50 protein-coding genes (2 of these 50 only partly in view) are annotated in these 57,671 nt (G+C 51.6%); 26 read left to right on the plus strand and 24 right to left on the minus strand.

What is annotated here, in order from left to right; genetic code table 11:
• Window positions 1-117: the end of a hypothetical protein gene (locus DUE52_RS11305; RefSeq protein ID WP_133299817.1), read on the plus strand. 909 nt of this gene lie to the left of the window's left edge; only the last 117 of its 1,026 coding nucleotides appear in the window; its start codon lies beyond the left edge, outside the window; the stop codon is at window positions 115-117.
• An 8-nt stretch (window positions 118-125) separates the two neighbouring features.
• Here DUE52_RS11305 and DUE52_RS11310 read toward each other — a convergent pair whose 3' ends face one another.
• The 10 genes from DUE52_RS11310 to DUE52_RS11350 form a co-directional block, all read right to left on the minus strand.
• Window positions 126-329 carry a hypothetical protein gene (locus DUE52_RS11310; protein WP_114406122.1) on the minus strand — a complete coding sequence of 68 codons (204 nt, stop codon included), beginning with the start codon at window positions 327-329 and terminating at the stop codon, window positions 126-128.
• On the minus strand, window positions 326-628 hold the full coding sequence (locus DUE52_RS11315; RefSeq protein ID WP_133299818.1) for a hypothetical protein: 303 nt from the start codon (window positions 626-628) through the stop codon (window positions 326-328). The genes DUE52_RS11310 and DUE52_RS11315 overlap by 4 nt, the downstream gene beginning before the upstream one ends.
• Window positions 606-959, minus strand: a complete 354-nt coding sequence (locus DUE52_RS11320) for a hypothetical protein (RefSeq protein WP_114406124.1) — start codon at window positions 957-959, stop codon at window positions 606-608. Before DUE52_RS11320 ends, DUE52_RS11315 begins: the two co-directional genes overlap by 23 nt.
• Entirely contained in the window at window positions 956-1,093 is a 138-nt protein-coding gene (locus DUE52_RS32385; protein WP_165840915.1) for a hypothetical protein, read from the minus strand. Before DUE52_RS32385 ends, DUE52_RS11320 begins: the two co-directional genes overlap by 4 nt.
• Before the next feature lie 74 nt (window positions 1,094-1,167).
• Window positions 1,168-1,686 carry a hypothetical protein gene (locus tag DUE52_RS11325; RefSeq protein WP_114406125.1) on the minus strand — a complete coding sequence of 173 codons (519 nt, stop codon included), beginning with the start codon at window positions 1,684-1,686 and terminating at the stop codon, window positions 1,168-1,170.
• A gap of 14 nt (window positions 1,687-1,700) precedes the next feature.
• Complete coding sequence (locus tag DUE52_RS11330; RefSeq protein ID WP_133299819.1) at window positions 1,701-2,000, minus strand: hypothetical protein; 300 nt, start codon at window positions 1,998-2,000, stop codon at window positions 1,701-1,703.
• Between the two features lie 212 nt (window positions 2,001-2,212).
• On the minus strand, window positions 2,213-5,140 hold the full coding sequence (locus tag DUE52_RS11335) for a hypothetical protein (RefSeq protein WP_114406127.1): 2,928 nt from the start codon (window positions 5,138-5,140) through the stop codon (window positions 2,213-2,215).
• A 154-nt stretch (window positions 5,141-5,294) separates the two neighbouring features.
• Window positions 5,295-5,534 (minus strand): hypothetical protein, encoded by a 240-nt coding sequence (locus tag DUE52_RS11340; RefSeq protein ID WP_114406128.1) that lies wholly within the window; start codon window positions 5,532-5,534, stop codon window positions 5,295-5,297.
• 14 nt (window positions 5,535-5,548) lie between these two features.
• Entirely contained in the window at window positions 5,549-5,758 is a 210-nt protein-coding gene (locus DUE52_RS11345; protein ID WP_114406129.1) for a hypothetical protein, read from the minus strand.
• Between the two features lie 91 nt (window positions 5,759-5,849).
• Entirely contained in the window at window positions 5,850-6,089 is a 240-nt protein-coding gene (locus DUE52_RS11350) for a hypothetical protein (protein ID WP_114406130.1), read from the minus strand.
• A 171-nt stretch (window positions 6,090-6,260) separates the two neighbouring features.
• On the opposite strand from DUE52_RS11350, the gene DUE52_RS11355 reads away from it, so the two are divergent.
• Window positions 6,261-6,608 carry a helix-turn-helix domain-containing protein gene (locus DUE52_RS11355; RefSeq protein WP_114406131.1) on the plus strand — a complete coding sequence of 116 codons (348 nt, stop codon included), beginning with the start codon at window positions 6,261-6,263 and terminating at the stop codon, window positions 6,606-6,608.
• Between the two features lie 417 nt (window positions 6,609-7,025).
• Here DUE52_RS11355 and DUE52_RS32085 read toward each other — a convergent pair whose 3' ends face one another.
• Window positions 7,026-7,478 carry a hypothetical protein gene (locus tag DUE52_RS32085; RefSeq protein WP_133299820.1) on the minus strand — a complete coding sequence of 151 codons (453 nt, stop codon included), beginning with the start codon at window positions 7,476-7,478 and terminating at the stop codon, window positions 7,026-7,028.
• Window positions 7,479-7,741: 263 nt separating this feature from the next.
• On the opposite strand from DUE52_RS32085, the gene DUE52_RS11365 reads away from it, so the two are divergent.
• The 4 genes from DUE52_RS11365 to DUE52_RS11380 all read left to right on the plus strand — a co-directional run bounded on the left by DUE52_RS11365 (window position 7,742) and on the right by DUE52_RS11380 (window position 14,063).
• Window positions 7,742-9,637, plus strand: a complete 1,896-nt coding sequence (locus DUE52_RS11365) for a S41 family peptidase (RefSeq protein ID WP_165840916.1) — start codon at window positions 7,742-7,744, stop codon at window positions 9,635-9,637.
• 53 nt (window positions 9,638-9,690) lie between these two features.
• A complete protein-coding gene (locus DUE52_RS11370; RefSeq protein ID WP_222930272.1) occupies window positions 9,691-10,554 on the plus strand; it encodes a leishmanolysin-related zinc metalloendopeptidase in 864 nt (287 codons plus the stop codon).
• 165 nt (window positions 10,555-10,719) lie between these two features.
• On the plus strand, window positions 10,720-13,053 hold the full coding sequence (locus tag DUE52_RS11375; protein ID WP_133299821.1) for a hypothetical protein: 2,334 nt from the start codon (window positions 10,720-10,722) through the stop codon (window positions 13,051-13,053).
• Between the two features lie 14 nt (window positions 13,054-13,067).
• Window positions 13,068-14,063, plus strand: coding sequence for a hypothetical protein (locus DUE52_RS11380; protein ID WP_114406135.1), 996 nt, complete (start codon window positions 13,068-13,070; stop codon window positions 14,061-14,063).
• 85 nt (window positions 14,064-14,148) lie between these two features.
• On the opposite strand, the gene DUE52_RS11385 is transcribed toward DUE52_RS11380, so the two are convergent.
• The 3 genes from DUE52_RS11385 to DUE52_RS11395 form a co-directional block, all read right to left on the minus strand.
• On the minus strand, window positions 14,149-17,700 hold the full coding sequence (locus tag DUE52_RS11385) for a carboxypeptidase-like regulatory domain-containing protein (RefSeq protein WP_114406136.1): 3,552 nt from the start codon (window positions 17,698-17,700) through the stop codon (window positions 14,149-14,151).
• A 23-nt stretch (window positions 17,701-17,723) separates the two neighbouring features.
• On the minus strand, window positions 17,724-18,926 hold the full coding sequence (locus DUE52_RS11390; protein ID WP_114406137.1) for an MFS transporter: 1,203 nt from the start codon (window positions 18,924-18,926) through the stop codon (window positions 17,724-17,726).
• Between the two features lie 215 nt (window positions 18,927-19,141).
• Window positions 19,142-19,498: a hypothetical protein gene (locus tag DUE52_RS11395; protein WP_114406138.1), complete on the minus strand. Its 357-nt coding sequence runs from the start codon at window positions 19,496-19,498 to the stop codon at window positions 19,142-19,144.
• Window positions 19,499-19,754: 256 nt separating this feature from the next.
• Between DUE52_RS11395 and DUE52_RS11400 the strand changes: the two genes are divergently transcribed.
• Complete coding sequence (locus tag DUE52_RS11400; RefSeq protein WP_133299822.1) at window positions 19,755-20,474, plus strand: hypothetical protein; 720 nt, start codon at window positions 19,755-19,757, stop codon at window positions 20,472-20,474.
• 43 nt (window positions 20,475-20,517) lie between these two features.
• Here DUE52_RS11400 and DUE52_RS11405 read toward each other — a convergent pair whose 3' ends face one another.
• Together DUE52_RS11405 and DUE52_RS11410 are read right to left on the minus strand one after the other, a co-directional pair.
• Window positions 20,518-20,838 carry a hypothetical protein gene (locus DUE52_RS11405; RefSeq protein WP_114406140.1) on the minus strand — a complete coding sequence of 107 codons (321 nt, stop codon included), beginning with the start codon at window positions 20,836-20,838 and terminating at the stop codon, window positions 20,518-20,520.
• Window positions 20,839-20,942: 104 nt separating this feature from the next.
• Window positions 20,943-21,416, minus strand: a complete 474-nt coding sequence (locus DUE52_RS11410; protein WP_114406141.1) for a GNAT family N-acetyltransferase — start codon at window positions 21,414-21,416, stop codon at window positions 20,943-20,945.
• Window positions 21,417-21,620: 204 nt separating this feature from the next.
• Between DUE52_RS11410 and DUE52_RS11415 the strand changes: the two genes are divergently transcribed.
• Window positions 21,621-22,388, plus strand: coding sequence for a MerR family transcriptional regulator (locus DUE52_RS11415; protein ID WP_114406142.1), 768 nt, complete (start codon window positions 21,621-21,623; stop codon window positions 22,386-22,388).
• Between the two features lie 93 nt (window positions 22,389-22,481).
• Here DUE52_RS11415 and DUE52_RS11420 read toward each other — a convergent pair whose 3' ends face one another.
• Window positions 22,482-23,306 carry an alpha/beta hydrolase gene (locus DUE52_RS11420; protein WP_114406143.1) on the minus strand — a complete coding sequence of 275 codons (825 nt, stop codon included), beginning with the start codon at window positions 23,304-23,306 and terminating at the stop codon, window positions 22,482-22,484.
• A 236-nt stretch (window positions 23,307-23,542) separates the two neighbouring features.
• Here DUE52_RS11420 and DUE52_RS11425 point away from each other — a divergent pair, with 236 nt between their 5' ends.
• Together DUE52_RS11425 and DUE52_RS11430 are read left to right on the plus strand one after the other, a co-directional pair.
• Window positions 23,543-25,543, plus strand: coding sequence for a S9 family peptidase (locus DUE52_RS11425; protein WP_114406144.1), 2,001 nt, complete (start codon window positions 23,543-23,545; stop codon window positions 25,541-25,543).
• A 445-nt stretch (window positions 25,544-25,988) separates the two neighbouring features.
• Window positions 25,989-27,176, plus strand: coding sequence for a phosphoglycerate kinase (locus DUE52_RS11430; RefSeq protein WP_114406145.1), 1,188 nt, complete (start codon window positions 25,989-25,991; stop codon window positions 27,174-27,176).
• A 305-nt stretch (window positions 27,177-27,481) separates the two neighbouring features.
• Here DUE52_RS11430 and DUE52_RS11435 read toward each other — a convergent pair whose 3' ends face one another.
• Window positions 27,482-29,932: a TonB-dependent receptor gene (locus DUE52_RS11435; protein ID WP_114406146.1), complete on the minus strand. Its 2,451-nt coding sequence runs from the start codon at window positions 29,930-29,932 to the stop codon at window positions 27,482-27,484.
• 931 nt (window positions 29,933-30,863) lie between these two features.
• Here DUE52_RS11435 and nadE point away from each other — a divergent pair.
• The 4 genes from nadE to egtD all read left to right on the plus strand — a co-directional run bounded on the left by nadE (window position 30,864) and on the right by egtD (window position 36,691).
• A complete protein-coding gene (gene nadE / locus DUE52_RS11445) occupies window positions 30,864-32,888 on the plus strand; it encodes an NAD(+) synthase (protein WP_114406148.1) in 2,025 nt (674 codons plus the stop codon).
• A gap of 186 nt (window positions 32,889-33,074) precedes the next feature.
• Window positions 33,075-34,472 carry a mercuric reductase gene (locus DUE52_RS11450; RefSeq protein WP_114406149.1) on the plus strand — a complete coding sequence of 466 codons (1,398 nt, stop codon included), beginning with the start codon at window positions 33,075-33,077 and terminating at the stop codon, window positions 34,470-34,472.
• Window positions 34,473-34,475: 3 nt separating this feature from the next.
• Window positions 34,476-35,678, plus strand: a complete 1,203-nt coding sequence (egtB, locus tag DUE52_RS11455) for an ergothioneine biosynthesis protein EgtB (RefSeq protein WP_114406150.1) — start codon at window positions 34,476-34,478, stop codon at window positions 35,676-35,678.
• A 14-nt stretch (window positions 35,679-35,692) separates the two neighbouring features.
• Window positions 35,693-36,691: an L-histidine N(alpha)-methyltransferase gene (gene egtD, locus DUE52_RS11460; RefSeq protein ID WP_229312139.1), complete on the plus strand. Its 999-nt coding sequence runs from the start codon at window positions 35,693-35,695 to the stop codon at window positions 36,689-36,691.
• Window positions 36,692-36,759: 68 nt separating this feature from the next.
• On the opposite strand, the gene DUE52_RS11465 is transcribed toward egtD, so the two are convergent.
• On the minus strand, window positions 36,760-37,638 hold the full coding sequence (locus DUE52_RS11465) for an SDR family oxidoreductase (protein WP_114406152.1): 879 nt from the start codon (window positions 37,636-37,638) through the stop codon (window positions 36,760-36,762).
• 196 nt (window positions 37,639-37,834) lie between these two features.
• On the opposite strand from DUE52_RS11465, the gene DUE52_RS11470 reads away from it, so the two are divergent.
• Window positions 37,835-38,704 carry a DMT family transporter gene (locus DUE52_RS11470; RefSeq protein WP_114406153.1) on the plus strand — a complete coding sequence of 290 codons (870 nt, stop codon included), beginning with the start codon at window positions 37,835-37,837 and terminating at the stop codon, window positions 38,702-38,704.
• Between the two features lie 30 nt (window positions 38,705-38,734).
• On the opposite strand, the gene DUE52_RS11475 is transcribed toward DUE52_RS11470, so the two are convergent.
• Both DUE52_RS11475 and DUE52_RS11480 read right to left on the minus strand, forming a co-directional pair.
• Window positions 38,735-40,171: a M56 family metallopeptidase gene (locus DUE52_RS11475; protein WP_114406154.1), complete on the minus strand. Its 1,437-nt coding sequence runs from the start codon at window positions 40,169-40,171 to the stop codon at window positions 38,735-38,737.
• Complete coding sequence (locus DUE52_RS11480) at window positions 40,161-40,550, minus strand: BlaI/MecI/CopY family transcriptional regulator (RefSeq protein ID WP_114406155.1); 390 nt, start codon at window positions 40,548-40,550, stop codon at window positions 40,161-40,163. The genes DUE52_RS11475 and DUE52_RS11480 overlap by 11 nt, the downstream gene beginning before the upstream one ends.
• A gap of 310 nt (window positions 40,551-40,860) precedes the next feature.
• On the opposite strand from DUE52_RS11480, the gene DUE52_RS11485 reads away from it, so the two are divergent.
• Window positions 40,861-41,913 (plus strand): hypothetical protein, encoded by a 1,053-nt coding sequence (locus tag DUE52_RS11485; protein ID WP_229312140.1) that lies wholly within the window; start codon window positions 40,861-40,863, stop codon window positions 41,911-41,913.
• 111 nt (window positions 41,914-42,024) lie between these two features.
• On the opposite strand, the gene DUE52_RS11490 is transcribed toward DUE52_RS11485, so the two are convergent.
• From DUE52_RS11490 to DUE52_RS11500, 3 genes are all read right to left on the minus strand, one after another.
• A complete protein-coding gene (locus tag DUE52_RS11490) occupies window positions 42,025-42,588 on the minus strand; it encodes a phosphonate degradation HD-domain oxygenase (RefSeq protein ID WP_114406156.1) in 564 nt (187 codons plus the stop codon).
• 101 nt (window positions 42,589-42,689) lie between these two features.
• Window positions 42,690-44,171, minus strand: a complete 1,482-nt coding sequence (locus DUE52_RS11495; protein WP_114406157.1) for a SusD/RagB family nutrient-binding outer membrane lipoprotein — start codon at window positions 44,169-44,171, stop codon at window positions 42,690-42,692.
• A gap of 151 nt (window positions 44,172-44,322) precedes the next feature.
• Window positions 44,323-47,646: a SusC/RagA family TonB-linked outer membrane protein gene (locus DUE52_RS11500; protein WP_114406158.1), complete on the minus strand. Its 3,324-nt coding sequence runs from the start codon at window positions 47,644-47,646 to the stop codon at window positions 44,323-44,325.
• 369 nt (window positions 47,647-48,015) lie between these two features.
• Between DUE52_RS11500 and DUE52_RS11505 the strand changes: the two genes are divergently transcribed.
• The 10 genes in view from DUE52_RS11505 to DUE52_RS11545 are tightly spaced (at most 54 nt apart) and all read left to right on the plus strand, a layout consistent with a single transcriptional unit that may run on beyond the window.
• Window positions 48,016-48,615 carry a contractile injection system cap protein gene (locus DUE52_RS11505; protein WP_114406159.1) on the plus strand — a complete coding sequence of 200 codons (600 nt, stop codon included), beginning with the start codon at window positions 48,016-48,018 and terminating at the stop codon, window positions 48,613-48,615.
• 54 nt (window positions 48,616-48,669) lie between these two features.
• A complete protein-coding gene (locus DUE52_RS11510; protein WP_114406160.1) occupies window positions 48,670-49,500 on the plus strand; it encodes a hypothetical protein in 831 nt (276 codons plus the stop codon).
• Window positions 49,501-49,524: 24 nt separating this feature from the next.
• Window positions 49,525-51,741 carry a phage tail sheath C-terminal domain-containing protein gene (locus DUE52_RS32775; protein WP_229312141.1) on the plus strand — a complete coding sequence of 739 codons (2,217 nt, stop codon included), beginning with the start codon at window positions 49,525-49,527 and terminating at the stop codon, window positions 51,739-51,741.
• A 13-nt stretch (window positions 51,742-51,754) separates the two neighbouring features.
• The gene (locus DUE52_RS11520; RefSeq protein WP_114406161.1) at window positions 51,755-52,189 is read left to right on the plus strand and encodes a phage tail protein; all 435 of its coding nucleotides are present in this window, start codon (window positions 51,755-51,757) and stop codon (window positions 52,187-52,189) included.
• Window positions 52,190-52,192: 3 nt separating this feature from the next.
• Entirely contained in the window at window positions 52,193-52,642 is a 450-nt protein-coding gene (locus DUE52_RS11525) for a phage tail protein (protein WP_114406162.1), read from the plus strand.
• Window positions 52,643-52,645: 3 nt separating this feature from the next.
• Window positions 52,646-52,810 (plus strand): DUF5908 family protein, encoded by a 165-nt coding sequence (locus DUE52_RS32390; RefSeq protein WP_165840917.1) that lies wholly within the window; start codon window positions 52,646-52,648, stop codon window positions 52,808-52,810.
• A gap of 18 nt (window positions 52,811-52,828) precedes the next feature.
• The gene (locus DUE52_RS11530; protein ID WP_114406163.1) at window positions 52,829-53,548 is read left to right on the plus strand and encodes a CIS tube protein; all 720 of its coding nucleotides are present in this window, start codon (window positions 52,829-52,831) and stop codon (window positions 53,546-53,548) included.
• A gap of 9 nt (window positions 53,549-53,557) precedes the next feature.
• Entirely contained in the window at window positions 53,558-55,315 is a 1,758-nt protein-coding gene (vgrG, locus tag DUE52_RS11535) for a type VI secretion system tip protein VgrG (protein WP_114406164.1), read from the plus strand.
• 7 nt (window positions 55,316-55,322) lie between these two features.
• A complete protein-coding gene (locus DUE52_RS11540; RefSeq protein ID WP_114406165.1) occupies window positions 55,323-55,781 on the plus strand; it encodes a gp25 family contractile injection system sheath assembly initiator in 459 nt (152 codons plus the stop codon).
• A 12-nt stretch (window positions 55,782-55,793) separates the two neighbouring features.
• Window positions 55,794-57,671, plus strand: partial view of a baseplate J/gp47 family protein gene (locus DUE52_RS11545; RefSeq protein ID WP_114406166.1) — the 5' portion only. 1,080 nt of this gene lie beyond the right edge of the window; 1,878 of the gene's 2,958 nt are visible here — the first part of the coding sequence; it begins with the start codon at window positions 55,794-55,796; its stop codon lies beyond the right edge, outside the window.

A 57,671-nucleotide genomic window follows, 5' to 3' on the forward strand; every position in this document is an offset into this window, starting at 1 on the left:
AAATTTAACATTGGAATATTCGGAGGAAAAGATAAAATGTTTGGCAACTTAGATAATTGGGCTTATCAAGACAAATGGTGGTGGGGCATAGGTATTGGATATGATCTTTTCAAGTAATAGATCAATTAGCAATCAGGCGTTATAAAAGCTTCACGAACCCCATTAGCTTGATTGATTATGTATGTGAAATAGCATAGCGAGAAACCATTATTTTCCATCCAACCTTCTGCCAGAAAAGCCGCTTCGTCCATCGAAGCGGCTTTCAATTCAAATTCCCAGACCAAAGCAAAATGGGCGTGGGTGGCAATCTCGACCGTATATCCGTTCATTCCGATTTCAGTTCATCGGCTCCAGGAATCATTTCGATCATCGACCCTTTATCCACCAGCTGGAAGAATTCATCCAGGGCGTGATAAAAGGGATTGGCGTCGCCTACTTCCAGAAGCTTTATTCCGATCGTCCGGAAGTCCCTTCCTACGCCTTTGAAGACCTTATCGACCACAGCAAACTTTCGTCTACCGTCTTTGCTTTTCCACCAACTCCACAGCATTACCGACCGTTTTGGGGCTTCTTCGGGCGTCAGAACTGCGGGCGCTGCCGTCGCTTCAGTTACCGGATCCGTTTCCATCCTGGGCGTTCATTTGGGCTTGCAAATAGTCTCCAGTTGCATCATCCACGATCAGGATCCGGCCAGCGATCAGTTCTTCCATCAGGTGTTCCGTGGCGATCAGTTCATCGACGGATTGACAGTTTACCAGCTTTTTCGCCAGCTTTAACATGATGTTACGCATCATAAAGATCGGATCGTGTTCATCCTTCGGAAGCTCCGTAAACAGCTTCACCCGATGGTTTTCGGCGGCCTTCCGGATCGACGGTTCCGATTCGGTTTCGGCCAGCATCACCAGGGCGACATTTTGCACCAGGTAGGTAACGACTTTGTTTTTTTGGCTGGCTTTCATCGGATGATTTTTTTAAAAATGTGATAGATACCGAAAACGGACGCCAAAAAGAGCACCAATAGAATAAGGCCTGGAAGCATGGCCAGGATGGCCAGGGATAGGCTGGCCACCACAAAGGATTGAAGGATAATCATGGAAATGTCAATTAAAGGATGAAAGGGCTGGCGAAAAATTACGGGGTAGTTTTTCGCCAGTGTGAATAATTCAATTAGGAATTTGGGGTGGCGACTTCGGCCGTGGCGGCCTGGCTCAATCGCTTATGTTCCGATACGGTAATTTCTTCCATTCCGGCCGCTGGCGAATAGTCCGCTTCTTCGGGAATCTGGATCAGGATAAAATCAGGCTGCCAGATCACACCGACATAACGCATATAAGACAGGCCACTCCATTGTGATTTAAAGCCGATCAGCGTATTGATTTCGTCCTTCATTACCAGCGGAATCGCCTGGATTCGGTCGATCAATGGCTGGTTTACTTTCGATTGTTTCGGGAAGTAATACGACTCGAAATTTTGTTCACAGGTCAATTTCCACCCTTCCGGTTTTTCGGGAAAATTAAACCCGGTTATCCCGCCAGCGGCCGATCCTTTTACAAAAGCAATTTGTGAACTTTCGGATCCCAGTTCTTTCGCCAGGGCGAAACAATCCTTTTGAATCGCATTGATTTTGTGGTTGAACTCCCAAAGTGCCGAAAACAATTCCGTACCTGATTTGATGATGTATCGCATAATTGAAAGGGAGTTTAAAGGGCTTTTTTCGCTTTGATCTTTGCCGATGGCTTATCACTATCAGCGGCTTGAATCATAATTACCTGGTGCTGGATCGGCGCATCAGTCAGCCAGACATTAACCGGCGACGTCCGTGGGTTGTCCGCGCAATACCACCGGTATTCATTGATCAGCATCATCAGGAAGGCCTTCAGCGAAACGGGCATCATTACGCCTTCGCCGTTTGCCCAGCGTTGGGCCGTGGCGACCAGGTGAGATTCCAGGCCGTTCATCTTTGGAATCGGCTGAAGGGTTTCTACAGAAAATAGGGACATACTTTTCGATCAATTAAAGGAAATCGTAAAACAGAAGATTATTCGGTGCCGGCGGCCGGCCGGCGGGCCATTTTAGGCCGGATCTGGCGCTCGAGCGAGCTGGCCAGGCTGTTTTTTGGGAAGGCCTACCAAAGAATGTTCTGTTTTTAAGGGCTTCTGGCGAAATGGTTTTTCATGGTTTGATCAATTAAAGGATGAAAAAAGGGTACTGGTTAATGCTTTTTGATTTCGTTAATAGTCGCTTCAGGCGTCCGGATGTAGATGAATTCTTTCGTGGAATCATCGGCATCTTTCCGGATGATCAAGCCCTGTTTGTTCAGTAATTCTTTCGGATTGTATTCGTAGCCATTGAAACCACACCAGGCTTTTAGCCCGCGCTTGAATTGCTGACTACTCATTTTAATTTTACTGGAGCGAAATAGATCTTCCTGGGCGTCCAGTTTATTGATCAGCTGATCCAGGCGGCCGCCTTCGATGGATAGGTAAGCATCCGCCCAGGCTCGGAAGTGATCACCCATCACGGCGATCAGGTTCCGCTTCGATATGTTCTGAAGTGGCGCTTCGATCTTATCCTGGCAGCCCAGATAAAACTTCAGGCATTGGGCCATAAAATTGTAAAACAGGTTCCATTCGGCTTCATCGAAATCATCAAACAGGTTCATTCCGAATTCATCAAACGGGCTTCGGCTTTCCCGGTAATCGCCCGTATTCTCGTGATAGTAGTCCGAAAACGCCACGTAAAGCTTCCGGCGTCGGCTGGATGAATCCGTGTAGCGATCGCCGAAATTCGTATCGAACAACCACTTCGGCGAAACGGCGTATTCGAGTTCAAACGACCGCTTTTGTTTGGGGTTTACCGTCGTGGCCGACGTCAGTGGCGCAAAAAAGAAACCGAACGGAAGGCCTTCATAAGCATCTTCAACGTGAACCAGATCCGTATCCTGATCGACGTTTTCCAGTAAGTGGCGATTCTCTACCAGGGCCGGGTTCCGGCCGTCCAGCTGCACTTTCGACAGCAGTTTGTAAATCCCTTTGGCCAGGATCCCCTTCCCCGCGCCACCGTGGCTTTCGCTGTTCTCGCTGATCTTGGCATCCATCACAAAAACCGCCCAGGGCTTCGCTGGATTTTTGTATCGATGGAGCAAATACCCGATGGCGTAAATCTTATTGATCAAGTGAAGCTTCTGTTCCTGGATCTCGTCTTCCGTCAACAATCCGCCGTCGATGGCGAATTGATTCGCTTTCCGGTATTCGATTTGTCTTTCCGGATTGCTCCAGTACAGCATCGACTTTAGATCCTCCGTTGTAAAACCGTGATCGGTACAGTACTCCAGCTGGGCCGCCTTATCCATCAAACCCAGATCCAGCCGGTCTTCCATTTCCTTCCGCCAGTGGGTACGGCTCGACTGGATCAGGAATTTCAAAAACATCGCTGGATCTTTCCCGATCTGGATATCATACTGGCCTTCGGTTTTTGTTACCGTGAACATATCTTCCAGAATCTTCACCGGCCGATCAATCACTTTATGTTCCCAAATGTGTTTATCCAGGGTGCCAGCCTTTTCTTCGACAATTCCCGAAGCGGTTATTTTCCAGGTGTTTTTCGCAAAGAATAAGTACTGATAATCGTGGCCGTAGGTCTTAAAATCGCCGTCGAAAAAGCCCAGGTTTGATATACTGGAATCGGACAGATACGGCGTTTTATACATCGCATTGCGCAGATCCACCGCAAAGCGCCGATCTTCCAGGAAGTTGTGGATGAAGTCCTTTACGGCCGATCCTTCAATTTTTGAAACGATGTTATTTTGTTCCCGTACGTAGCAAAAACCGTCTTTTTCCTTCGGCGAACGGTAGCGGGCGAACCCGTTCAACCGTAGGAAGTTGTAAGCGTGAACGTTATTAAATTTATACTCCATCAACAGCTTCCCGAACTTCATTCGTGGGCTTCCATCCCGATCCAGCGCCACATCCTGATCCCAGAACTGATACGGAAGCGCCACTTTAACGAGTTCGGCGAATTCATACTTCCTATGGTATTTCAGGTAATCCCGTACGTCCTTGCAGGGATTTCCGTTTCCGTCCAGGTACTTCTTCAGGGATTCCGGAAGGCAGATCGTACGGATTTCCAGGTAGGTCATGGCCAGTTTAAAGGCTTCCCGTTTCCCGGTACTATCGATATCCGGAAGGTTATAAATCTTATCGGCCAGCCGGGCCAGTGTTTTAAAATCAGCGGGCGATAGAAGGGCCGTTTCGCTGTTTTGCCAGGCCACCGCATAGCCCAGGGCCGCCACGTTCAGGGCGTCGGATCCACCCGTACACAGGATAATTTCATCCAGTTTTTCCGGGCCTTTCTTCTTCTTTTTGGCCGGTTTGTCGCCTTCGTCCAGATCTTGTTCACCTGGTTCCGGATTGGCGGCCACCAGTTCGGCCACTTTCTTCTGGGCCTGGGCCAGTCCGTGGATAAAGTTTTCGGGTTTGTTGCCCGTTGACTGAAACCGGAACTTCTTTTCGGCCTTTGGCTTATACAGCTTTTTCCATGCGCCTTCATCGATCAGGAACATCGGAAACAGATCCGTACTGATAAATTGGTGGGTTTTGCCCGCTTTGGTTTGCGTGTAGGACGCCAGGCTTTTATAATGGTAGTAGGTGCAAATTCGGGATCCTTCCGCCAGCCTGGCTTCATCGTTCGTTCCCAGGGCATTCCAGGCATTGATCGAAAACAAGGCCTTCAGATCGTTTATTGTGAACTCCTTCGGCTCGAACACCATCTGGCCTTCCGCTTCGTCGGGCTTCGCTGGCCAGCTTTTATAATCCGGCTTGACTTCCGGAACGTCGGATCCTTCAAACTTGTAGAAAGCGGCCACCGCCTTCAGGGCCGTAACAAAATCGGATCCGTCCAGGAATTGGGCCACCGCCACGGCGTTCATGGCTGGATCCGAACTTCCGAAATCCTTCACGATGTAGGTTCCGGAATTGAGGTCTTTTTTCAGGCTGGCGCTGGCCGTTTTTTCATCGGGCCGTAGCTTGAATTTTCGGTTTTTGTGGGAAACACTTTCTTCGGCATCAGGGAAACGGTAAGTGATATACGAAAGCCCGCCATCAATGGCCAGCAATTCGTTTATATCGATTTTCTTCTTCATGGAAATTAAGGATGAATGCGTTTGTACTATGGGTAAAGCATCGCTGAAGGCGAAGGCTGGCCAGTTAGATCCTGGCAAGAATAGCCCTTACTTTTTTACCCTAATTGGACACCGAAGCAGCCGCGTTTCAAGGCCATTTTCATTAAACAGTGGATTAGATTTTTTCTTCATATAGGCAGAAATGGGCATCTAAACCATTTTCATCAATGGAAACGGTATTGAAATATGTCCGAACGTTGGTTTTGAAAAGTGGAATAAACTGGCTTGTGTGAACAAAACCGGTTTTCGCAATGATAGAAAAGCTGTTTCGAGCTTCGTGAAATTTCACGGTTTGAGACTCGAACAAACAGGCCTGAATGATGGCCTTAATTTCGGGAGTTAGTAGCGTGTTCATCTTGTTACGTGGGTTTAGTCGTTACAGCCGTAGCGGATGGCTAAGGTTTTGGTAATGGTGGATTCGATGGCGTAAAGCGTTTGGCGGAAGTGTTTCAGGTCTGGTAGGTGCTGGGCCTGAATGGCGGCTGATTCGACCATCAGCCGGGCTTTCTCCAGATATGGATCTGGCTGGTTTGGAAGCGAATCGCCTTCAAACTGGTTAATTATGGTTTGTAAGTTCATGGGAAATTAAAGGATGAATGGGTACTATTTCAGCCAGGTTAAAGAATTCATTACCAGACTGTAATCACAAAAAGGGGGCGGTGGGGGTGGCTTAAATAGATTCAGTTTCTAAACTGTCGGCGATCTTTTCAACTAATTCAGTGAATTCAGGATCCCCGGCGTGAAGAAACCAGGCGTTTCGCCAGCGGTTCGCGTTTGTCAATTTGTCAAGGGTCGGATTAAGTTCTACAATAGCCTTAATAATGTCTTGTTGCCCCATCTCATCCGGAAACCTTTTTTTAGCGACCGCCATCCGGTTCTTCCAGTATTGTGCAGATGTAACTTTTTGCATTGCATTTTTAATTAAAGGATGAATGAAATTTTTGCTCAAAGCCCGCTTTAGATGTACATTTAGCCTAAATAAGTGCCACCGTTTTCGGTGTCGCATTTTTGAGATGGGCAAATGTACTATTATGATTTGCAATAGCAAATCATAATAGAGCAGAATTGAAATTATTTCCTAATGGATTTCGGAGAAAGAATAAAGCGACTGCGAGAAGGTAAGAAGTTGTCCCAGGACGATCTGGCCCAATTGATGGGCAAAAAGCATCGTAATGTTATCGGATCGTGGGAAAAAGGGAAGGCGGAACCATCCTTATCGGATGTACGAAAGCTGGCCGAAATCTTATCGACAAACACCGTATATTTAATTGAAGGGATTGATATAAACCAAATAGTTACGCCCGCAGCCCCGTCTGGTTATGTAATGATGAAAGCGGAAGAAGTAATCGAAATGCAGCGCCAGTTACTAGAAAGTAAAGACCGTAAAATTGAAGAGAAGAACAAAGAGTTGTCTAAGAAAACGGCGTGAGCGCTCTTGCGAGCTATCATACTAATACGCCATCACGACAATTGAATGATCAATTGAACCTTGTTTCCTATAAGGTGGAAGAATTGTAACTGAAATTTCAAAATCGCAAAGCTACTTTACTACATAACTAACTGTATATCAACTATGTGGCATTTGATTTTAGAATCAAATCAGCCTGTATAAGCCCCCTCTTTTTGCAAGGGACAAGTAGTTCCTAAGTAGTTCCGAATAATATTTAAATGCCTGATTTTCAGGTATATATTATCTCCCTTCGGGTTCACGAACTAGTACAAAAACCCCCTCTACGCAGCGTAGAGGGGGTTTTTCGTTTCCTAAGCCTTCTCCGAATTGTTTTTTGAAACCAATCTTCCGGTATACCCGCCAGAGATAAAAGTTTGAGCTGATAAAAAATCCACATCACCGTCCAGCATATTTGTAAAAATGCCGGACGGTATCTGCTTGTTCGGTGTACGTCTTCATGAGATCACTGGTTTGCATTTCCCGAGTCACACGATAATCCCTTCCAATTAGAAAATACTTCATTTGATGGGTCCCGAAGTTTTCTAAAATGGTCCGTCGGTCTTTGTCTTCCTGATTAAAATTGCGGGATCGAACCAGCTTCAAATACAAGGAATCATTTTGATAGAAAGCAACATAATCGACATTTCCATCATTTTCATGTTGAAGAATACGGCGATATCCCATGGTTTGGGGAGTAATTACTTGAGTTGGTGTCACGGTTTTAATCCACTCCCATTTCCCCATTAACTCTGAGCTTAAGGGAGGGGCACAACCACAGCCGGGTTTGTCACAAGCTTGTAACCATAAGCAAAAAGCTAAAGTCAGGAATGTCGAGGTAATTCGTTTCATACCGTTTCAGGTTTTACATGATCAATTTCCATTTACCATCAAACCGACTCCTCATGAATAGGGACGTCGAATTCGCCAGAATACAAATTTCACTTTAAGTATCCCGAAGTTCGTATAAATCCGGGAAATTCCCCTGATTTATACGAGTATTTTCACCTTGAATGCGTGCGACACAAGTGGCAATTTTGATCCACAAATAGCTACTTGTGTTTACAATGAAAAGAGAAACCATTCCATTTAAACGGCCGGCTTATCTTCAAAAAATGAACTCGTCGGTACGCACTCATTTTGAAAGAGCAACCAGCCTTCCGGTTTTTCTCTCCTCTTCAAACACGCTCAATCTGGAAGATCGTAAGACGGTTGTCCGGCAGGCTCTCCTGCTTATTGAACAAAACTACGCTCACCTGCCCCTGAAAAGGGCAATGCACGCAATTGATCCCGTCCAACGACTTAAACTACTTTTACAGACCCTTGAATTCGGTGAAGAAACGAGCATGCCGCCCGAAACCGAATTTCACCACGAAATGACCGACACATTTATGTCGCTTCGGGATCTCCACACCAATTACCTTTTACCGGATCCGTTCAGGAATATGACGGCGTTTCTTCCGTTTATGGTGGAAGATTATTTTGAGGGCAAAGAGCGACGTTACCTTGTCTCGCACGTCTCTCCAGGGTTCAGCCATCCAACCTTCGGTCCGGGGGTAGAGGTGGTCTACTGGAATGGAATGCCCATTGAAAAAGCGGTTTTGAACAATGCAGCCCGTTATGCAGGCAGCAACCGGGAAGCACGTCTGGCCAGAGGGGTGCAAACGCTGACGACCAGAGCACTGATTATTGCCGCTGCACCGAGTGAGGAATGGGTTATTATCGGCTACCGGACAGTCGATGGTGAACTTAAGGAAATCCGATTCGACTGGATGGTGAATCCTCCATTACCGGATGCCGCCGAAGTAGACAGTCGCCAGCAAGATCTGGCGCACATGATGACAACGGGGCTGGATCTGGAACAGGATCTCATTCAGCAAATGCGAAAAGCCTTATTTGCACCGCAAGTTATAAAAGCCCAAAAGCAGGTTGCCGTTAAACTGGCCAGCGGAGCAACGCTTTCGGATCTCGATAGCACACTTCCCCATATATTCCAGGCACGAACGGTAACGACACCATCCGGCACTTTCGGTTACCTGAGAATCTTTACGTTTAGTCACCAGGACGTACCGGGATTTATTAACGAGTTTATGCGGCTGATTACGCTATTGCCGGAAGAGGGTCTGATGCTGGATGTCCGGAGCAATGGTGGCGGTATTATTATGAATGGAGAATATCTTCTTCAGTTACTAACGCCCCACCTGATCGAGCCTGAACCCGTGCAATTCATTAATACCCCCCTGAATCTGATGATTTGCAAAAACGCGCCCCGCGAAGTGGCATTAGACCCCTGGATTGAGTCTTTAAAGCAAGCGCTCCAATCGGGAGCTTCCTTTTCGGCCGGTTTTCCCATCTCCGAAACCAGGGCCTGTAACCAAATAGGACAGCGGTATTTTGGCCCGGTGGTGCTCATCGTCGATTCACTCTGCTACAGTACGACTGACATTTTTGCGGCCGGGTTTCAAGACCACAATATTGGCCCCGTGCTCGGGACAGACGGAACTACGGGGGCAGGTGGGGCGAATGTCTGGACCCATTCTATTTTTTCACAGCTTCTGACGGGCGCAGACTCTCCCTATAAGCCATTGCCGAAAGGCACCAGCCTGCGGGTAGCGGTTCGTCGAACCTTACGTGTAGGTCGGCGGGCCGGAACACCGGTGGAAGATTTCGGCGTCATACCGGACGAACGTCACTTTCTGACCAGGAATGACTTACTCAATAAAAACCAGGATCTTATCAATCGGGCCGGGGCAATCCTGTCTACCCTGCCGGTGCGAAAACTGAAAATCAGATCCGAAAAGTTTGCCACAAACCAGGTCGGTTTCACCGTCGATGTTCAGGGAATCACACGGATTGATGTCTACGTGGCAGAACGCCCGATTGAATCGATCGACATCAAGCTAAATCAAACGGCATTTACGCTGTCAACGACAGCAGAAACGCCCCGACCGCTGGAAATCAGGGCGTATGATGGCAATGAACTAGTAGGCCGTTATCGGGCAGAAATCTAATTTTCAGCCTTCCTGATCTTATTAATCCTCATTAATCCTAAAAACGCTATCCCATGAAAAAGCAGAAAATGAATGCGATCGAATCCTATTTTGCACAAGCAGATGTAAACTTAGCGCAGGCATTAGCCAATTCAACCTCCCCTTTTACCATTGAAGTACGGTTTTTAGGTGGGCTGACCGAAAACCAGAAAAACGCCTTTAAAGCCGCAGCCGACCGCTGGAGCAGTGTCATCGTCGGTGATTTACCGACGATTAAGGTGGACGGCGAGAACATCGATGATGTATTGATTTTAGCAGAAGGCTCTGACATTGACGGATCAGGTGGCATTCTGGGGCAGGCAGGCCCAACCCACTTACGCCCGGCCAATGCGGGGGTTGCTGCTTTTCTACCGGCTAAAGGCAGAATGACCTTTGATAAGGCCGACCTGGAAAATATGGAAAAAAACGGCAGCTTAACGCACGTAATTACGCATGAGATGGGGCACGTCCTCGGAATCGGTACAATCTGGACTAAAAAAGGACTTCTGAAAGGAGCTGGAACCACAAATCCAACCTTTACCGGTGCCCTGGCCATGTTTGAGTACGGCCAACTGAAAGGCACCGGCCCCGCTCCCGTTCCGGTCGAAAATCAACATGGTCCCGGTACACAGGACTCTCACTGGCGCGAACCTATCTTCCGGAATGAGTTGATGACCGGATTCATTGACATGGGTAATAACCCGCTGAGCCGGGTCACCGTAGGCAGCCTAAAAGATATGGGGTACGTCGTGGATATGAATGCCGCCGAAGCCTACACGCTTCCGAACCTACTCCAACTGGCCGAAAGTGGCGAATTGATTGCTGCGGAGGATTCCCTCGAGTTAGGCACTATGCTGTCTATTATTCCTACTGTATTACCAGAAGACAGTTTACAATAAGAAAACCGCATACCTGCCATGATACGCTATGCCTGCCTGCTACTTGCCCTCCTTCTTCATCACGCCCAACCGCTTTTTTCCCAATGCATAGGGTGTAAAAATTCTGATAAAGCAAAGCAACCTGACACGCTAACCGTCAGCAGTGGGGGATTGCTCCTTTCGCCCTTGCCTACTTTTATAGCCCGCGACTCAGCTTTAACCCTCGTTATTCAGGATGACAAAATAAAACAGGAGACGCAACTACAAACCAAATTGAAGGGAAATAAGTGGGCAGACCTACCGGCTTGTTTAGCAGAGATTTTTAAAATTAAGGTAGGTTCCGCCGATATTGCTAAGTTAAACAAGGTTATTGATCAGGAAAAGGAGACTACCTACGCGATTAAGGTCGGAAATGGACCGTCATTTAACCTACCGCAGCCAGGCAATAACCAGAGTGAAATCAAGTTTTCAAAAGCCGGAAAAACCACCATTAAAATAATTAAGAAGAACGTTGATAATACTTTTTTTAAGGATCAATTCGACAAAAAGCCTGCGTATGCGGATTGGAGCCAATACAAGCCCATTGTCAATGCGCTTTACCCCGTTTACACCCGGTACGAAGCCCGTATCCGCCAGTTGAATGTAACGATCAAGGCACTGAAAGACCCGGGAGAATGTTGCGGCCAAAAAAATACCGGGTTACTTGAAAAGTTAGAAAATGAACGCTGTCAGTACCTTGATTCGATTCAGCGGACCCAGATCCAACTCTGTTCGATCGCGTATCAGGTTATCAAATCAAACAAAAAGTGGATAAACTACTGGCTTTGGTACACGGGTGGAAATCCAGTCCTGAATCCGTTCGGAGTCACCTCACCCACAGAAGCCAATGCCGAAATTGACCGACAACTGGCTTCGGCCGAAGCCACCCTCCGGCTTTATCAGACCCTCACGGACAAATGCTGTGAATCAACCGTGATCAAGGACATGCTGGACACCCTGAAACCGGCTATTTCCGAACTGACGCTGGTTCTGGTAAAATTGCGCCAGGAGAAAGAAAAAGCGCCCGTGCGACAGAAAGCGTACGAAGACTGGTTAAAATCAACCGCTCAGACCGAAACCGTGTTGAACGAAATCGTACTGTATGCGTCCGACTGTCCACAAATCAACTGGATGACGCATTATGACGCCCAAAGCAACTACGCCACCATGCAACCGGATGGTTTACTACCCGATCTGGTTTTTGAAAAAGATGCGCTGCGTGGCCTGGTACACAATATCCCTTCGGGAAGAAAGGTATCGGCCAAAGAAGTCGTGAAAGAAGCGAAGCTTCGCACCGAGATCGACGTGCAGACGGATGACTTTGCCGGTGCATTCACCCAGGCACTCGTCAACAGCAACGCGATTTCCACGCTGTTCAATCAGCTCAGCGGTATTTTAAATACGATCCGCACGGTCGGAAACCTGGGCGACAGCTCTCTAAAAGTTGATGACAAGGTTGGGGTCAGAGCACCAGTGGAAAATGCCCGCCAGGCGCTGATCGTCGAAAAGTTACGGGAACTCCTGGCTCCCTTGCTGGATGGAAAGTCGGACGCACAGCAACTGGACGAACTGTCGTGTATCAAGAAATATCCGCTAGAGTATAAGAATAAGTTAAATGCGGCCATCCGACTCGAAAACAATAAAGCAAAGCCCGTTTCGGACGCCGAATTTAATGAAGCGTTACAAATGCTGATAAATGAACGAAATGACAAACTAAGAGTGGCGAAAAAAGATAGTGCTCAACTTGTCGACTTCAATTCTTCCAGCAAATTAATCCGCTGGTTGATGGAACAAACCGAACCCCCGATTGACGATCTACAGGTCGCTTATACTGAATTCGCCCGAAAAAAAGCCAGTCAGGAGCCGGTTTTACGATCGGAAGATGTGCTTATTAATGAGAGCCGGACCGCAAAAGGCACCAATGACATAAGCTACGACATTTTTGAAGCCGGAAAAGAAAAACCCGTCGCTGCCGGCAGTTATAAAACCTATCACACGGTTCGTTTCTGGCCATCGGTCAGCATTAACTACGTGTTCGGATCACGGACTGTATCTGTTTTCGACAACGCCACCGGGCAGTTCCGAACAGACACCGGCATCGACAATTTTGAAGCGGTGGTGGGGGTGAAATGGTACCTGGGTCCAAGTAATCTGACCCGAACCGCTGCCCGAACCCGGTTTATCAAAAATACCGCCGATAAAGAGTATAATTTCCCACGGGGAAACAGTGTGTTGGGTAAGCTCTTTCTGACCGGCGGACTAGGGGTTACCCACAAGTTCCTGAAAAACTATTTTCTGGGTGCGGGCATTGACATCGTACCGGGACTAAGCGTGCAGGGTGGCGGCAATCTGTTTTTTCGAAAAGGATACGACCTGATGAATGGCCAGATCAGTCGCGAATATGATGTACCGACAGGCCGCTGGTTTTTTGGGTTGGCCATTGATCCAAATGTAGTTACCAAATTGATATCCATCTTTTAATCCATTCAAAGGCCATGCGTACCGGCATCTACCTCATTTTCTGCTTATTATTGGGTCTTACATTGGGGTGTGAATCTAACTTTGAAGACGTCATAGACAGCGTTTATAAAGACGGGGAAATCAATGGCACCGTTTACCTCAATGATACGTTTACAGACGCGCCCGTTGTCATTGCACCGGAAGCAACCATTTACCTGACGGCGACCGGCAGTGCCACCACCTACCTAATCAGCACAACCGCGGTTTCAGACGGCAAGTTTACCTTTTCCCATCAGCCTGCCACCGAAAATTTTTACGTGGTCGGTCGGTTCAAAAATAAAGAGGGCATCCAGTTTGAAAAAGTCATGTCGTATACTGATTTCAAAAATGAGCCTAAATTACTGCTGGAGCCGCAATACCCCGGCGGAAAAATCAAGGTAAAGGCCGTCAATTCTGCAAATCAGCCAATCTTCGGAGCCGATATCCTGCTCTTTATCAACCAGGAACAAGCCGAATCAATTGCCGGAACCGCCCCCGCCGGGCAAATCCGGCAAAAGACGACCAACGAAAAAGGAAACGTTTTTTTCTATGATCTTCCAGCGGGTGACTATTACCTGGCCGGAAAAAAAGACCTTCTGGTTTCCAGCCCAACGGCTGCGACCGTCAGTCAATCCAATGTGAATAGCTTCACAACTGTTCAAACAACACCGGCGTCCCTAACGCTTACCGTTCCGACGGAATTAACCGTCACCGTCAGGGACCTTAATTCTGACCCGGTGGCTGGCGCAACGGTTTACGTTTTCAGCAGCCGAACGCAGGCAGCTTCCATTAAAACCAGTTCGCCCACTGCCATCGGGAACAAAATGACGGATAAGAAGGGAGAGGCAAAGATCAGTGGACTAACCGCCGGTACAACATATTACATTGATGCCAAAGCGACATTTACGGTCAATAATACGGCTCAGCAACGAACCAACAGTACCGGTCCTGTCTCTGCAACCCTCTCTCAGCCCGTATCGCTTACGTTGTGAAGATGAACCGTAGCCTATTATAAAACACGATTAAACCAATCAACCCATTACTCGTATAGTCGTCTGGGGCAAGCAAGCGGCCACCTCATTGCACCCGAACCAACTCAACGCCCAGCACCGGACGACCATCGGCCGTAACGCCTTGTATCACCACGCGTACCGTTCGGACGACGTCCGATAGCGGAAACCGGAGCTGGCTGTGGCCCTGACCGTCGGTTTGCATCATGGGTTTCCAGTACAGGACGTCCCGGTGATCGACGGGACCAGAACCAGTGCCTGTCACTACTTCCGTATCATAGCGGGGCACATAAAATTCGCGCTGCACCGACGGATACCCAATGAATTGAATCGGCGTCATTCCCGCTTGAGTTTTTGCTTTGCCCTGCATCGAACGTTTGCTTTTGGAGTAAAAAGCAATCACGCCATTCCCTCCGCGAACCCCGTAGATACCGGCTGTACCCCCATTTTTCAGCAATTCGACCCGTTCAATATCGCCGGGATTGAATTGCATCAAAGCGGTTCCATCAGGGTCCTGAATGGGAATACCATCGATCAAATACAAGGGCTGCATTCCACTTTTGAAACTATTTATACCCCGTATAAAGACCTTGTAGCTATGCGCTTGCGCGGCCCCCTCCCGGGTAATCGTCACACCTGCCAACCGACCCTGAATCATTTCGTACAGATTCGAATAGGTTGGCGATTTATCGTCAAACACCAGAACGGCATCAGCCTCGTTGTGCAAACTGCGCTGTTGAATATCGTCGGGTCTTTCTTCGGTTTTTTGCGCCCGAACCGTTACTTCTTCCAGCACTTTCGTCGTTTTATCCCGGTACAAATCGGCGTTTGCTCCCTGCCGAATGCGGACCGCTTCTAGTTGAGCGCGCAACATCGACCAATTGGGTGCACTCGTTAGTTGACTGACTTCCCATTGTTGGCCGGGCCTTTCCTGAACCAGAAAGCCTTCTTTGGGAGAAAGAATAGTTCTCTTACGGTCAGCGAGTTGCGTCATTAATTGAATGGTATCCGTAATGGCCAGCCCCGCCAATCGAAACCGCCCCTGCTCGTCAGCGCCCGTCGATTTTACGAACGATTTTCCGGCTCCTGTCGACGCTACGGTAAGCTGCGCGCCGGGAATGGGCTGATTTTTCGCATTCAAAATGCGACCCCTGAACGATACTCCGCCCAGCGAATCCGTTCCGGGTGTGCCACTCACCCGTCGCCAACCCTGGGTCAGCAGCAGGTCATCCAACGCCCGGCGGGTTTCGGCCGAGTGGTTCACGACGTAGTCGTTGGGGTTTTCGATGCGTCCCCGAAGCTCTCCCGTTAGCAACAAGTGGGTCTGTAAGGTAGCATCCACGGTATCGTCCGGCACCTGGCCAGCATCGGTAATCGATGCCGACAAAGCGCCGGAGGCCGGTGATCCATTGTCGGTCAGATTGATGCTCAGGGTAACCAGTTCGCGGGGCTGATAGCGGTTTTTGTTGAAACCCATCCGTACACGAACCGGCGCAGTGAACTCAGACACAAACACCAGTCGCTCGGCTTGGGGCCGGGCGGTGGCATCGTACAGGGTGATTTGCGCCAGACCCGGCAGCCAGGTCATCATCGGTAAATTCACCTTCGCCACTCCATTTTGCAGGAGAATTTTTCGCTGATCGACCAGTTGGCCGCGTTGCTGAATCAGAATATATACTGAGTCGCTAACGGCCCGGTTGGCATTCATGATGGTCAACGCCAGATGGGTTGTATCGCTGATCGCATCGGCCGAAAGCAACAGCCCTTGTGTTTCGGGTTTGGGCAACGGAACGCGTTGCGGCTGGTTGTTATCCATTACCTCGGCATAATACGTCCGCTGCGGTTTGGGCTCCATCGACACGCTGGTCATGCCCTGTTGATTGGTCTTGAAACGAACGATTTCAGCGCCTGAATCATCCACAATCCGTCCTGCGATGGACAAACCGTGGCCATTGGGCCGAACCATCTTTACGCCCAGACGCGCCGGGAATCCCGCAATCCAGCGACCGCCTTCGGGCAAAATCTGAACGTCTAATGGCTGAGAAACAGAATCACTACGGATAGAGACCTCGTTCCGAACCAGATTATAGACCGCGACAGATCGCTCGAAAGCGGGGCGTCGCTGGGCATCATCTTCATCAGTATAGGCACGCAGTTGATACGCTCCCGTCGTGAGGGTATCCGACAGGCGGAAATGACCCTGGCCACGCCCGTCCACGATCCGTACCCACTGGTGCTGCACGAGTTTCCCGCTTGCCGTCAGTAGGTCGACCTGCAGGGCGGTTTCGCCACCGGCTCGCTGGTGACTAGCCGCGTCGAGTAAGTACGTACTCATCCAGAGCCGATCGCCCGTAGCGTAAAAGGGTTTATCGATGTGTACAAATACGCTGGGAGCCAATAGCTTGAATCGCTCGTTGAAAGCCGCCGTGATTCCTCCCAGACAGGAGTCGGGTGGGGCCAGTTTCCCCTGCATAGCCAAGGACCCGTTTGGAAGAGACTCCTTCTCATTCTCTTCGGGTTTCCAGTCGGCGGGCAACATAGTCGATAACCGGTCATTCCCCATCGATCCTTTCGCTTCCATCCCTTCCGGCATCGTAATCACCCCATTGACGGTCATTTGCAGTTGACCGCCAGGCAGTTTCATTTCCGTATAGGCGTAACGCGCATCGGGATAGGGCGAAAAACTTGAAGTTGCGTTCTTATAAAACACGATCAGTTTCATGGTGGAAACCAATCGGCGTTCGGTCGCCAATCGGCCGGGTTGAATCAACGCAGAAACCTGAACGGGAATCAGCCGCTTGTAGTCGCCAACCGCAGCGGCCAGTGTAATGATCCGCCTTTCCGGGGGAATCGGTTTGGTGACATCTTCCTGATAAACCAGAAAGCCGGCCTGCTCGAACGTATTATCAATCAGGCTGGCCATCAAGTGCCTGATCGACCCTTGGTAAGCAATCAGCCGGTTCCGCCGAAACCGGTTGGCCTGCCGTTCGTTCTCAGGTTTTACTTCTTCAAAACGGGCCGTACCCGCCGAAAAAACATTTCCTGACGGAGCGGCATCGAAATGTTGCAATGCGTAAATCAACCGATACCCTAACGCCTGATTTTCAACAATCAACGGTTCATTCGCTGTTGCATGCAAATGACCTTTATCTTCTTTAAAATCGAGAACCTCGCCGTTTACCAGCACACACTGTCCGCCAAACGGTTCGCCGAAGAGTAGCTTTTTAAACTGACGCAAGTGCCGCTCCCAGCCCTTTGGATTGCCCCGTATGGTGACAGCATCCAGCATTTGCACACTGGGTTCCAGCCGAAAACTGACTTTTTGTGGCGATGCATTATCAAATCGGATTTTTTGTGTAGCAGGCTGATAACCAACGAAGGAAGCGGCAATTTCGACCGTACCCAGTGGCACACCCGTCAATGTATAAGCCCCCTTTTCGTCGGTGATTGCACCCCGCATTGATCCGTTTATGAAGACGTTGGCCAACGGCATGGGTTTTCCCGTCGTGGCATCCGTTACGTAGCCGGTCAGTACGGCAGTCGTCTGTCCATGAGCCAGTCGGGTCGATCCCAGAAGCAGAACGGCAATGATCCAGCCGATGAAGAAAGAGTCACGCATCGTTACTAAATTATCCTGTCTATCTATAATAGCCCTGCGGTTTTTCGTTTCATACCATAACTCACTGCCACTACCAACAACAGTACGGCCAGGCAGCCCAATGCAATACGCAACGAAGAATGTTGCGCGATAAAACCCAGTAAAGCCGGACCGGCCAGCATTCCGGTATAGCCCATGGTCGTAATGGCCGGTAAGCTCACCGTCGGCGAAATGCCCGGCAGTCTGCCCGCCTGGCTGAAAAACACAGGCACAATATTGGCGGCCCCCAGGCCTAACAGGACGAAGCCGACCAGCGCCCCCACGACCCAGGGACTCAGGACGGCAATGCCCAGACCCACGGCCCCAAGCAAGCTGCCTCCCACCACGACCGTTTTTTCGTTCAAACGGGCCACCAGCTTATCCCCCACCAACCGCATCGTCGCCATGGCAATCGAAAAGGCCGAATAGCCCACGCCCGCAAACTCCGCTTCAATTCCTTTGTCATCCCGCAGAAAAATGGCACTCCAATCCAACACGGCACCTTCGGCCAGAAAAATAGCAAAGCACATCAGTCCCAGAAAGATAACCCTGCTGTCTAGCCAACTAAACCGCTGGTTAACCGCCGTTGGTTTCTCATCGGTTGCCGAGAAGTGGGCAATCGCCTGTTGCTCTACTTCTAGAGGAAATAAGGATTGGAATTGAGTCAGCGTGATCAGGATCATCAAGGTGGCAATACTGAGGGCGGCATAAACGGGGTTGAGTCCCAGTTTAATCAAAAAGCCCAAACCGAGGGACCCCAGCAGGCCACCCACACTGAAGAGGCCGTGTAGGGACGACATGATGGGCTTTCCGTAGAGGTTCTGCACCTGAACACCATGTGCATTCATCGCAACGTCAATGGTGCCAATGCTGGCCCCGAATATAAATAGCGTTATGGCCATCGCCGATGCGGAGGGCAGAACGACCAGCAGCGGCAAAGCCAGTGCCATCACCACCGCTGAACCGGCCATGACGATGCGGCTGCCAAAGCGTCCCACCAGCCAGCCGGAGATGGGCATCAGCAGCATAGACCCACCGCCCAACATCAGCAGTAAAAAGCCCAGGTTGGCGTCATTCAAAGCCAAGCGATCTTTGGCAAAGGGAACCATCGGAGCCCAACTGGACATACCCAAACCGCAAACCAGAAAAATCAATTGAGTGGCCAGACGGGCTTTCAACACCTGCCCTGACGGTAGGGCTACATTCATGGAATAAGGAAGGAAAATAAGGACTTCATCGGTTAGTGTTCAATCGAATTATAAAGTCATTTTAGGCAGATTTTTACTCAGGATGCGAGTGAAGGGCGTTGATTAGAAGCGATACGGGGATGGAATGCCGGCCGGAAAGAAAGTACAGCAAAAAACCGCTCTAAAAATGGTGGCCATTTCCGGAGCGGTCTCATTAACAACACGTTTCTCCCCTTTTATCGGGAAGTATCAGCGCATTTATACTGTTGCCAGTGGATTGCGGTGGTAATCCGCAAACTGCTGTTATTTTCAAAAGGTTCGATCAGATTTCCTTTGTAATAACAACCGTCTTCCCCACTCATGATATCACCCGGCGCAATCACCAGCGGGGTGCCCGTAGAGGGAGTGGCATTGCCGGTGGCTTTAACAATTTCAGCAAATAAAGTAAATCCGTTCGGACATCCTTCGATCAGCGAACTCACCGCCAGGCAATTATCCGGCCGGTGGTCGGGTCGTGAACAGCTTCCAAACAAACCGGTTAAAAATACAACACCGAGGCTGGCACTGGCGACACGTGTAAAGGTTCTTTTCATTTGATAAAGAAGGGGAGTTTAGTTCTGTAATTAAGAACGGGTTTAGCCACTAAAGTACTTATTTTAATATATAAATTACTAAATACGGTAACTTAGCTCGTAATAAATAAAATGGATAAGCCCCTAAATCCGTTTTCTTCCTTTCTACCTCAACGAATCCGCCCTCCTCACTGAAAATCTTTTCCGCATTTTGAGTATCTTAAGGCTGGAATTCAAACCGCTCCGGTTATTCCTGTGACCCTTTTCGGCTGTTCCTATGATGTATCGTTCTCTGTTTCTGATTGGCTTGCTGGGTATGCTGTCTCTTCGTGGCCTCAGCCAGTGTGTTGTTACCCAGGATGCACAAAAACGGGTGATCACCACCTGCCGGTATTACGACTCCAAAGGCGGATTTCTCATGAACCGGCCGGATCGCAGTCAGAGCATGACGCAGGTGACCTACCTGGGCAGCGAGTATTTGACCTTTCCCGTCTGGCAACCCGGTACACTGGAAACCGGTGATTCCAAAAAGTCCATCCCCTGCCTGATCGCCTTCAACATCGCTACCAACGTGGTCAAGTGCCGGTTTGAGGGCGATGAGCAGGAATATGAGGTTCAGCCGGATGCATTTACGGTCAATGACATGCGGTTTATCAGTCAGGTCAGCGAGAAAGGCGGCCAGACCAGCCGGGTCTATTACAAGGTCCTATACGCCGGTAAAACCCGGGTGCTGAAACAACTCCGCTGCAACCTGATTGTGCCGAAAAGAGAAGCGTACACCCTCGATGATCCGTTCGACGGGACGTTCCGGCGTCAGAAAACCTATTTTATTCAACGGAATAACGACAGGCCCCGGACGGTGAGCTTGTCCCGAAAATCCGTCCTCAGTGTGCTGGACGATCCGGCCAGCCGGCTCGATCAGTACCTCACCCAACGGAAACTGGATGTCTTACAACTCGTCAATGCGGTCGCGTATTATGACGGGTTTCAGGAATAGACAAAGGAGGTGAGACAAGAGACGAGGGAGCCGGAGATTGATTTTACTCCGCTCCTTCAAACAACTCTACCTTGTTCACCGCCCATTCGCCTGCAATCATGGGCATTCCGCGCAGAACGCCCCGGTTATTCGTACAAATCAGGTAGAGATCACCGGATTGAAAGATGGCCACGATGGTTTCGCCGGAAGTCTCGGACGGTTTGCCCACGGTTTCCGTAATTCGCATCCCATTATCATCGAAGGTGATGGAGTAGATGCGTAAATCGGTGGTTTCGTAGCGGTGTTTCAGCATGGCTTTCCGCAAAATGCCGTGCACTTTTTCAGCTTCTTCAGTATTCTTGGTAGCGGGAACAAAAAATTTCATTGTTTGAAATAAGTTTACGGTTTTCAGTATACGGTTTTCGGTAGGCTGGCGCACGAGGGCTAACGCGTCAGCCACCGAAAACCGTATACTGAAAACCGTAAACCTTAATCAGGTTTCTTCCACGTCAGCGTACTGCGTTCCTGATCGACAAAGCCGACAGATTCGTACAATTGTTTGGCGCGGGGGTTGTATTTCTCGGTTTGCAAATGAATGACCGACACGCCCAATTCGTCGGCGGCTTTTTGCAGATTTTGTAAAACCTGACGCCCTTTCCCTCCGCCCCGGTGGCCTTCTTCAATGAACAGTTCGTCGACCAGGGCGGTTTTGCCGCCAAATTCGTAGGCGAAACCGTAGGTCAGGGCCACATAGCCAACCGGTTCCTTCTCCGGCCCGATTAGCCAGAGCGAGCCCAGCGACGGATTTTCCAGGACTTGCTGAATCAAATTCTGGCGAAGCATCCGGTCGAACGGGTAATTGAAAAGCCCGCAAAACGTTTCCATCATCCGCAGAACGGCATCGGCGTCGGCGGTTGTTTGCGCAAGTCGGATCAGGTTGGGAATGGGTGTGAAAGTTTCCAAGGCGTTAAAAATACGGGAATAAAATCAAATTTCGCCCTTAAATCCCGAAATATCAGCCCGGTTTAAAGCGAGCCTGCCCCTGGAATAACCGGATGCAAGAACTCTCCTTTAGGGGTCGGGGGCAAAAATACTTCATTTTTTTCTTGACTCTCCCCTTACGTCATAGCCTACCTTTACAACGTCAACATCGGCAACGTCCTGAAAATGAAAACGTATTCGGTCAAAAAACTGGCGGTTCTGGCGGGGGTCAGCGTGCGCACGCTCCACCACTACGACCGCCTGGGCCTTCTCAAACCGTCCGTTCGCACGGAAGCCCGGTACCGGCTTTACAGCGAAAAAGAGCTCATCCGACTGCAGCAGATTCTCTTTTACAAGGAACTGGATTTCCCTTTGCTGGAAATCCGGCAGGTGCTGGAAGATCCCGACTTCGATCTGGTCACCGCGCTGAAAAGTCACCAAAACGCGCTGAAAGATCGACGTGACCGACTCACGACCTTGCTGAGTACGATTGACAAAACTATTTCAAAACTAAAAGGAGAATCCATCATGCTAACAGACGAAGAATTATACGAAGGCTTCCCAAAAGAAAAAGCGGAAGCCTACCGACAGGAAGCCGTCGACACCTACGGCGCCAAAGTCGTGGAAGAATCGGAGAACAAAATCCGTCAACTCAGCAAAACCGAGTGGGCCGATGCCAAAGCCGAGGGCGAGGAAATTGCCCGAAAACTGGCGGAATTGATGGACCGTGACCCGGCGGATGCCGACGTTCAGCAACTGGTAGACCGCCATTTTGCTTTCATCCAACGGATGTGGGGCGATTCGGTCTGCAACGGCGACAGGCTATCGGCTTACCGGGGACTCGCCCAGTTGTATGTCGATGACCCCCGCTACACCAGCCACAACGGCATCCCCAACCCCGACTACGCCCGGTTTCTGAGCAAAGCGATGACGCAGTTTGTAGACGGGAAGTAGTGGGCGGTTTACAGTTTACGGTTTTCAGTAGCTGACGCATTACCCTTCGCAAGCTAGCTAATACGCAAGCTACTGAAAACCGTAAACTGTAGACTATCCCTTCCGATCAAAATACATCCGCATGAACAGCATTTGATAATGGACGGCGTTGTTCCAGTAATTCCAGTTGTGAGCGCCGGGGCGGGTGATGTAGTCGTGGGCGATGTTCATGTCCAGCATTTTCTGGTGCAGATTGGTATTGACCCGAAAGAAAAAGTCGTCTGTGCCGCAGTCGATGATCAAAGCCTGCGAACCGGGCGTCAGCAAATGAAGCAGGTTGATGACGGTATGCTGTTCCCAGCGTTCCGGATTTTGGGCGTAGGTTCCCAGCCACTTCGCCATGTCCCAGTTGTTCGGAAACGGCCGGATGTCGACGCCCCCGCTCATGCTGCCCGCAGCACCAAACACATCCTGGTGTTTGAACGCGAGGTATAACGCGCCGTGTCCGCCCATGCTCAGCCCCGTGATGGCCCGGCCCTTGCGGTTTTTAATAGTCTTGTAATGACTGTCTACCCAGGCCACCAACTCTTTGGCAACGTAGGTTTCGTATTTGGAAGAAGGATCGACCGGGCTGTCGAAATACCAACTGGAAGCGTTGCCATCGGGGCAAACGATAATGGCCTGATAGGTGTCGGCAAGGTTGCGGGTAGCCGGTGCTTTTTTGACCCAATCGCCGTAAAAACCGCCGTGTCCGTGCAGCAGATACACCACCGGAAATTCCTTGCCAGCCGCGTACGAATCCGGCGTAAGCACCACCGCCTTGATGGTTTTCTTCATGGAAGGGCTGTAGGTTTCGACGGTATCGACTTTAGTTGCCCAAACGGTTTGGTGGAGTAGAAAGAGAAGGCTAAAAATGCGCAAAATACGGTTTGTAATCATTTGATTTGATTGGTTTTAACCCCTAAACCCCGAAACGTCGGCCCGGCCTAAAGGGCAGGGCTGTTAAGTTCTTCCGCTTTTCGCCCCCAACCCCCTACCTAAAGGGGGCTTGGACGTATGAAAAGTCCCCTTCAGGCCGGGCCGACGCTTCGGGATTTAGGGGTGTTTCTTGCAAAATAAAACCATTTCCAAACTTTTTGTATCTTCATGGACTGATTCCTCTTCAAAACAAACGCATGAAGTCCATTTTCTTTCTTTGCCTGCTAACCGGCACGGTCCTGGCGCAGTCGCCCGCCAAACGACCCATTGTTCCTTCCGACATCCTGAGATTGCAAAACATCACCGACCCGCAGGTTTCGCCCGACGGTCAGTGGGTGGCCTACACGCTGTCGTCAGTGGACAAGGATAAAGACAAACGCAATTCGGATGTCTGGATGATTAGCTGGGACGGCAAACAGTCGGTCCAACTGACGAGCAGCCCCGACGGCGAATCATCCCCCCGCTGGAGTCCCGATGGGCGGTTTCTTTCGTTTGTCGCTACCCGTAACGGCGACAAAGACAGCCAGTTGTGGCTTCTCGACCGCCGGGGTGGTGAAGGCAAAAAACTCACCGATCTGAAAGGAGAACTGGAAGAATACGAATGGGCTCCCAACAGCAAAACCGTTGCGCTGGTCATTCGCGACAAAGACTATTCCGATTCGGCAAAAACCAAAATCCGTACGCCATATGTCATCGACCGCCATCATTTCAAAGAAGACCGGAAGGGTTACCTCGACCGTCGGGCCGCTCACCTCTATTTATTCGATGTCGAATCCAAAAAACTCGATACGCTTACGGCAGGCACCTACGACGAAACCGCCCCGGTTTGGTCGCCCGACAGCAAGCAGATCGCCTTCGTTAGCAACCGCACCGCCGACCCTGACAAAAACGAAAATACCGATCTGTTCGTGATCGAAGCCCGGACCAAAGCCCCGATGAAGCAACTGACGACCTGGGCCGGTACTGATAACAACCCGGTCTGGAGTCCTGATGGCACGCAAATAGCCTACCTGCGCTCGACGGCTTCGACCAATTTTATCATGTATGACCAGCCGGTTTTAGCGGTTATTTCGGCCGATGGCGGTGAACCCAAGCTGGTTTCGGCGGCCCTGGATCGCCCGGTTCGGAATCCGCGCTGGTCGGTCGATGGCAAATCCATTGCGGTTTTGGTAGACGACGACCGCCGAACCTACGTCGGCGCGTATGAACTGGCGTCGGGTAAACTCAATCGCGTGGCCCACGACGATTGCGCCTATGCCGATCTGGAGCAAAATCCGAAAGGTGGCTGGGCAACGCTGATGAGCAAACCGCAATTACCCGCGGAACTTTACGCCGTCGAAAACGGGAACGTCCGGCGGTTAACCACCATCCAGGATGCGTTTGTCGCTCCTCTTCAACTCGCTACAGTCGAAGGATTTACATCGCGCAGCAAGGACGGCACCCAGGTCGAAAACATGCTTTTCAAACCTGCCAACGCGTCGGCGGGTCAGAAAATGCCGACGATTCTCTTCATTCACGGCGGCCCGGTGGGTCAGGACAATTTCGGTTTCGACCTTTCTCGGCAAATCCTGGCAGGGGGTGGTTATGTGGTCGCGGGGGTCAATTACCGGGGCAGCAGCGGGCGTGGACTCGCGTTTTGCAAAGCCATTTACGGCGACTGGGGCAACAAAGAAGTAGCAGATATTCTGGGCGCGACCGATTACCTCGTCGCCAAAGGCATCGCCGACCCGGCTAAACTGGGCATCGGCGGCTGGAGCTACGGCGGTATTCTGACCAACTACACCATCGCCACCGACCAACGGTTTAAGGCAGCCGCCAGCGGGGCCGGGAGTTCGTTGCAAATGACGATGTACGGTTCCGACCAATATGTCAACCAATACGAAAACGAGCTGGGAACACCCTGGAAAAATACCGACAAGTGGCTGAAAGTCTCCTACCCGTTCCTGAAAGCCGACCGCATCAAAACGCCGACGCAGTTCATGGGGGGTGAAAAAGATTTCAACGTGCCGATTGCCGGGAGTGAACAGATGTACCAGGCCCTCAAGTCGTTGGGTGTGCCGACGCAGCTCATTGTCTACCCTGGCCAGTTCCACGGTCTTTCGGTTCCGAGCTACCAAACCGATCGTTTCGACCGGTATTTGAAGTGGTTCGACCAGTATCTAAAAACGTCGGTAGCGGTTTTGGGAAGCGGCAAGTGATTGGCACAGGTGGCGGTTTCTGCCCCGTCAGGGGCTTCACAGCGCAGCGTCGGTAGAAAAAAAATGATGAATTCCACCAACCTCGCGTGCCTTTGGGCACGCAACCGTACCGGGATTTGTCGCGTGCCTAACGGCACGCTGCTTGAAAAGGGGCTCGGTTAGGCTACCTGCGCTGTGAAGCCCTTACGGGGCAAAAACCGCCACCCCATGATTTGAATTGCAAAGACGTCTCCTTCTGCCCCGTTAGGGACAGGAAAGAAATCGTCTATTTATCAAACCATCCTTAAAATCACCAAAGAAGATTACCGGCAAAATCCAAAATCTTAAATTGTAACGAACTCCTTAAAATTAGCACAAATTCAATAAGCTAACCTTCAAATTGCTACGTTTAAGCAAAAACCCCTAAGTTCGGGCGGATTTTGCCAACTAACAGGAAATCTGTCGTATGAAAACTTTAGACTCTTACAATTTTTCCGGTAAACGCGCCCTGATTCGGGTTGATTTTAACGTTCCGCTGAACAGTAAATTCGAAATTACGGACGATACCCGGATGAAGGCTACGTTGCCGACCATCTCTAAAATTCTGAAAGACGGCGGTTCGTGCGTGCTGATGTCGCACTTAGGCCGGCCCAAAGGCGGTCCTGAAGATAAATATTCGCTGAAACACCTCGTGGGACCTCTGTCCATCATGCTGGGCGTTTCCGTAAAATTTGCCGACGATTGCATCGGTGATTCGGCCAAAGAAATGGCGGATTCGCTGCAACCCGGTGAGGTGCTGCTGCTGGAAAATCTGCGGTTTTACAAGGAAGAAGAAAAAGGAGACGTCGCTTTTGCCGAGAAACTATCGAAACTGGGCGACGTTTATGTGAATGATGCCTTCGGAACGGCCCACCGCGCCCACGCTTCCACGGCGGTGATTGCCCAGTTTTTCACGGACAAAGTCTGCGGTTATGTCATGCAGGCGGAACTCGACAACGCCCAGCGGGTGCTCGACAACGCCGACCGGCCGTTCACGGCCATCATGGGCGGGGCCAAAATTTCGGATAAAATCCTGATCATCGAGAAACTCCTGGACAGTGTCGACAACCTGATCATTGGCGGGGGAATGTCGTATACCTTTACCAAAGCACAAGGCGGTAACATCGGTAAATCCTTGCTCGAAGCTGATAAGCAGGAACTGGCGCTGGAACTGCTCGAAAAAGCAAAAGCAAAAGGTGTTCAGGTGTATTTACCCGTCGATAATGTTATTTCTGACGGTTTTTCGAACGATGCCAACCGCCAAATCGTTGCAACCGGCGAAATCCCGGATGATTGGGAAGGTTTGGACATCGGCCCCGAAACCATCGCGCTGTTCAGCGATGTTTTGTCCAAGTCGAAAACCATCCTCTGGAACGGCCCGATGGGCGTGTTTGAGTTCCCCAACTTCGCCATCGGCACCAACGCGATTGCCGATGTGGTTGTGAAAGCCACGGAAGACAACGGCGCGTTCTCGCTCATCGGCGGTGGCGACTCAGCTTCGGCCGTCAACAACGCCGGGTATGGCGACCGGGTGAGCTACGTTTCTACGGGCGGAGGAGCCTTGCTGGAGTACATGGAAGGCAAAGTGTTGCCGGGTGTGGCCGCTCTGGACTGAGAAAGCGCAATTAATTGAATAGTAATTATCATTTAGAAAATCACAAAAAAGGTCATCGAAAGTGACCTTTTTTTATGACTTTTAAATCATAAAACCGAATTTGATGCAAATTTATTAAATGTATATACATCATGTGACCAAATGATATTTTGAAATGGGCGAAGGTTACCGTACTTTTAAAAATCAAAAAAGCCACTCCTCAAGGTGGGAGTGGCTTTCTGCTTTCTTAACCTAAACTAATTATCTATTAAAGTAACGGCGGACGAACCAAATACCGTCCGCCGTTTGCTTTATTTAACTTTTATTTAATTATTGCCCCCGCCGGCCCGGTTGCGTTCGGCCTCCGTGCTGGTGCTACGCTGACGGGCCGCTTTCACATTCTGGTTACCAAACCGGTACGTAAACGTCAGACGGGCAATGCGGCTTTCCCAACGGGCCCGCACCCGGAAATTAATATCCTGATAAACCGCTCTTCCTTCAAATTTATTCAGCCAGAACGGGTCGTTTACGTTCAGTTTCAGCGTCGCCTTCCGGTTCATCAGCGTTTTCTGCACCCCGATGCTGAAGGCTCCCATTTGTTTAGCCTCGTAAAAACCGTACAGGTTTTTCGAGTTATACCAGCCGGCAATTTCTGCGCTGAAACCCTTCGGCATCACAAAGTTCTGGGACGTGTAGATGTTATACGACACAAAACTCACGTTGTACTGCGCGCCCAGGTAAGGCGAATCATACTGGTTATAATTTACGCCGATGTTGTTCTGCATGTTCCACCACTTGGTCACCGCCAACGGGAAGCTCGCCGTCAGGTTGACGTTGTTCTGCGTGGCCAGGTTGTCGGTCGTCACATATGTGATGTTTTCTTCGGCAATCTGCCCCGGAACTTCATTGACAATCACATCCGTCGTCCGGCTATAGCCCAGCGTCGTCGAAAACTTGCCCTTGTAAACGTGCGTCAACTGGAACGAATTCGTGAACTGGGGTTTCAGGTACGGATTCCCCTGCTGGTACGTGTACGGGTCCAGATAAAACCGGAATGGGTTCAGATTCTGGTAGTTCGGACGGTCGATCCGGCGGCTGAACGAAAGATTCAGGACGTTGTTGGTATCGATTTGTCGGGATATAAACATCGTTGGAAACAAATTCGTATAATTCCGGTCGACAATTTTATTCAGCGTAACGGAATTGCCCCGGGAGTGCGTATTTTCCAGCCGTAAGCCCGCCTGAATGCTGGTTTTGCTGTTCAGTTTGCCCGCGAAATTGACGTAGGCCGCATTGATGTTTTCGGTGTATTTGAACTGGTTGCTCTGATTGGGATTGAACACCCAGCGACCGTCGACATAATCTTCGTACGTCAGGTTGTTGTCCGAGTTCACAAAGCTGGTTTTCACCCCGGTTTCCCACTTTCCAATCTTGGAAGGATGCACATAATCCGACTTGAACGCCCAGATTTCGATGGTCGACGGCATGTCGTTGCGAACTTTGGCCGTCGGCTGAACAATGCTGTCGTTGGCGTTGGTGTAGGTCGTGCTGAGGTTGTTATACGAATCACCGTTGAAACGGGAATAGTCGAGGTCGGTCGTCAATTCGCGGCCTTTGCCGTCGAAATCGTACTTGTAGTTCAGGTTTCCCGTCACGTTCGACCACTTGTTTTTTACAGAAACATCGGTAGTCGGTTTCAGCGTAATCTGGCCCAGTTCATTTCGGATAATCGAGTTGTTGATCCCGTTGTCCTGCCGCCAGTCGTTGATAAAACCGGTCGCCAGTACGCCAATCGTGCTTTTCTTATTGATGAAATAGTCGACACCCGTCCGGAACGTATGCCCGTCGAAGCGGTTGGGGCGGAAGGACGACTGGTCGAAATAGGTAATTTTGCCGTTGTAGGGAATGACCCGATCCAGGCTGTTCTCCTGAAACCGCCGGTTGTGAAAGTAGCTGTAATTGCCAAAGGCGTTGATTTTGCCGACGCGGTGGTTCAGGTTCAGGCTGGCGTTGGCTTTCTCATACCGACCGTAGCCCAGCCCGGCGATGGCCGTTCCGTTGGTGCCGAAATTCTTGTTTTTCTTCATCCGGATGTTGATGATCCCTACGTTGCCGGCGGCATCGTATTTGGAAGAAGGATTGGTGATGATCTCGATTTTCTCAATATTATCGCTCGGCGTATTTTTCAGCAGATTGGCCACTTCCTGGCCCGACAGGTACGTCTGTTTACCGTCGATCATGACGATAACACCCGCTTTACCTTTTAACTGGATGTTGTCGTTCTGGCGGTCGATAGTGACACCTGGTGCTTTTTCCAACACTTCCAGGGCCGTGCTTCCACTGGCCACAATGCTGTTTTCCACGTTGACCACCGTCCGGTCGATCTCCTGTTCGATGAATGGTTTCTTGGCCACGACCTTCACTTCATTCAGGCTTTTGGCTTCTTCCACCATCGTCAGCGTCTTCACCTGCACCTCCGGATTGGCGGCATCGATCACGAACGGTTCTGAATATACTTTCTTAAAACCGACCAGTGAAGTGGCCACCCGGTAGCCGCCATCGGCTACGTTGTCGAAATCGTACTGCCCTTTGTCGTTGGTAATCACGCCTTTCACCAGCGTCGAGTCTTTGGCCTTTAGAAGCAGAATGGTGACGAATTCGGACGGTTTTTGAGTGGGGTCAATAACGAGCCCGCGAACTTTGCCTTTCGTCGGAGTCTGGGCGATTGCCGCCGTCATAACCAGCCACGCACACACAGCGGTGATAAACGTTTTCATAGTGATGTATTAGTAGGTTGTTGTTTACGGAGTATGCTTCAAAAGTGTTGTTTACTGTTCGGATCAGATCCGGGGTACGTGGCAAAGTTAAGTAGTAGGTATTACATAGAACCTTATCTTACATAGATGGTTATTTTTTGATGATGACTGGTTCGGAGAGCCCTTGTATGTTACCGGCTGTGATTGACTGATGCAAAGATTAGCCGGAAGGTTGCATTCCCCAATCAAAAAGGTGTCAATGGGCGGTTTTATGGTTTAAACGGGTCTATTCTACCACATCTGCCTAAGCATTGTCCGTCACACCAACACCAGATCAAGGTGCTGTTTTACCCCAGTAAGCACGCGCTCTTAAAAATCAAAGGCTGAGAGTGACCAGACGACGGGTTCTGCGTCAAAATGAAACAAATGGTTACATGCGTCCCACTCGCGCCTACTGATATGGCTCTAAACAGTTCCCCAAACAAGATGCACCCCTTGGGTGTGTCGGCGGTCGTAGCATTTCTTGCCTTCGTGGGTTCAATGCTCTTTAATTATGTCCAACAAAAAGCGCTTATTCAAAATGAGATGAATAAAGCGAAAATAGAAGCGGATTCGGTCCACCGATAAAACCCATTTTCTTTCTTTGGGCTAATCAACCTCATGGTTGCTCTCGCTCCTGTTCCCTGTTTTCTCCAAATTCAGCCGAAAGAATTACTTCGTCGGCCTCAGAAGCCTGACTCACTCTTCAGTTTGCCCCAATTCGAACCAGCAAGGCATTACCGATCACGATTCCTTGGCTGAATGGTTCCATTCGCTTTAATTTGCGGTTCTTCGCTAAAATCACGACAACTTAAGTGTAACGCTACGTGTTCATTTAGTAGCTTTTTACCCAAAGCTGAAAAGTCGCAGGTTATCGAGTGACGTATAATTCGCTAAACAGAAAACCCGATTCATGAAACTGATAAAAGTTGCTGCTGGTGTTGTCAACCAGATCCCAATGGCCTGGGAACACAACCGCCGGAACATCATTGACGCCATCGAAGAAGCGAAAATTCAGAAAGTCAGCATTTTATGCCTACCCGAATTGTGCATTACGGGCTATGGTTGCGAAGACATGTTCTTCTCCCACGACTTGCTGGAACAGGCCAAGCAAAGCCTGCTGGAGATTGTGCCGCATACCGATGGCATCATTGTGGCCGTCAGTCTGCCGCTGCGACTGGCCAATAACCGGACCTACGACACGGCCTGCCTGATCGCCAACAAGCGCATTCTGGGCTTCGTCTGCAAACAGGTGCTGGCCAACAACGGCATTCACTACGAAACCCGCTGGTTTCAGCCCTGGACGCCCGGTGTGCGCGACGAAATCCAGATCGGCGAATTTTCGTATCCCGTGGGCGACCTGCTGTTCGATGTTTCGGGCGTAAAAATCGGCTTCGAAATTTGCGAAGATGCCTGGATTTCGAACCGGCCGGGCCGCAGCCTCCACGAGCGGGGCGTCGATATCATCCTGAATCCCAGCGCGAGCCATTTTGCGTTTTATAAATCGCACGTACGGGAACGGTTTGTGATCGACGGATCACGGGCGTTTGGCGTCAGTTATATTTACTGCAATCTGGTGGGCAACGAGTCGGGCCGCGCCATTTTCGACGGCGACTCCATGATTGCCTCCAACGGCCAGTTGCTGGTGTCGGGAACGCGTTTCAGCTATGCCGACCACCTGATCGTTACCGCCGTCATCAATGTGGACGACACGCGACTGAGTCAGGCCCAGAACAAGGTCAACCTGGCTTATCTGTTTCCCAACCTGCGGGTGGCGGCTCAGTTCGATTTTCCGTTCGTAAAACCGGTGGTGCAGAAAGCCGAACTGGAATACTGGGAACACGGCAATCATTTGAAAGAAGAAGAATTTGCGCGGGCCGTGGCACTGGCATTGTTCGATTATTTGCGCAAAAGCCGCTCCCACGGTTTTGTGCTGTCGCTGAGCGGTGGGGCCGATTCGTCGGCCATTGCAGCTCTGGTGTCGCTCATGATCCGGATGGCCGACGAAAGCATCGGTCTGGACGCTTTCAAAAAGAAACTGGGTTATATCAAAAGCATTCAGAAGCTGAAAACCGTGGAAGACATCTGCGGAGCGTTGCTGACGACGATTTATCAGGGGACCCAAAACAGCTCGACAGACACCTATGAGTCGGCCGAATCGCTGGCCAAATCGGTGGGTGCCACGTTTTACAACATCAACATCAATGGGTTGGTCGAAACGTACACGAAGCTGATTGAAGACCAGTTGGGCCGACCGCTGACCTGGGAAACCGACGACGTTGCCCTGCAAAACATTCAGGCGCGGGTGCGGGCTCCGAGTGCGTGGCTGCTCGCCAACATTCAGAATGCGCTGCTGCTTTCGACCTCCAACCGCTCGGAAGCGTCGGTGGGTTATGCCACGATGGACGGCGACACAGCGGGCAGCATCTCTCCCATCGCCGGTATCGACAAGCATTACCTCCGCGGCTGGTTGCGCTGGCTCGAAACCGTTGGCCTGGGCGAAACCATCAAAGTGGAAGGATTACAGAAAGTCAACAACCTGCAACCGACCGCCGAACTCCGCCCGCTCGACAAAAAACAAACCGACGAAGAAGATTTGATGCCGTACGACGTGCTGAATGCCATCGAGAAATTCGGGATTCGGGATAAATTGTCGCCGAAAGAAGTGATGCAGCAGGTTGAAGTGGTGTTTGAAGGTCAATATGACCGCGACAAACTTTACACCTCCGTCGACCGGTTTTTCCGGCTCTGGAGCCGTAACCAGTGGAAACGCGAAAGGTATGCGCCTTCCTTCCACGTCGATGACGAGAACGTAGACCCCAAAACCTGGTGCCGCTTCCCAATCCTGAGCAGCGGTTTCGAGAAAGAACTGGCCGAGTTGAAGGAATACGTCGAGGGCAACGAAGGACGGGGTCGGAAGGGGAAGATTGGGTTTTAAAAGCCACTATCCGGAGTAAAAAATGAGTTTAAACCGATCTTGTCTATCGTCCTGTCAAATACGTCAACCCCACAAACAATCCATTTAAACAGAATGTAAAACAAATAGCTGGATCAACGTTGTTATTTGTTCAGCGGTAAGGATCGGTCACGGTCCGTACAGGAGCGCTTCATTTAAGATGTTGGTATGAATTCAGATACAGTTGAGCATTTTGATGCGATTGTTATTGGTGTAGGCCAAGCCGGAAACCCGCTGGCTACGGCCCTGGCCGAAAAAGGCTGGAAAACCGCCGTCATTGAACGAAAATACGTAGGCGGTACCTGCGTCAACGACGGCTGCACACCGACCAAAACCCTGATTGCTTCCGCCCAGGTGGCCCACCAGGCACGCCGTTCGGCCGAATTCGGGATCGAAACCGGCGACGTTCGGGTTGACCTGAAAAAGGTCATGGCCCGCAAAAACCGGATGGTGGAAACCTCCCGCAAAAACATCGAAACGAATTTTGCGGAGACGGAAAACCTGACGCTGCTGTTTGGAGAGGCCCGGTTTAGCGGCAAGAAACAGATTGACGTGCTAGGGCCCGACGGTACCCAACAGACCCTGACGGCTGACTTTATTTTTATAAATACCGGTTGCAGCCCAACAAAACCGGATCTGGCGGGTCTGGATACGGTTTCGTGGCTGACCTCGACTTCGATTATGGAGTTGGAGGAGGTGCCCGAACACCTGCTGATCCTCGGTGGTGGTTACATCAGTCTGGAATTGGGGCAGATGTTCCGGCGGTTTGGCAGTGAAGTCACGATCATCGAACATGGCCCGCAACTGCTGAGCCGCGAAGATGCCGATGTGTCCGACGAAATGGGCAAAATGCTGGAAAAGGAAGGCATTACGGTTTTTCTGGACACGGAAGTTCACCAGGTAAGTCGGGCGGAGAACAACCTCATTGAATTGCAGGTATCGACCAATAAACTGGCCAGCCGACTCCGGGGCACGCACCTGCTGGTGGCCGTTGGCCGAACGCCCAATACCGAAGCACTTCATCTGGAGGTGGCCGGAATTGAAACGGACGAAAAAGGGTTTATTCAGGTAAATGACCGGCTGGAAACCAGCCAACCCGGTGTTTATGCGTTAGGCGACATTAAAGGCGGGCCGGAATTCACCCACATTTCGTACGACGATTACCGGGTGGTGAAACAAAATTTACTGGAAAATGGCAACGCCAGCAAGGCCGACCGCCCGGTTCCGTATACGGTTTTTACCGACCCGCAACTGGGACGCATCGGTTTGAGCGAAAAAGAAGCCCGGAGGCAGGGAAAAACGATTAAAATTGCCAAAATACCGATGTCTATGGTGGCCCGCGCCCAGCAAATGAGCCAGTCTGAAGGTCTGATGAAAGTCGTCGTTGACGCCAAAACCAGCCAGATACTCGGCGCGGTTATTGTAGGCCCGGAAGGCGGTGAAATCATGACCATTCTCCAGGTTGCCATGATGGGTCACCTACCCTATCAACAACTCCGGGATGCCATCTTTGCCCACCCGACGCTGGCCGAAGGACTCAATACGTTATTCACGAGGATGGACTAAACGATGCTACATAACCCTGTTTTACCCCAACCCTTTACCTTGTCTGAAGCCTACCAGCGCGTCCGAAGCTGGACGGAGCAGCTCTGCGCTTCGCTGGAAACGGAGGATTATGTCGTGCAGCCCACGGCCGATGTCAGTCCGCCCAAGTGGCATCTGGGTCACACGACGTGGTTTTGGGAGCATTTCATTCTGACACCACACGCCCCCGGTTACCGCATTTTTCACGACGATTTCAGCTTTGTCTTCAACAGCTACTACGAGTCGGTAGGTCGGCGGGTGCTGCGGACCCAGCGCGGGAACCTGAGCCGACCAACGGTGGCCGAAGTCTACCGGTATCGGGCCTATGTCGATGAAGCCATGAACCGATTTTTAGCTGACCGTTCTGCCAGCGCTGAACTCGAAAACCTGATCGAACTGGGCCTGAACCACGAGCAGCAACACCAGGAGTTGCTCATCACCGACATCAAATATATTCTGGGACACAATCCGCTTTTTCCGGCCATCGACATGCCAGTCAATGAGCAGCTTGTGGATTTGCCAATTTCGGCTATTGAAATACCGGAAGGTATCTATTCCGTTGGTTTTCAGCCGGAAGCGGGCGGTTTTTGTTTTGATAACGAGCTAGGGTCTCACCGGGTTTACCTGAAGGAAACCACCCTCGACGGACCATTGGTTACCAACGCCGACTACCTGGAATTTATCGAAGCGGGCGGCTACCGGCAGTTTCAGCATTGGTTGTCGGATGGCTGGGCCTGGGTGAAGGCCAACGGGATCGACGCACCCCTGTACTGGCATCAAATTGACAATCAATGGCATACGTACACATTTTCTGGTCTAAAACCGGTCGATCTAACTGTGCCGGTTTGCCACGTCAGCTATTACGAAGCCGATGCGTACGCCCGCTGGCGCGGTCGGCGTTTGCCCACCGAAGCCGAATGGGAAACAGCGGCCCTTCTTCCAACCAAAAACCGCCTGCCCTGGGGACTTCGCTGGGAATGGACGGGTTCGGCGTATCTGCCCTACCCCGGTTTTAAAACCGCCGAAGGGGCTGTGGGTGAGTACAATGGCAAATTCATGAGCAGCCAGATGGTTTTGCGCGGAGGGTCCATTGCTACACCGGAGGGCCACAGCCGCCCTACGTACCGAAATTTTTTTCAACCTGACAAACGATGGCAGTTCACCGGCATTCGGCTGGCAGCCCTCTGAATGCTGACCTATCCATGACAAAAATAGATTCATCGTTGAATGACTCGCTGGTGCTGCAAAGCGACCTCGCGAATGAAGTAGGCACTGGGCTGACCCAAACGCCTAAGCGGTTGCCGTCGCGCTTTTTTTATGATGACGAAGGAAGCCGCCTGTTTGCGGAAATCATGCACCTGCCCGAATACTACCTGACCCGCTCCGAATACGAGATTCTGGATACAAATCAGGCGGAACTGCTCCGGCTCTTTGCCGCCGACGGGCGGCCTTTTGAGTTGATCGAACTGGGGGCCGGCGATGGTCTGAAGACCAAAATCCTGTTGAATCATTTCTGGTCGCAACAGGCTGATTTTACGTACGTTCCCGTCGATATTTCCCAGGCTGCCATCGATAACCTGACGGCTGACATTCGGAAAAAGTGGCCTCAACTAGCCATTCAACCCCGGCATGATGATTATTTCAACGCCATCGAACAGTTGTCGAACCGCTCGGATAGCCTGCAAAACCGCCCCCGGCTGGTGGTACTATTTCTGGGATCGAACATCGGCAACTTCTCTCCCACTGAAGCCCGCGATTTTTTCCGTCAAATTAGTCAGTCGCTGCAACCGGGTGATTTGGTGCTGACGGGTTTTGATCTGCAAAAACATCCGGCGGTTATTCATGCGGCTTACAACGACCGGCAAGGTTTAACGAGGGCCTTCAACCTGAATCTGCTCCGGCGAATCAACCGCGAACTGGGTGCCAATTTCGACCTCTCGGCCTTCGATCACTACGAAATGTATCATCCCGAAACCGGTGAGGCCCGGAGTTATCTCGTCAGCCAGAAAGAACAAACCGTAGCGATTCGGGATCTGAACCTGACCGTGCCGTTTGGGTATGGCGAGATCATTCACACCGAAATTTCACGCAAATTTACCCGGGAGGGCATTGCCCAACTGGCCGAACAAAGCGGTTTTGAACTGACCAACTGGTTTACGGATTGCAAACACTACTTTGCCGACGTCATTTTCCGGAAATAAAACACCCCTGGAAGCGACGGTTTGCAATTGTTTCCGGGGGTGTTACGGTATTCATTATACGCAACTCATCAGACCAGTTCAGCCGCACGACGGAACGCACCCGCGTGCTCTTTGACGAAATCCCCATACGAACGGGGCGCTCTTCCCAGCAGTTTCGTCAGCACATCGAGTTGATCCGCAGAGGCTTTCAGGCCTTGCGTCTGGAAAAGATCGTACATCTGAACCCAGTCGTCTACCAACCAGCCCGGCAACCATTGTTTTGCCTGGGTGGCCCACGCCTTAAGGTCATTGCCCGCATATTGGACATCGTATCCGAGGTGTTCCGTCAGAATCCGGGCGGTGGATTCTCCCGTTAAAATTTCCGGCCCCGCCAACGGAATCCGCTGGCCGTCGTATTCATCCGTCAGCAGCACCCGGACCGTAGCCTCCGCAATGTCGCGCACATCGACCCGGCTCAACCCACCACTGCCGAAGGGCTGAGTATACAATCCGTAGTTCGTGATGCCTGCTTTGAAAAAGAAATCGTTCTGGAAAAAGTTGTTGGGGCAAATGAAAACGTAATTCAACCCCGACCCCAGAATGGCTTTTTCAATGGCAATTTTCGTGTAAAAGTGGGGAATATGCGCGCCTTCGTGAACGTTGTGAATGCTTTGGTACACGATTTTCTTTACACCAGCCCGCCGGGCAGCCGCCACGGCGTAGGAGCCCTGCGCGATTTCGGTATGACTTTGGCGGTTGAGCAAAAAGACACGGTCGATGCCGTCAAACGCTTTGGGTAAAGTGGCGGGTTCGTCCAGATTACCGATGGCGGCTTCTACCCCTTCGGGCAACAAAGCGGCTTTTTCGGCGGAGGTGACCAGCACGCGGACGGCTTGCCGGTGGCGTAGAAGTTCGTTGACAATCGGGCTTCCGACGGTTCCCGTTCCGCCGATGACTAAGGTTTGCATGTTGTTTGGTTTGTGTTGTTTACGGTTTCAAAGGTGGGCGGTTTTGCCCGCCATCCCAATCAGCAAACCCACGAAACGGAAAAAGCCGGGGTTGAAGCGTCTCCTCTCCCGGCTCGATAGCCCAAATACATCCCTATCGGATCGAAATTAAAAAGGTTAGCTGGCACAAGCGAATGCTTCACCGTACCTTTGCGGCATGAAATTTCTCCTGCCCGGCCTGCTGTTTGCCGCTTTGTGGGCCTCCGCTTCTGCTGCCACTAAATTTGGTGTCCTGTCTGCCGATCCGCTCATCCTGGCCAACGTCCGATTCCTGATTGCCGGGCCATTGATGCTCCTCGTAGCCCACGGTCTTCAACGCAAATCGCTCCCCAACCGCACCGAATTCGGTCGTTTAACGGTCTTTGCCCTGATGAACACCACCATCTACCTCGGTGCTTTCGTGCTGGCCATCAAACAGGTTTCTGCCGGCATTGGCAGCCTGTCGACGGCCACCAGTCCGCTGTTCATCACGCTGCTTTCTGCCGTCTGGCTAAGTCGCCCCATCCGCTGGTACGAAGTCGCCGGGATTGTGTTCGGCATGGCGGGGGTTTGGGTGGTCACTTACCCGCTTCTCCAGAACAGCTTTGCCACCATTCCGGGATTATTGATTCTGTTAGGTGGTATGGTTTCGGTGTCGGCAGCAACGGTCTATTACGCCCGCTTTACCTGGACGCTCCCGAGTCTGGTCATCAATGGCTGGCAGGTGCTGATTGGCGGTTTGTTGCTGCTGCCTTTCACGCTTCTTTTCGCCGACTTCGGCCAGTCGCATTTCGACGCCCGGTTTTGGTGGTCCATTTTCTGGCTGATCATTCCGGTTTCCGTCGTTGCTCTGCAACTCTGGTTCTATCTCGTCCGGCAGGATGCCGTTCAGGCGTCGCTCTGGCTATTCCTTTGCCCGATTTTCGGTTTCGGTTATGCCGCCGTTCTGCTGGACGAACCCCTCTCCATTTACACCTTAATCGGCACGGTACTGGTATTAATAGGCCTCTACCTGGGACAGCGCGACAAGTTCAAAAAGCGGCCCTGACAGCGATCGCTGCCCGGTCAGCGGCCGCTGTCAGGGTTTCCGATCAAGCACATACACCAGATCAACGGTTTTCAGTTCAGGATTTGGAACGGGATTGATGCCGATCTTTTTCGGATTGAAATAGCCCGATTCTGCCAATTTTTGCTGGGATTTCAACAATTTCGAACGATTAAACAATTCGCCTAGCCGAATCGCAATCAATTCATGTATCTGCGCTTCCGTTACGTCCTTATTTCCTTTGAAAGTGATCTTCCCAATGGTTACCGGGGAACCTTCAAAAACCGTCAGAATCAGATTGACCACATTACCCGACCGGCTTTCCTGAACATCCACGTTGAAATACAGATAGCCTTTGTCCATATACAGAGACGCAACATCGGTTCCCACCGCATCGAAAAACCGCTTTTTAAAGTGTTCTTTATTATACAAATCGCCTTCGCGTACGCCTAGGATTTGGGTCAGTTTTTCCGCTGAATAAACCGTATTTCCCTTCCAGAGAATGGTTCCAATTGGAATTCCCGTAGCCGGTTTTTCAGCTTCCGTTACCGTTCTTGTCCGGCTATTGAAAGGTTGTAAAAAAGAGCACAAAACCAGAGTGAGTACCAGGAGCGGTAGAACAATTAAAAAAGTGAGTTTTTGTATGGGACGGGAGCGGGTTTGGGTGAGCATCTGAATGCGCTGAAAAATCTGTTTATTCGAGAACGTATTCAGGATTGGAATGAAAGAAGGCTGGGTAGTCAGTTTTAGGAGCAAATAACCGTACATTCTGACGTTGTTGTTCGCTCGCGTAACCACCTCATCAACAATATATTCGTGAACCTGTCGAATGGACACACTCAAGTAGGTCACGATGGGATTGAACCAGAAAACAATTCCCGCCAGCTCATAGAGGAGTACATCGAGCGAGTGTCGCTGTCTGACATGTACCTCCTCATGTTGCAGAACCTGCTCCTGCTCTTCGTGCGTCAAAGCAGAAATGCCTGAGTGTAGAAAGATGCAATTCAGAAACGAGAAAGTAGGCCAACGCGATTGAATGAAAACCCGGCAAGACGCACGGTTCCAGATCGGCTGGCCCGGCGGAATCAGCTTGAAAATAGTTTTCAGGTTTTGGGCAAAATGCCATGTTTTATACAAACAACCGACCAGATACAAAGTCAGCAGAAGATACTCCCAAAACGGCGAAGACAAGGTGGTTGAAGTCGTATCGCGAGTAGGAAGAAAAGCATTGACGGATCGTTTCGACCAGTTAAGCGGTAGGCTAGATATTACGCCCGGATCTGCTTCCTCATTGAACAAGCCCGTAGAAAGCAGTACGGGTATGGCCAGGCTAAGCAAAAGGCTGCCGAGTAAATAGACGCGGTTCCATTGAAAATACGTCAGACGGCACAAAAAGAGCCGATAAACGAGTGCGCAGGTTGAAATGGCCACCGATGATTGAACCAGGTATAGAAAGAAATTAGTCAGCATGGCGAGTCTTTGTGGAAGCCGTGTTCTCTGGTCCAAGTAAATCCACAATACGCTCAATCTCTTCCGGACTCAGCTTTTCCTCGTTCACCATAAACGACACGACCTTTTCCGGCGATCCTTCAAAATAATTCATCAGGAAATTTTTGAAGGTGAATTTCCGATACGCCAATTTTGAAATCAACGGAAAATATTCGTGCGTTTTCCCGTAGGCTTTGTGCCCCACAAATCCCTTTTTCTCCAGAATGCGGATGAGCGACGAGATGGTGTTGTAAGGCGGTTTGGGGTTGGGCATGCCGTCGATGACATCCTTGACAAATCCTTTTTTGATGTTCCACAGAATCTGCATCACCTTCTCTTCCGTTTTGGTCAGTTGTTCCATGCACCAAAAATAAAACGTATTTTGCAGTTATACAACTTATTTTCCAGTTATATAACGTTAAAATACGTTAAAAGCTTCAAAACCGGAGTTTCAAGGTAGAAAAGAAAGGAAAAACCAGCGAAAAAAGGCCTGAAAAACGCATTGGTAAGAAGTGTTTTTTTGTCAGCGAAAACCGACTTTTTGGGCAGCCATTCACTGCTCATTATAAAGGCTGAAAAATATATTTTAATATACTGATTATTAGGTAATTAAACTCATAAAATAATTCCCGTTACGTGAACATTGCCAGCGGCTTTTATGTTCTTATTATATGAACGAGAACACAGAAAAATTGACGACTCAAGAGGGTAAACTGGTGTCGTTTGTGCCAGCTCAGCCCGTAGACGAAACCTGGCGGAAATCGATTCCGGCGCAGGTGTTTCTAAACCATTTCTTCGCGATTGATTTTCACATTCAACGGCAAGATGACCTGTTCGATCTGCGTCGTCTTCCGCTGTTTCAGGACTTTACCCCCGCCATTTCCGACGAACAGCGCAAGGCATTGGAAAAATTACTTCTGAATAGCTGGAGTGCCGAATATGCGCTCCGGATCACCCCGGTGGTGAATGACAACCAGTATTTGCAAAGTTCGCTGCACTGGACGTTCCCGCAGGCCTATTACAGCGTTTTGTTCAGCGTACGGGCTTTCCTGCACACGATGGGAGAACCGGCCAGCAATGAGGAGATCATTCGCCGGCGCATCGGAAACATGGTCGTACGGGGCTATTATCCGTCGTCAGTGGGTTTCTACGCATCCGGCCCCTTGAATGGCTACCGGACCATGCGGTTGCCGCTGGCCAAGTTCGACATTGCCAAACCGGATTTGACGCTGCCTTCGCGCGAGTCGGCCGCCCAGATCGAGATTGCCCAGTTTCTGAAAACCTCCCGCGACCGGCGCATCAAAGCCCTGCGTCAGGCGATTCAGAATAATCCCAAAACCGCGCTGCGGAGTGCGCGGACGGGCAAGGTGCTGCAAAAATTCGGCGTTGACCAATACAAGCAATTGGGGAAACAGATTGGCTACACGACCTATTTCGATGCGCTGAGCCGGCTGCGGATTTCGTCGAGCAACCGTGAAATCGAGCGGTTTGTCGAATCGGAGATCGATGTTCGGTTGTTTCACGAAAGCCTGGTCAACATCGTGTCACACATCAACGCCGTTCACGAAGCCTACATTGCCAAAGCACTCGGTATTCAGGGATATAAAAACTTGATTGCCAAGCTGCCCTCCTACCTTCAGGAAGGGTTCCTGCGCGATCGGCTGAACACGGTTATCGAACCGATGCTGCGCCCTGAACATCAGGAACTGCGCATTGCAGCGTAAAATTTCAGATAATCATAAATGTAAAATGATGAATGATAAATGTAAAAGTGTTGGCTTCACATCCCCTTTTACATTTATCATTCATCATTTTACATTTATGATTGCTTTCTTTTATTTCCCTTCCAGATACAATCGGCATTTCTCCAGATACTGACCAACGGGCGGCATTTCCACTTCCGTTTCCTTGGCCAGTTCATCCCAGCCGCGAACCTGCAAAATGCCCCGGAAATAGGGATTGGCTTCAAATGCCTGGGCCTCTTCCGCCGACATCGGCCCGCCCTGAAATTCCAGCGTTTTCAGACTGGCTTCCGAGAGCTTGTTGAAATATGCGGGATTTTTATACGTCAGATACCGCTTTGCATTAACGTGGTGTTCAATCAGTTGGGCCACTTTCTCCGAAAAACCGCGTTCCCGCAGCCAGTCCGCGCCCAGCTTTTCATGATCGACACGACCGTAGTCATCCATATGGTCTTCCGCCAGATCCGACGGCAGCAGATGACCAATATCGTGCAGAAAAGCCGCAATGATCGTTTCATCGTCGGCCCCGGCCCGCTCGGCCAGCATCGCCGATTGCAGCATGTGTTCCAGTTGCGAAACGGGCTCCCCGTAATAATCATCCGATCCATGCTGATCAAACAGTTCGGTGATTTCAGTAATCGTCTGCTCGGTTGTCATCTTTTGAATGAGTGAATGAGTGAATGATAGAATGAGTGAATAACCTGCCGGATTCCTAGCAACCTATTCACTCATTCTATCATTCATTCATTCGAAATTGGTTATTTGTCCCACCACACAGCGGTGTTGATATCGTTAACGCCCTGGCGGGCGATGGCTTCTTCGACGGAGGCTTTGTTCAGGTTCAGTTCCGAACTCGGATACGGAAACCGGACCGGAACCTTGTTGCCGTTCAGATTCGACGGCCCCGGGGTAATGGTGGGATAACCCGTCCGGCGCCAGTCGAACCACCCTTCCAGACCGCTGTAAAATAACGCAATCCATTTCTGAGTTCCAATCAATTCGAGGGCTTTTGCGTCATTGAAAGCCACATTCGCCTGGGCCAGATAACCCGCCGGAACTTCCAGACCGTAATAGGCGAAGGATGCCGTGATGCCTTTTTCGTAGTAGCTTTTCGCATCGCCGGTTATCAGTTTTTTCTGGGCGGCTTCGGCCAGAATGAACTGCAGTTCGGCGTAAGTCATGATAATGCCCTTGGCAATGTTCAGGTTGGCTTCGGTCGGCGTACCAAAACCATCGATGTAATACGTGGCGCCAACCCGCGAAACGTTCTGAGCACCACCATTATAGGTCAGCGCCGAGTTGTCGTCCAGACCATTCGGCACACCGACATAGGCTGGCTTTCCGGCGGCTACCGACGCCACCGTCGGGCGGGCAAAAACCGCCAGACGCGTATCATTCAACTGGGTCAGTCTGTCACCCAGCGTTTTGCTCAGCCGAAACTCATCGAACGAACCCACCCGCGCGGTGTAAAGCGGAAACTGATTCGGAACCGTCGGCAAATAGCGTAAAGCCGCGTTGTCCGTGTTGCTCGTAAAAACCGGCGTTGCCGTCGGGTTGCTCACAATCGCCTGCAAATCCGCCTTGATGTCGCGCTTGTTTGAAATCCGCATCAGATACCGCACCCGGAGCGAATTGGCCATTTTCTTCCATTTCGTCACATCCCCGCCGAACAGAATGTCGCCATTGACAACGCCGTTTTCCGGGGCCAGCAACGCACTGGCATCGGCCAGATCTTTCAGAATCCCGTTGTAAATCGTTTCCTGGGTGTCGTATTTCGGAAAATAGGCCATGTCTTTGCCTTTGGTGGCTTCCGTATAGGGCGCATCGCCGTAGGCATCCGTCACCAGCGACATCATCCACGACTTCATCACCAGCGCGATGCCCTGGTAGTTCTTCTGAACCGGCGTCGTACTGGATGCGATGTTGTACATATTCTGCACTTCCCGAAGCGTCGAATACGTGGTGTTCCAGATCCCGTTCTGTTCACCCCACAGATACCGGTCTTCGTTTACAAACTGAATTTTGGCCGTATACTGCATCACGCTGTTGCCAATGCCCCAGGCCGTTCCCATGTTCTCGTTGACCGTCGACCGGATGATGTTCGGCAGCAGCAGATCCGCCGTGACGGTATTCGGAACGTTGGGGTTGGTATTGATCTCTTCAAACTCGTTGTCGCAGGACGTGCTGCCGACAATCAGCAGGGTCAGGCAGGCGACTAATTTTAGATATGTTCTTTTCATAAGAATGTTATGGTTGAATGGCTGCATGGTTTTAATGGCTGGATGGTCAAATGGTTAGAATGGTTAAATGGCTACCGGAATCGTAAACTATCCAACCATTTTTAACCATCTTAACCATCTAACCATTTTTAACCATCTAACCTTGAACAGCTTACAGGTTGAAAGACAAGTTTACACCGTAGTTACGCGCCGACGGAATAGCGACCGATTCCGAACCCGGAATGATGGTTCCGCCCGATACCGAAGCGGTTTCCGGATCGATGTGCGGTACTTTGGTCCACAAGAACAGGTTGCGGCCCACCAGCGAAACCGTCACATTCCGGAACGGCAGTTTTTTGCCCATAATCGAGTTTGGCAGCGAATACCCCAGTTTCACTTCGCGCAGCTTGGTGAACGACGCATCGAAAATGGCGTCTTCCAGCACCCGGCGACCCAGTGTAAAGGCCGAATGCCACTCGCGGGCCGAAATCCGGCGGGCATTGGCGGCAAACTGGCCTTCGCCGGTTTTCACTACGCCCGGCACCACATAATACGTCCCGGCCGGCGCATTGGTAAACGTCTTGTCAACCGAGTTGTCGTAATAGCCATTTTCGCGACCCTGCAAGGTTTCAACCAGTTGACCTGCCTCGCGACCAACAACGTAGGTGTGCGAATAGACCTCTCCGCCTTTGCGGATGTCGAACAGGAAGCTCAGGTTGAACCCTTTGTATTTGAACGAGTTGTTGATCCCCGCCAGCCAGTCCGGGTTGTAATTCCCCAGTTTTTGCAGGGACGTCGTTGAAATGGGCCGACCGTCGGCGGTGATCACCATTTGGCCCACATTCTGGCCGGTTGGGTCGTAATACGGGCTTTTCGGATCGCTGCTGACGCGCTCGTAGGCGTATCCGTACATGTCGCCCATGCGCTCGTTGACGCGGGCCTGCACCGAGAAATACCGGCTGGCCAGTTCATAGGTCGAAACGCCGTTGGCCAGTTCGAGCACTTTGCTGCGGTTACGCGAGAAATTGACGTTCATGTCCCAGCGGAAACCAATGTTGTCCATCCGGATCGGCGTCAGGTTCAGCATCACCTCAATCCCGTTGTTCTGAATCCGGCCCGCGTTCTGCACAATCTGGCTGTAGCCCGTGGTGCCTGAAAGCGGCAGGAAGATGATCTGGTTTTTACTGATCGTGTTGTAGTACGTGAAGTCCAGACCAATCCGGTTTTTCAGGAATCGCAGATCAAAACCATATTCCTGCGAACTGCTGATTTCCGGTTTCAGGCTCAGGTTCGGAATCCGCGTCGATTCGCTGAAGGTCGGCGTTGTTCCCCAGGGCGTTCCCGGATTGAAAGGCTGCGAAAACTGGTAGGGTTCGGTGTCATTTCCAACCTGCGCATAACCCGCCCGAACTTTGGCGAATGATACCCATTCCGGCATTTTCACCCAGTCGCTCACCACCGCACTAAGCGTTCCCGACCAGTAGAAATACGAGTTATCGGCCATACCGACCACGCCCTGCGGCAGCGTCAGCGTGCTCGACCAGTCGTTCCGGCCCGTCATTTCCAGCGTTAATTTATCCAGATACGTCAATTGAGCCGACGCAAACATACTGTTGATCCGGCGATCCGAGCGGTTTTGCGAATATTCGAGCGGAACCCGGCTGTTGTTCAGGCTATACACGCCCGGAACCGTCAACTGGGGGGCAAAATTGTCGATGTAATCGTACTTGTTCAACCGTTGATTTCCACCCAATGTTCCGCTGAGCGTAAAGGCGTCGTTGAGTCGTTTGTCTACCAGAAACAACAGATCGGTGTTGCGCTCCATCGTTTTCACGGCTTCGCGCCGGTACGAACCATACGGATACCGCTGCGTGCTGAATGCCCGCTGGCGCACCCGCAGTTCATCCTGGTAATCGACCTGCGTCCGGCCCTGTACCGACAGCCAATCCGTCAGTTGATACGACAACGTGACGTTCCCAATCACCCGGTTGATGTCCTGGCCGTTGGTGTTTTCGTACATGTTAAAGTACGGGTTGTCGTGGTAGTTGTAGTTGAAGTTGAACTGCTGAATGCCCTCCAGACCCGGTTGCCAGTAGTTCCGCATCGAAGCCATGTCGATGTGACGGCCCCACCAGCAGTTGAGCAAATACATGATGTTTTCGGTTCCGTAGCTCAGATTCGGGCGGTTGTCGCTGTGGTTGCGGATGTAACTCACATTCGTCCGCGCGGTGAAGCGGTCGGTCAGCTTGTAACCGGCATTGACGTTGAAAGTGTTCCGGGTTAAATCCGTGTTGGGAACAAAGCCTTTCTGATCCAGGTTGGTAAACGACATCCGGAAATCGCCCTTGTCATTGCTGCCCGTTACGGCAACGTTATTCGTTACGATGCGACCGGTTTCGAAGAAATCGCGGATGCTGTTCGGGTGGGCAATGAACGGCGTAGGTGTTGCCACACCGGGGCCACCCGGCACTTTGGTATCACCGGCGCGATAGCCTTTGTCGGTGGGCGAATCGTGCTGAACGATCAGCCGACCGTCCATTTTGGGTCCCCAGCTTTCATCGACGCCATCGCGCAATCCACCACCGGAACCGTCTTTAAAGGCAAATTCGCCGTTCAGGCCCTGACCGTAAACATTCTGGTAATCAGGCAGTCGCAGAACAGACTCAAACGTCACGTTGGAATTAACACTGACGCCGATGCCTTTGGTGCCCTTCCCGGTTTTGGTCGTGATGACCACCACGCCGTTGGCCGCCCGCGAACCGTAGAGCGCCGTGGCACTGGCTCCTTTCAGAACCGTCATCGTTTCGACGTCGTCGGGATTGATAAAACCGGCCCCGTTTCCGTAGTCGGCGTCCTGGTTATTCCGCCCCGATGAGCCGACAAAGTTGTTGTTGATTGGCAAGCCGTCGATCACAAACAGCGGCTGGTTGGCATTGATGTTCAGCGACTTTTCGCCCCGGATCGTGATCCGCGACGAACCGCCGATCCCGGACGGGCTGTTGACGACCGTCACCCCCGCAATCTTTCCGGCCAACTGGCTGACCAGGTTGGTTTCGCGGGCCTGAGAGAGCGCCGAATTATCGATTTTCTGGGTCACATAGCCAAGATTACGCTGCTGTTTGGAAATCCCCAGGGCCGTCACGACCACTTCGTTCAGGGCTTGTGTAGAAACCGTCAGCGTAACATTGATCGTCGTTTTGGAACCGACCGGTACTTCCTGCGCTTCAAAACCGATAAAAGAATAAATCAAAACCGACGACGGATTCGGAACGTTCAGTGTATACGTTCCATCGGTGCGGGTGGTCGTACCGGATGTGGTGCCTTTCACCAGAATCGAAACGCCTGGCAGCGCCTGTCCGCCTTCCGACGATACAACCTTGCCGGTGATGGTCTGGGCCAGCAAAGGCAAGCCCATCAATAAAATAGCCAGAGTCAGGACAGCCCGACGATAACTGACCCTTCCTGACCGAATCGAAGAAGGTAGCTTTTGTGTCATAGTGTAATTTGGATGTTCCGGTTTTTCGGAAAGTTGAACGATGGATAAGAAACGATGGATCCTTTTACGAAACCGCAAAAGTACCCGGCACTTGTGTCGGAATTGTTACCGAATTATGAACTTTATACTACCAGGAGAAAGAATAATACAAAATTTGCCTTACACCCTGATTAGCAGCATAAATAAGTGGTTCTGTTTTAAAATTAAAAATAGTATATCGAATTACTTAAAAAATTATTTGAATAATTCGGAATAGCCTTTGGCGCAAAATGACCGCTTAATTAACGGTTTGCCGTTAAATAAATGCTTCATGGGTTCTGAGCGGCAGGATGAATACCTTTCTGCCCGGTCCTAAACCTCTGTCGTGCTATGGTCTATGAAGCGCTGGAACTGATCCGCTCCGAACTGGAGACGTATGTAAAACCGCTCGCGGATGGCATAACGGTCAATCTGGGCAGCATTGCCGCGGTTGCCGGCACGCAGGCCAACACAATTCTGATTGGTTTGGTCCATCTCGAAGAAGAAGCAACGCTCAAAAATACCAGCCCCTACCAGCGCAACAGCACCACCGGTGGTTTCGACGTCCGGAACCCGCCCGTTTTCCTAAATCTCTACGTGTTGATCAGTGCCAATTACGCAGGAAGCGGTGATTACGAAACCGCCCTGAAACTGCTCTCGCGAACGGTCCAGTGTTTTCAGCAAAAAAATCAGTTTACGATTGCCAACACCCTCACGGACAAAATTTTCGATGACGCGCAGGCCCTGATGCTGCGCATGACCGTCGAGCTGTACAGCCTCTCGTTCGAGAAACTGAATCAGCTCTGGGGAACCCTCGGCGGCAAGCAGGTGCCGTCGGTCGTGTATAAAGTACGGGTCGTGGAAGAACAGGCCGAAGGGCAACTCGGTGCCGGAACCCAGATTCTGTCGATTGAAGGCATTCGAAAACCGATCCCGATTGCTTCGGAGTGAACGTCCTTCACATCCTGATTCCTTTACGTCCTCACCTCTTCACGATATTTTCCGATGAAACCGCTTCTTCCTGAATCGTTTGGCATCAGCTACCAGGTTCTGTTCACCGTCCGGGTGCTGCACCGGTATTTCCTGGATTTTGGCACCACGCCTTTCGACACGGATGCGCCATCGGTTGAAGCACGAAAGAAAATCGGGCTGATCCGGCGGGTGTATGACGTCGCCCAATTCCTGGCTTTTTTGCCCGATGCCCCGACCCTACAACTCCTGAAAAACCAACGGATGCTTTTCAAAAAACAGGCTGACGGTTTTGTGGTGCTGGCGGCTACCGAAAATCCCCGCAGCCCAACGCCTTTCCTGCCCCTTGCCGCGGGTCTGAAGTTCGTCTTCGCGGTGTATCCGACCGATCCGTTTTTCATGCTCTATACGAATCTGACGCCCGAAGTCATGAACGACTTGAAACGACCAACGCGCGGCTTCCGGCTCAAAAACCGCAACTCATCGGCAAACCCGTTGGAAAACCGATTGAATACCGGAGAAACGATTCGGATGGCCGATCTGGAAGACCTGCCTCCCGAACACGCGGTGGCCGGACGGCTGGAGCGGCCCCTGGGCTTCATCGAAATTGAGCACGCCCCCCCAACCCGCAGCCTGCTGACGGCGGAGGATGCGCTTCAGCCCACGCTCACCTACACGCTGATGTTGCAAAACCGCACAACCCGCTGGCGGTTGAAAAACGATGCGCCCGGTGACTTTGCGGGCGAACACCAAATGGTGAAAAACGGATTGATTCCCGCCGTGAACGGCAACGCCAAACTCGTCAATCCGACACCCGCTACCACCACCTTCGAAAACGACGGACACTTTTATTCCACGATTTACTAAACCCCAGTCAAACCTCTTCTGCTCATGGCAAGTACACTCAATTTAGCGACGCTGAAAACCCCGGGCGTCTACATCGACGAGGTGTCGCTGTTCCCGCCATCCGTGGCCCAGGTCGAAACCGCCATTCCGGCCTTTATCGGCTACACCCGGTTTGCCGAAAAAGATGGCAAGGACATTACCGGGAAAGCGTTAAAAATCAAGTCGATGGTCGATTACCGGACGTATTTCGGCGGTGGACCGGATCGGGAAATCACGGTCAGTCTGGGTCCAACCAACGCCGTAAAAAGTGTCGATATGCAACCAGCCTGGTACCTGCACGACAGCCTGATGCTGTTTTTTGCCAATGGCGGGGAGAAATGTTACATCATTTCGGTGGGTGGATACGACACCAACCCGGTTTCCCAGACTCATTTTACGGACGCCATCGACGAGCTGCGGAAACACGACGAACCGACCCTGCTCGTGATGCCCGACCTGATGCTGCTGACCAACCCGGCTCACATTGCTGCGGTTCAACAGGCGGCCATCGACCATTGCAACAAATTGCAGGATCGCTTTGCCATACTGGATGTCAAGGTAAGCGATCTGACCAAAACCGCCGTTGACGATGCCGACATTATCGCCTTCCGGGGCAGCGTTTCCAACTTTCTGAAATACGGAGCGGCCTATTATCCCTGGCTCAAAACCTCCCTGCCGTTTGACATGAGCTTCGCCGGTTTGACGATCACCAAAGGCGGAAACCCAACCACGCTGGGTGCGCTTCTGGACCCCGGTGCCCCCAACAACGCCCTGCTGACCGAAGCGGACACCCTGGCGACCGATGGGTTTGCCGATACAAAAGCCATTCAGAATGTGGCCGTTCCGGCGGTTGTGGACTACCAGGCTTCGGCGGATAAAGAAGCAAAAAAGACGTTCATCACGGCCGCCATCACTGCCTTTGAGGGAATTGATCCGGATACGGTTTTCAAAAATAAACCCGTTCAGGATGTGCTAAAAGCCTTTACCGATGCGGGAAATGCCGAATGGCTGGCGATCCAGAGCGATAACACGGCGCTGGTGGTTACGGGCGATCCCGGCACCCATTCAACGGATGCCGCCATCGACGCGGTTTTTAACCGGCTGGTTGCCTACATTACGCGATTCAAAACCGAGGCAAAAACCGCCCTCCCGGCATTGCTGACGGCCAAACAGCTCGAAATTCAGCAGAAAATTCCGCTGTTTGCACTGATTCGCAAAGCCGAAACCCTCGTCGCCGATCAAACGATCGTCAATGACCTGGTGGAAAGCAGCACAACGGCGTATGAAGCAGCCGGTACAACGGCCACCAAAAAAACGGAGTTGCTGAAGGCACTTGATGCTTTTAACGGCACCCCTAATGCGCTGGCTTTTACGAATACGGATGTGCGGCTGAGCTATCAGGACTATACGGACCAGGCCACGCCTTCGGCCGCCGGAAAAAAACTATCCGATCTTCTGGCCAGTGCAACGGCCCTGTCGGGTTCCAATGCGTCGGCCTACGATGACAAGTTTGCGGAAGTGATGGGTTACATCGCTGAATTTCAGTCGCTCCTGACCGCGCGCTTGAAATCGCTGGAACTGGAAATGAAATCTAAAATTCCAGTGTATGCCGCCATCGTTGCGGCCACCGAAGCGCAGGGCATCATCCTGCCGCCCAGTGGTGCCGTAGCCGGGGTCTACGCCAGCGTCGACGAAAACCGGGGCGTCTGGAAAGCACCGGCCAATGTGGGCATCTCCAACGTCGTCGGTCCAACGGTTTTGATTACCGATTCCGATCAGGAGAGCCTGAATGTCGATGTCGAAGGCGGTAAATCCATCAACGCCATCCGGCATTTTACGGGCAAAGGAACGCTCGTCTGGGGTGCCCGAACGCTGGCGGGCAACGACAACGAATGGCGCTACGTGTCGGTTCGGCGGTTTTTCATTATGGTGGAAGAATCGGTCAAGAAAGCGTCCGGCCAGTTCGTTTTTGAACCCAATGACGCCAATACGTGGGTGAAAGTGCGGGCCATGATCGAGAATTTCCTGACGCTGCAATGGCGGGCCGGGGCGCTGGCAGGGATCAAACCCGAACACGCGTTCTACGTCCGCGTCGGCCTGGGCCAAACCATGACCGCCGACGACATTCTGAACGGTCGGATGATCGTCGAAATCGGGATGGCCGTGGTTCGTCCGGCCGAATTCATTGTCTTACGCTTCTCCCACAAAATGCAGGAATCTTAACTCATAACCGATCATGGCAGCAGTTTATCCATTACCCAAATTTCATTTTCAGGTTGAGTGGGGCGGAGTTCGCCTGGGATTCTCGGAAGTGACCGGTCTGAACGTCGAAACCGACGTGATCGAATACCGCGAGGGCGCATCGCCCGAGTTTCACAAAATCAAGATGCCCGGCTTGCAGAAGTTCCCCAACATCACCCTGAAACGCGGGACGTTCAAAGCCGACAACGAATTTTTCACCTGGTGGAATACCGTAGCCCTGAACACCATCGAACGTCGCAACCTGATTATCAGCCTGCTCAACGAAAATCACGAGCCGGTGGTGGTCTGGAAAGTCAAGCAGGCGTGGCCGTCGAAAGTGATGTCGGGCGATTTGAAAGCCGATGCCAACGAGGTGCTGATCGAGAGCATCGAGCTGGTACACGAGGGGTTGACCATCCAGAACGAATAAGGTATGGCGGGGCAAGTCTATCCACCGGTCGGCTTTCATTTTGTGGTGGAATTCGAACTCTTTCCGAAGACGGACCAGGACACCCGGTTTCAGGAAGTCACGGGGCTGAACGTCGAAATGCAGATGGAAAGCATCCGGGAAGGGGGCGAAAACCGCTTTGAACACCAGTTGCCGGTTCGCACCAAATACAGCGACCTGGTGCTGAAACGGGGCCTTTTCGTGGGGTCAGACGTGTACCGATGGGCGAAAGACGCGTTTGAAAACTTTCAGTTTCAACCCGTTAACCTGTCGGTAACGCTGCTCAACGATCAACACGCTCCGCTGGTTTCGTGGCATGTGGTTCATGCGTTGCCGAAAAAGTGGGACATCTCCGCTTTCAATGCCGAACAGAACAGCATTGCCATCGAAACGCTGACGCTTACGTACCGCTATTACACCACCATCCGGAACTGAACCATGCCCATTATTATTCGCGAACTGGTCATCAAGGCCACGGTCGACGGCAATGCCGCCCGGCAGGTCACCTCAGCCGCCACCCCACCCGCCGACGCGCAGCAGCAACTCGTCCGCCAGTGTGTCGAGCAGGTGCTGGCCATTTTAAGGGAGAAAACCGAACGGTAAACCATAAACCGCTTAACTATGCTGGGTGAACTGGTTAAAATGAAGCTGACGGGCTATCACGATGTTGGTTTTAAAGAACGAACGGGTGAGGAATACACGGCGGTGGTCAACCCCGAAACCTATACGCTGAACTACGAAATTCAGGCGAATCAGGAAAGTGCGGGTGGCACGAGCGCGAACCAATCGACGTTCAACAAAATCGCTCCGCGCAAACTGGAGTTTGAATTTCTGTTCGATTCCACGGGTGCCCTGACGCCGACGGGAGCCGCCCCGCCCCGGTCGGTCGGCACCAGCGAGGGCGTTTGGGAGCAGGTGGAGCAGTTGAAGAAAACGTCGTTCGATTTCATCGGTGAAACCCACCAGCCGCCGTACGTCGAACTGGCGTGGGGCAAGCTGATTTTCAAGTGCAAAACCGAGAAAATCAACATTACCTACAAGCTGTTCAAACCCGATGGAACGCCCGTCCGTGCCATCGCCAGGGTCAGTTTTGTGGAGGTTATCAACGACGAGCTTCGCAGCAAAAAAGAAAAAACCGCATCACCGGACCTGACCCACCTCCGCACCGTTCAGGAAGGCGATACGCTGCCGCTGATGTGCCACCGGATCTACGGCGATTCGACACTCTACCGGGAAGTAGCCCGCGTAAATAAACTGGTGAATTTCAGAAAGCTGGTAGCCGGACAACGGCTTTTCTTCCCACCCATCGACAAGCAACAAACCGTAAACCGTAAACCATAAACCGTCCCCATGCCCGAGAATCCGCGCATACTCGACACACCCGCCCCCCGCGACCTGCCCACCTACACCCTCTTTCTGGAAGAGCAGGCGCTGGAAACGTCGTTTCAGGTGTTGTCGATCCGGGTTCAGAAAGAGGCCAACCGGATTCCGACCGCCTACCTCACGCTGAAAGATGGCGATCCGGCATCCGGAAATTTTCCGGCCAGCAACGACAGCCGGTTTGTTCCCGGAAAAAAGCTGGAAATCAAGGCGGGGTATCACCAAACGGAGAAAACGATTTTCAAAGGCATCCTGGTTCGGCAGGGAATCGAAGCCCGGTCGACCGGAACCACCCGGCTGAATCTGCTCGCCAAAGACGTCTGGGTAAAAACGACGCTCGTGCCGAAACGCCGGTATTTTACCGAAAAGAAGGATTCGGAAGCCGCCGAAGAAATCGCGCAGACGTATCGCGGTTTAGAAATCGACGCTGAAGACACCGGTTTTCAGCACGAAGAACTGATTCAGTATGACGCCACGGATTGGGATTACCTCGTGATGCGGGCCGAAGTCAACGGCAGGTTGTGCCTGACCGACGATGGAAAACTGACGATTCAAAAGCCGGATTTTGACCAGGAACCGGTGGTCGAATTGCAATACGGGGCCACCATGCTGGATTTCGATGCCGAAATGGACGCCCGCGATCAGGTCACGACCCTGAAAACCACCACCTGGAATTATGCCGATCAGGAACTGGCCGAAGCCGAAGCCGCTGAACCGGCCGGGATCGAATCGGGAAACCTGTCGGCGCAGGATCTGGCCGAAGCGTTGACGGCCGAAGCGGTTTTTCAGCACGGCGGAAAACTCGAAACGGAGGAGTTGCAAACCTGGGCCGATGCCGCGCTGCTCAAACGCCGAATGGCCAAAATCCGGGGTCGGGTGCGGTTTTACGGCAATGCCGACGTCAAGCCGGGCCTGATGATCAGCCTCGGCGGACTGGGCGACCGCTACAACGGCAAGGTGTTCGTAACGGGCGTCAGTCACCAGTTGGCGGAAGGCAGTTGGGAAACGAACGTTCAGTTTGGGTTGAATCCGCAGTGGTTTGTGTCGGAAACGAATGTCGGCCAGCCGCCAGCCGCCGGGTTGCTGCCCGCGATGGGCGGCTTGCAGATTGGCGTGGTGACCGGCCTGGAAGGCGATGCAACGGGCGAGGAGCGGATTCTGGTGCGCCTGCCGGTGATCGATCCGGCGGCCGAAGGCACCCGCGCCCGCGTTGCCAGCCTGGATGCCGGGAATGAACGGGGCTTCTTTTTTCGGCCCGAAATCGGCGATGAGGTGGTGGTCGGTTTTCTAAACAACGACCCGCGCGAGGCCGTGGTGCTGGGCGGTTTGCACGGTAGCCACAATAAACTGCCGGAACCGTTTACCACCACCGACGACAACCACCAAAAAGGCTACGTTTCGCGCAGCAAATTGAAACTGGTTTTTGATGACGAGAACAAAATTCTGACCATCGAAACCCCCGCCGGAAATCGGTTGAAACTGGACGAGGACGCCAAAAGTATTACGCTGGAAGACCAAAACGGCAACAAATTAGTGATGAACGATCAGGGTATTCAACTGGAAAGCAGCAAAGACCTTACGCTGAAAGCCGTAGGCGATGTAAAAATCGAAGGCGTTGGCGTGGAAGCGAAGGCTTCCGCCCAGTTTAAAGCGACGGGTTCGGCGGGTGTAGAAATGAGCAGTTCCGCCACGGCGGTTTTGAAAGGGTCAATTGTACAGATCAATTAACGAAAAGATGGTATCGGAAAACGATTTTTTAGGCCGTGGCTGGCACTTTCCACCGGCATTCAACCCGCAGTCGTCGCCCAAAAGCGTGGAGATGACGGCGGGGCTGGCTGATATCGAGCGCAGTTTGCACATCCTGCTGACCACCCAGCCCGGCGAACGGGTGATGGTGCCCGATTTTGGCTGTGATCTGCAGGATATTCTCTTCGAACCGATCAGTACGGCTTTGCAGGCGCGGGTAAAAGACCGCGTCGAAACGGCCATTCTGTATTTCGAACCCCGCATCGATCCGCTTGATGTCACGATTGAAGAGCCGCCCGAACAGCTTGGTTTACTGCTGATTACGGTCAACTACCGCGTTCGCAGCACCAACACCCGGTACAATTTTGTGTATCCGTTTTACAAAAACGAAGGAACCGAAATTTCGAATTCCGCCGACCCTTCCAGCCTGCCATCCTTTAGCCGTTAACCAACCGCACCCATGTCGCAGCCGTGTCCCGACAAAAATCCGCTCCAACGCGATGGACTCAGTCAGCCCCAGCGCCGACTCCCCGCGTTGCAACCGGAAAACACGCTCCTCGATGAGCGCAAGCCGGAAGACTTGCTGCGGTTTCTGGCACGGTATGCCCAGGAAGCCCGAATCCGGTTTTTCGACGCTACCAATACGCCCGACAACGGCGCCGTCTGGGCCGACCTGATGAATTTTGAGCGGTATTTTACGCTGGAAGAGCTGAAGACCCGCCACGACATCGAACCGCATTTTGCGCTGGTTATCAGCTTTCTGCACCTGTTTGAAAAGCTCCAGGCCCACCAGAATACCTTAACCAAACGACACCTCGATTTTTACTACCGGGAGGTATTGCAATTGAGTCCACTGGCTCCGGTTCCCGACCACGTCCACGTTTTGTTCGAGCTGGCGAAAAATGCTGCGGAGCAGATTGTTCCGGCAAAAACCAAACTGGACGCGGGGAAAGATGGCCAGAAACAGCCGCTGATCTACCAAACCGCCCACAACCTGACCGCCAACCGGGCGAAAATCAGCCACCTGCGGACGGTTTTTCGGTCGGGTTCGAAAGTCTATTATGCGCCGGTTGCCAATACCGCCGACGGCGTCGCCGAAGCTCTTCCGTCCGAAAATCCGGGTTGGAACGGATTTGGCCCCAGGGGCGGTGCCAGCAAAAACCGGTTTCCCGAAGCACGGCTGGGCTTCGCGCTGGCATCGCCCGTTCTGCTGCTGGCGGAAGGATCCCGGGAAATTACGGTGCAAATTTTTCCACCGACGGACTTTATTCTCAGGAAAAAGACGCTGAACCTCCGCGTTCAGCTCAGCGGACCCAAAGCGTGGCTCGATGCCAGTGAGGTAACCACGGTGGTAAAAGAATCGGTCATCACGCTGGTGGTGACGGTATCGGCCACCATAAAAGAGGCCGTTGTGGCTTTTGACCCGGCGAAACTCGATGGCGGTTATGCCACCGATGCGCCGGTTATGCGTTGCTGGCTGGCAGACGACGAAGCGTATGGCGACTGGAAACACCTGAGAATCCGTTCCGTACGAATTGATGTCAAGGTCGATGGCTTAAAAAAGACACTGGCGTTGGAAAATGACCTCGGCCCGGTCAGTTCCGAAAAACCGTTCATGCCCTTTGGCCCCATACCCGGTATTGGCTCAACCCTCTCGGTACGCAACGACGAAATCCTTGCCAAATCGCCGGAAACGGTCACCGTTCATCTGACGGATTGGGTTGGGTTGCCCGCGAATTTGAGTACCTATTACGAAGCCTACGGAACGCCGTATACGACACCAACCGGCTTCACGGTAACTGGCGAAATTTTGACCGTCACGAAAAAAGGACTGGCCCTCTTCCCGGCAGCAAACACGGATTTCAAACTAAACACCTCTTTACCAGGCAATTCAACGACAGAAAACAACCCTGCCAGCCTCCTGAAAATCAGTCTGGAATCCGATTTTGGCCATGCGGTTTACCCACAGAAGCTAACCCAGGGCGTGATCGATCAGGCCAAACGGACACCCGGCCTGCAGAAAATTCCGAATCCGCCGTACACGCCGGTTCTGAAAAGTCTGACGGTCGATTACACCGCAACGACGGGGCGGATTTTACTCCTGGAGCCCGAAACCGACAATGCCAAGGTGTCGTTTGCCAATCGCACCCTGCAATGGTTTCATCTGGCGGCATTCGGGCAGGCCGAAGAGCACGGTTTTTTAAAGCAGTCGCAAGCCCTTTATTTGCTGCCGCAGTACAACCGCCACGGGGCGTTTTTCCTGGGATTACAGGATGTCGGTCCACAGGAAGCCGTCGCCATTCTGTTTCAGGTGGAGGAAGGAAGCGCCAATCCGGAA

Source organism: Larkinella punicea, from assembly GCF_003334855.1.
Classification (GTDB): Bacteria; Bacteroidota; Bacteroidia; order Cytophagales; family Spirosomataceae; genus Larkinella; species Larkinella punicea.

What these genes read in the sequence shown, in the direction of transcription:
- DUE52_RS11310 (WP_114406122.1), bottom strand. Translation starts at nt 329, where the DNA reads ATGAACGGATATACGGTCGAGATTGCCACCCACGCCCATTTTGCTTTG.
- DUE52_RS11315 (WP_133299818.1), bottom strand. Translation starts at nt 628, where the DNA reads ATGGAAACGGATCCGGTAACTGAAGCGACGGCAGCGCCCGCAGTTCTG.
- DUE52_RS11320 (WP_114406124.1), bottom strand. Translation starts at nt 959, where the DNA reads ATGAAAGCCAGCCAAAAAAACAAAGTCGTTACCTACCTGGTGCAAAAT.
- DUE52_RS32385 (WP_165840915.1), bottom strand. Translation starts at nt 1,093, where the DNA reads ATGATTATCCTTCAATCCTTTGTGGTGGCCAGCCTATCCCTGGCCATC.
- DUE52_RS11325 (WP_114406125.1), bottom strand. Translation starts at nt 1,686, where the DNA reads ATGCGATACATCATCAAATCAGGTACGGAATTGTTTTCGGCACTTTGG.
- DUE52_RS11330 (WP_133299819.1), bottom strand. Translation starts at nt 2,000, where the DNA reads ATGTCCCTATTTTCTGTAGAAACCCTTCAGCCGATTCCAAAGATGAAC.
- DUE52_RS11335 (WP_114406127.1), bottom strand. Translation starts at nt 5,140, where the DNA reads ATGAAGAAGAAAATCGATATAAACGAATTGCTGGCCATTGATGGCGGG.
- DUE52_RS11340 (WP_114406128.1), bottom strand. Translation starts at nt 5,534, where the DNA reads ATGAACACGCTACTAACTCCCGAAATTAAGGCCATCATTCAGGCCTGT.
- DUE52_RS11345 (WP_114406129.1), bottom strand. Translation starts at nt 5,758, where the DNA reads ATGAACTTACAAACCATAATTAACCAGTTTGAAGGCGATTCGCTTCCA.
- DUE52_RS11350 (WP_114406130.1), bottom strand. Translation starts at nt 6,089, where the DNA reads ATGCAAAAAGTTACATCTGCACAATACTGGAAGAACCGGATGGCGGTC.
- DUE52_RS11355 (WP_114406131.1), top strand. Translation starts at nt 6,261, where the DNA reads ATGGATTTCGGAGAAAGAATAAAGCGACTGCGAGAAGGTAAGAAGTTG.
- DUE52_RS32085 (WP_133299820.1), bottom strand. Translation starts at nt 7,478, where the DNA reads ATGAAACGAATTACCTCGACATTCCTGACTTTAGCTTTTTGCTTATGG.
- DUE52_RS11365 (WP_165840916.1), top strand. Translation starts at nt 7,742, where the DNA reads ATGAACTCGTCGGTACGCACTCATTTTGAAAGAGCAACCAGCCTTCCG.
- DUE52_RS11370 (WP_222930272.1), top strand. Translation starts at nt 9,691, where the DNA reads ATGAAAAAGCAGAAAATGAATGCGATCGAATCCTATTTTGCACAAGCA.
- DUE52_RS11380 (WP_114406135.1), top strand. Translation starts at nt 13,068, where the DNA reads ATGCGTACCGGCATCTACCTCATTTTCTGCTTATTATTGGGTCTTACA.
- DUE52_RS11385 (WP_114406136.1), bottom strand. Translation starts at nt 17,700, where the DNA reads ATGCGTGACTCTTTCTTCATCGGCTGGATCATTGCCGTTCTGCTTCTG.
- DUE52_RS11390 (WP_114406137.1), bottom strand. Translation starts at nt 18,926, where the DNA reads ATGAATGTAGCCCTACCGTCAGGGCAGGTGTTGAAAGCCCGTCTGGCC.
- DUE52_RS11395 (WP_114406138.1), bottom strand. Translation starts at nt 19,498, where the DNA reads ATGAAAAGAACCTTTACACGTGTCGCCAGTGCCAGCCTCGGTGTTGTA.
- DUE52_RS11400 (WP_133299822.1), top strand. Translation starts at nt 19,755, where the DNA reads ATGATGTATCGTTCTCTGTTTCTGATTGGCTTGCTGGGTATGCTGTCT.
- DUE52_RS11405 (WP_114406140.1), bottom strand. Translation starts at nt 20,838, where the DNA reads ATGAAATTTTTTGTTCCCGCTACCAAGAATACTGAAGAAGCTGAAAAA.
- DUE52_RS11415 (WP_114406142.1), top strand. Translation starts at nt 21,621, where the DNA reads ATGAAAACGTATTCGGTCAAAAAACTGGCGGTTCTGGCGGGGGTCAGC.
- DUE52_RS11420 (WP_114406143.1), bottom strand. Translation starts at nt 23,306, where the DNA reads ATGATTACAAACCGTATTTTGCGCATTTTTAGCCTTCTCTTTCTACTC.
- DUE52_RS11425 (WP_114406144.1), top strand. Translation starts at nt 23,543, where the DNA reads ATGAAGTCCATTTTCTTTCTTTGCCTGCTAACCGGCACGGTCCTGGCG.
- DUE52_RS11430 (WP_114406145.1), top strand. Translation starts at nt 25,989, where the DNA reads ATGAAAACTTTAGACTCTTACAATTTTTCCGGTAAACGCGCCCTGATT.
- DUE52_RS11435 (WP_114406146.1), bottom strand. Translation starts at nt 29,932, where the DNA reads ATGAAAACGTTTATCACCGCTGTGTGTGCGTGGCTGGTTATGACGGCG.
- nadE (WP_114406148.1), top strand. Translation starts at nt 30,864, where the DNA reads ATGAAACTGATAAAAGTTGCTGCTGGTGTTGTCAACCAGATCCCAATG.
- DUE52_RS11450 (WP_114406149.1), top strand. Translation starts at nt 33,075, where the DNA reads ATGAATTCAGATACAGTTGAGCATTTTGATGCGATTGTTATTGGTGTA.
- egtB (WP_114406150.1), top strand. Translation starts at nt 34,476, where the DNA reads ATGCTACATAACCCTGTTTTACCCCAACCCTTTACCTTGTCTGAAGCC.
- egtD (WP_229312139.1), top strand. Translation starts at nt 35,693, where the DNA reads ATGACAAAAATAGATTCATCGTTGAATGACTCGCTGGTGCTGCAAAGC.
- DUE52_RS11465 (WP_114406152.1), bottom strand. Translation starts at nt 37,638, where the DNA reads ATGCAAACCTTAGTCATCGGCGGAACGGGAACCGTCGGAAGCCCGATT.
- DUE52_RS11470 (WP_114406153.1), top strand. Translation starts at nt 37,835, where the DNA reads ATGAAATTTCTCCTGCCCGGCCTGCTGTTTGCCGCTTTGTGGGCCTCC.
- DUE52_RS11475 (WP_114406154.1), bottom strand. Translation starts at nt 40,171, where the DNA reads ATGCTGACTAATTTCTTTCTATACCTGGTTCAATCATCGGTGGCCATT.
- DUE52_RS11480 (WP_114406155.1), bottom strand. Translation starts at nt 40,550, where the DNA reads ATGGAACAACTGACCAAAACGGAAGAGAAGGTGATGCAGATTCTGTGG.
- DUE52_RS11485 (WP_229312140.1), top strand. Translation starts at nt 40,861, where the DNA reads ATGAACGAGAACACAGAAAAATTGACGACTCAAGAGGGTAAACTGGTG.
- DUE52_RS11490 (WP_114406156.1), bottom strand. Translation starts at nt 42,588, where the DNA reads ATGACAACCGAGCAGACGATTACTGAAATCACCGAACTGTTTGATCAG.
- DUE52_RS11495 (WP_114406157.1), bottom strand. Translation starts at nt 44,171, where the DNA reads ATGAAAAGAACATATCTAAAATTAGTCGCCTGCCTGACCCTGCTGATT.
- DUE52_RS11500 (WP_114406158.1), bottom strand. Translation starts at nt 47,646, where the DNA reads ATGACACAAAAGCTACCTTCTTCGATTCGGTCAGGAAGGGTCAGTTAT.
- DUE52_RS11505 (WP_114406159.1), top strand. Translation starts at nt 48,016, where the DNA reads ATGGTCTATGAAGCGCTGGAACTGATCCGCTCCGAACTGGAGACGTAT.
- DUE52_RS11510 (WP_114406160.1), top strand. Translation starts at nt 48,670, where the DNA reads ATGAAACCGCTTCTTCCTGAATCGTTTGGCATCAGCTACCAGGTTCTG.
- DUE52_RS32775 (WP_229312141.1), top strand. Translation starts at nt 49,525, where the DNA reads ATGGCAAGTACACTCAATTTAGCGACGCTGAAAACCCCGGGCGTCTAC.
- DUE52_RS11520 (WP_114406161.1), top strand. Translation starts at nt 51,755, where the DNA reads ATGGCAGCAGTTTATCCATTACCCAAATTTCATTTTCAGGTTGAGTGG.
- DUE52_RS11525 (WP_114406162.1), top strand. Translation starts at nt 52,193, where the DNA reads ATGGCGGGGCAAGTCTATCCACCGGTCGGCTTTCATTTTGTGGTGGAA.
- DUE52_RS32390 (WP_165840917.1), top strand. Translation starts at nt 52,646, where the DNA reads ATGCCCATTATTATTCGCGAACTGGTCATCAAGGCCACGGTCGACGGC.
- DUE52_RS11530 (WP_114406163.1), top strand. Translation starts at nt 52,829, where the DNA reads ATGCTGGGTGAACTGGTTAAAATGAAGCTGACGGGCTATCACGATGTT.
- vgrG (WP_114406164.1), top strand. Translation starts at nt 53,558, where the DNA reads ATGCCCGAGAATCCGCGCATACTCGACACACCCGCCCCCCGCGACCTG.
- DUE52_RS11540 (WP_114406165.1), top strand. Translation starts at nt 55,323, where the DNA reads ATGGTATCGGAAAACGATTTTTTAGGCCGTGGCTGGCACTTTCCACCG.